The sequence below is a fragment of the Rhizobium sp. WSM1328 genome, from assembly GCF_057653715.1.
In genome coordinates, this window is record NZ_JBYGKO010000005.1 from 112274 (window position 1) to 168445 (window position 56172).

Sequence of the window (56172 nt, forward strand, 5' to 3'; positions counted from 1 at the left end):
GGCGCAGATTATCGGCCTTGACATAGCCGGCATAGACTTCGTCGCGCCGGATATCAGGAAGTCTGTTCTTGAGACAGGCGGGGGCATCATCGAGGTCAATGCGGGACCGGGGTTTCGCATGCATCTTTATCCCTCCCAGGGCAAGCGGCGTGACGTTGCAGGTCCGGTTTTGGATCTTCTTTATCCGCCAGGCGCGCCCAGCCGAGTGCCGGTACTGGCCGTGACAGGCACGAACGGCAAAACGACAACGACCCGGATGCTGGCTCATATCCTCGCCGCCGATGGCCAGATAGGCGGAATGACGTCTAGCAACGGCGTCTACATCGACGGCCGGCGTATCATGGAGGGCGACTGCACCGGTCCAATGAGCGCGCGTGTTGTGCTGGGCGAACCGACCATAGACGTCGCTGTTCTCGAAACGGCGCGCGGTGGACTGCTTCGTGAGGGACTGGCATTCAACGCTTGTGACATAGGCTGCGTGACGAATGTGACGGCTGATCACCTTGGCCTTCGGGGTGTCCATTCGGTGGAAGACCTCGCCGCTGTAAAGTCGGTGGTGGTTGAAGCCGTTCATGAAGATGGGTGGAGCATCCTCAACGCCGATGACCCACTGGTCGCCGCCATGCGCGAGGAAGCCGGTGGCCATATCTGCTACTTCTCCACGAAAGCACCCAAGCAGTGGCCGGACTTTTTGAAGGACCACGTTCTCCACGGCGGCCGAGCCCTGGGATGCGACCTGGCTTCCGGCCTGTTCGACATGATACTCTACGACAAGGCACAGAAAATGCTGATCTGCCGCGTCGACGAGATCCCCGCCACCATGAACGGAATGGCTGCCTTTAATGTCGAGAATGCGCTGGCAGCGTCAGCGATGGCCGTATGCAACGGTGTTCCTTTGCCCGTCATCCGTGAGGCGTTGCGTTCATTTGGAACATCCTACGAGCAGTCGGCTGGACGTCTTAACATGGTCGAGCGCGAGGGGGTCCGTATAATCGTGGATTATGCCCATAATCCGGGAGGTCTTCGCGCCCTTGGGAGGCTGGTCGGAAAGCTTAGGACCGGGAATAGCAGCTGCATTGGCGTCGTCGGCATCGGCGGTGACAGACGCGACCAGGATATTTATGAAATGGGCGAGATTGCGGCTAGCGTTTTTGACCGCTTGATTCTGAAGGAGGACTATGATTTGCGGGGAAGATCGGCTGGCGAGGTTGTTGCCATTCTTCGTCAAGGCGCGCTCAAAGCGGGCTTCGACGCTTCCAAACTCGAGGTCGTGCTCCGCGAACACGAGGCGGTCGAGCGCGCGCTGGGCTCAGCCCTAAATGACGACTTAATAGTCGTCACCGCTGACGACATCGCCCGTGTTTGGAAGCGGGTCTCTGCCCCGCCGGCCAACGAACTCGATCCTCTCCCATACAAGGGCGCTATTCCACTCCAATCAGAAATTCGGGTTTTCTGATGTGGTCAATCATTCTCCATGGCGGAGCTAAAACAATTGCAATGAAGGATATGGCTGCCAACCGTTCCGGCTGCAGAAAGGCTTTGGAGGCGGGTGCTGCGATCCTCAGGAATGGCGGCACGAGCATTGACGCCGCAGAGGCGGCAGTGCGCGTTCTTGAAGACGATCCGACCTTCAATGCGGGTTACGGCAGTGTTCAGAACGAAGATGGCGAAGTCGAATGTTGCGCGGCGATGATGGAGGGGGAACGCTTCAACGTTGGCGCGATCGCGGCGGCGAAAGGTGTTCGCAATCCGGTTGCGGCAGCAAAAGCAATGTTATTCGATAAGCCCGTGCTGATCGCAGGCGACGGAGCAAGAGCGTTCGCCGCGCAAGCCGGCCTCAGGCTCTGCGATCCGGATGCGCTCATCGTTATGCATGAAGCCAAGCAACCGGATGCCGAAAAACGTCACGACACCGTTGGCTGCGTTGCACTCGATGAACAAGCACTTTTGGCGACTGCCGTGTCAACCGGTGGATTGCAGGGAACTCCGGCCGGTCGCGTCGGCGATTCCCCTCAGCCAGGTTGCGGTTTCTACTGCGACAACAATATCGGCGGGGCAGTATTTTCGGGTGATGGTGAGGATATCGCCAGGATGATGCTCGCCGCCCGGGTCATGTACGCCCTTCACGACCTCTCGCCGCGAGAGGCGGTAGAGGCCTCGCTCGCTCATCTCGAGCGTATCGGAGGAGAGGCCGGTGGAATTGCTGTGACGCCTGACGGCAAGTTCGGCTGGGCTCACAACAGCGAGCATTTTGCCGTCGCCTATGCGAGCAGCGGTGAGCCGTCTCCAAAGGTTTATTTGAGCAAATCGGAAGAGCAAAATGCTTAAGAAGACCAAGACTGCGAACGGTCGAGATGGCACGCTCATCATCATCGGCGGCCATGAGGACCATGACGGCGAGCGCGTCATTCTCAAGGAGGTTGCAAAGAATGTCAGAGACGGAAAGCTCGTGTTGGCAACCGTCGCGTCGCACGAGCCGGAAGGATATCTCGAAAAATACCAGCGGTCGTTCGGCGATTTGGGCATACCCCATGTGACCGAGCTCTATATCGAGGAGCGGGACCAGGCGACGAGCGAAGACAAGCTTGCAGGACTTCGCGACGTCGGCGCCGTTTTCTTTTCTGGCGGTGATCAGCTCCGCATCACCAGCCTCATCGGCGACACGCCGATCGACGAGCACGTCCATGAAATCTTTGCAAATGGCGGCGTCATCGCCGGCACGTCCGCCGGAGCTTCGGCGATGAGCGATACAATGCTGGTCCGCGGCTCAAATGCTAGCTCGTTCCGGATTGGTGATCTAAGCATGGCTCCCGGGCTGGGTCTGCTCCCGAACGTCATCATCGACCAGCATTTTGCCGAGAGGGGGAGGATCGGCAGGTTGATCGGCGCCGTATCGCAGAATCCACGGGTCTTGGGTATCGGCATCGATGAGGACACCGCGATCGTCGTGCGCGGTCACCGTTTCGAGGTCATTGGCACTGGAGCGGTTTACCTCGTCGACGCTGGAGACATCACCCATACCAACATCGCTGAAGCTTCCCCGGACGAGGCACTATCGATCTATGATCTGAAACTCCATGTCCTAAGCTCCGGTGACGGCTTCAACCTCGAGACCCGTCGGCCGGACCGCGAGACCGTCGCAGTCTCTCTTGAAAAAAGGTGGTAACAGTATGCGGGGGCGCATGGCAACCGCTGTCGCGAGCATTTCAATGTGACCGAGCGCTTATGCAGCCGTGTTCATCAACAGGTCACGGAAATCTCGGATTGCCGCGCGCACCGCATGCTTGAAAGAAGGGTCAATCGCCTGCCGACGAGCCTTCTCAGTAGCCTGGTTCGTAGATGTACATCGCAGACGCGCCGCGGCTGACAGCGTTGCCGCTCGTTAATCAGCGATCGACTTCGCCGAAGACGATGTCGAGGGAGCCGAGAACGGCGGAGACGTCGGCAAGCTGATGGCCGCGGCACATGAAATCCATTGCCTGCAGATGGGTAAAACCGGGTGCCCTGATCTTGCAGCGATATGGCGCATTCGTGCCATCGGCGACAAGATAGACGCCGAATTCACCTTTCGGCGCCTCCACGGCCGCATAGACCTCCCCCTTCGGCACTCGGAAACCTTCGGTGTAGAGCTTGAAGTGGTGGATGAGCGCCTCCATCGACCGCTTCATCTCGCCGCGCTTAGGAGGCACGACCTTGCCGTCGTTCGAGTTCACGGGGCCGGTGGACGCGCTTCCGAGCAGCAGGTCTGCGCACTGGCTCATGATCCGCACCGATTCCCGCATTTCCTGCATACGGATGAGATAACGGTCGTAGCAATCTCCGTTCTTGCCGATCGGAATATCGAATTCGAGGTCGGAATAGCACTCGTATGGATTGGCTCGTCGAAGATCCCACGCAGCCCCCGAACCCCGGATCAGCACACCGGAAAAGCCCCAGGCCCAGGCATCTTCAAGTGAAATGAGGCCGACGTCCACGTTGCGCTGCTTGAAGATCCGGTTGTCGGTGAGAAGGCCGCCGATATCTTCAATAACCTGGGGAAATTTCCGGCACCATTCGCCAATGTCTGCAACCAACTTCGGCGGGAGATCCTGATGAACCCCGCCCGGCCTGAAATAGGCGGCATGCATGCGAGAGCCGGAGGCGCGCTCATAAAAGACCATCAACTTCTCACGCTCTTCGAAACCCCAAAGGGGCGGCGTCAACGCCCCAACGTCCATCGCTTGAGTGGTGACATTCAGCAGATGAGAGAGAATGCGGCTGATCTCGGCGTAGAGCACGCGGATTAGCTGCGCGCGATAAGGCACCTCAAGGCCGAGCATCTTTTCGATCGCTAAGCAATATGCGTGCTCCTGGCTCATCGGCGCGACATAATCAAGCCGGTCAAAATAGGGCAGCGCCTGAAGATATGTCTTCTTCTCGATGAGCTTCTCGGTGCCGCGATGTAGAAGACCAATATGGGCGTCGATGCGCTCCACGATCTCCCCGTTGAGTTCCAGTACCAGCCGCAATACGCCGTGTGCGGCGGGATGCTGCGGGCCGAAATTGAGGTGGAAGTTTCGTACATCGTGCTCTGCCACTTGGTATTCTCCCTGGATCACCGCCTTTACTGCTTGGATGGGTCGGCAGCTGATTTCTCGTCGCCTGGGAGGACGTAATCGGTTCCTTCCCACGGGGAGAGGAAATCGAAGTGCCGATATTCCTGCTTGAGTTCCACCGGCTCATAGATCACGCGTTTCGCAGCGTCGTCGTAACGAACTTCGACGAACCCGGTCAGCGGGAAATCCTTGCGCAGCGGGTGTCCTTCGAAGCCGTAATCCGTCAGAATTCGGCGCAGGTCCGGATGGCCGGTGAAGAGGATCCCGTACATGTCCCAAGCCTCGCGCTCATACCAGTCCGCGCACGGAAAGAGCTCGCAGGCCGATGGCACCGCTGATTCTTCGTCGGTCTCGAGCTTAACCCGAAGCCTCAGGTTTTGCGTCGGAGATAGCAGATGATAGACAACATCGAAACGCTCGGCCCGGCCCGGCCAGTCGACGCCACAGATGTCGAGTAGGCAGACGAAGCGGCAGTTTTCATCGTTCCTCAGGAAACCGAGCAGCTCAATGATGTGCTCCCGGCCGGTGTGTAGCGTAAGTTCTCCCAGCTTGAACTGATGGTCCGAGATTGCCTGCGGCACCTTGTTGACGAGGTATGATGCGAGTTCGGGAAGATTTCCGCTCAAAGGTGGCTCCATGCGCGCGTTGAAGGCAGTCGAACCCACAAGCGCCCGTTGGGTTCCCGCTTCGGCGAGAATTCGGTGGCGGCGGGTTCGTCTTACGTCGAGGGCGCCGCGCGCCCTCGACTGGCCGTCAGCAGAGGGTAGGGTAGCTATTGCTGGACTTATGAGACCTCGCGATGGCCGGAAATAGAGGGCCGAGATTGACCGCTGGCAGTCAAGGTTGGCTTGGCTCTGACTACTGAACAAGAGCATCATGAGGTCGGCGGACCGAACCGGCACCATGGTGCTTGCCGTGCGACGCTGGCGACGGCAGACGGAGGCTGCTGATGTCGCGCAGCCGACGGCGTCGACCACGCGGTGGCGGGTGAGTGTCATGCCTTCGGGGGAGCGGTCGATGGGATCGTCATGGACACAGAGGGTGCCGATCACCTGCAGGGCGGCGAATTCGCCATGGTGGCGAAGATCGCCATGTGTCGGCCGGCTGGTCCTGCAACTGGTCGAAGAGCTGCAGAGGCGCGGCCTTGGCGTCCGCCGAGCGCACCTGATTTCGAAGAGGTCGACGGTACGCGGCCGGCGATCCGTCCAGCACGGTGAAGCCAGTGCGCGATGTCGCGTGGCTGACGAAGCTGTTTTGTGGAGAAGATCGAGCCCGGGATCGGGATCGGAAGCTGACCCTGTTCGCGGCGATGACCGAGCCGCTGGAGGAGCGCCAGGGATCGTCATCGCTGGTCGAGGAGGATGTCACCGACGTTACGCCGCTGATCGATATTTACGGCAGCCGAAGCCAGCTTGTGTATCGGGTGATACGACGGCTTCATGAAATTCCCTCTTGTTTGATTCTGCAGCTCGCAAACTTCGGAGCGAATTGTTTCATCGGACCTGTCTAAACCACACGCGCAAGCAGCCGCCAGTGGCAGAAATCACCAAAGCTGGTGGCTGGAAGCCCAAACGTCCGCTTGCGCCCTAAACAGCTACACGCCGGAGAAACTCCGGTCTCGGGCTGGGCGCAGATGCGATGGGGCGTCTTTGATGTCGGCAAGTATGCCGCGCTTCTTTAGGAACCGGCGAAAATTGTCTGCGACAGCCTGAGCCGGAAGTTGGCCGCTTGCTGCCTTCCTGCATGCGTCCAACATCACCTCGCAGACGATGTCGCGGTTGTTTTGCGGCCATTCGTCCAGGAGATCAAGACGTCGTCGAGACCATTGATCTCCTGTATGAAACGCTTCCGCTGCGCGTAACTCGGGCGGCCGCCGCGAGGGCAATGGATAGGGCAGCCGTTGGCGGCGAATCATTACCATGCAGATGATGCCAGGCGGCATGAACGGTGTGGAGCTGACGAAGGAGATTCGCTCGCGCCGCAAGGATCTACCCTAGACCAACGGGTATCCGGAGGCGGCGAAACAGGCGGCGGAGAACGAGAGCATCAAGATCCCGCGGAAGCCCAACTGTCGGGACTCGCGGATCGCTTCGGCGAACTAGGACTGTGTGTCCTTTCACCAGTCATTTGTATGGGAGCGCAGAGACGCCGATTGCGCGCCATCTTTCGGCCTCGCTGCGGGCGCTGTGGAGGCCGGGTGCTCTGGGCCAGCCGTATCCGAATAGAATGCCGTCATGAGCATTGAAGAAGTGTCGAGCCATATCCGTTGCTCCTGAACAGGCAAGAGCAATAAGATTCTCCCAGTCATCCGGCGGCCTGACGCTGCTGAGCGGGCAAGGCCATGCGCTGTCCAGTGTTCCTGCGGTAGATGCGCCAATTCGTTGTTTCCCGCACTTTGTCGTAATGGCGGGCGATATAGTGAGCAAAAATGTCGCGCATGCCATTCGCCGTCCAGATTTCGATGGGCCACTTGGGATCGAGGATCAGGTCGACGTGTGCGAACATCTCCTCCGCGGGTGGATGGTATTCGGGACCGAGCGTCCGTCCCCAGTGATACCAGACGCTGTCGCCAATAGGCGGCGGAAGCGCCAAGCCGGCCGAGAAGGGGTTGACGAAGTCCAATACGGCGACAGTCGCCTGGCGAGCGCCCAACTGGGACAGCACGTCCGACGCCTCAGCCAGAGTGCGATTATACTGCACAAAGTAGTCGTACTGACCAATACTCCATGTCTCGACGAGCCGAATTCTCGAGAATTCCGGCAGCGGCATAGGCTCGCCCTGCCCGGCGATGGCGTAACGGGCATGAATGGCGACAGCCGAGGCATTGCTTATCGCCGCTGGCACAAGCAGAAATGCCAGCAGAAGCGATAGGACGAGGCGAGCCTTCCGGTGCAGTCGGGAAAGCTCGCCATTCAAAAGAGATTGAGTGATGACAGCAGCGCTCGGCCCCAGCGTCAGGATGCCCGCGCGTTGAAAGTTTTGTTCAATCAGCAGCACACCGGTTAAGACGCAAAAACCGATAAAAAAAAGACGGCGGTAGCTTGGTGCGAGGACAAGAAAGATGCCGGCGGCAATCGCGTAGACGGTGAGGTCAGCGAAATTGTTCAGGAAAACGTACCCCAGAGCGCCGAGGGCCGGCAGCCCGCCACTATTCTCGCCCGCAAGGCGCAGATCGGCGAGGTAATTGAGGCTGCCGCGCCAGAAAAGTTCGATGGCAATGACGCTTATCGCGATCATCCCGAACGCCAGCGCCGTCCAGCCGATTTGACGTCGGTCGGTTGCCAGGAAGACCAGAAATGCGAGCTCTACAACGCTATAGGTGATCTTCGTGTAGAGCATGAACAATACGAGGAAGCTTGCACAGGCGGCATCCACGGCCTTGCTCCCAGCGCTGGTTAGGCGGGGCAGGTACATGACCAAAAGAAGACCGAGCGAAGACCAGCCCAGCCGATTGTAGAACATCGCAAATGTGAGATCGCCGATCCGTTCTCCAGGATTGGCAGGAGCCGCGACGAGCAAAAGCAGAAAAGCTGCCAACGGCAAACCGAGCGCCTTGTGCATGCGGCTGCCGAGGATCGCCGCGGCAACGGCCGCGAACAGGAGGGTGACTATGGCCATTCCCACTGGCATCGCACCGCCCATACTTCCCGAAAGGCCATAGCCGACAGCGGGAATATAGAAGGTGAGCGCTCCAAGCGACGTATGGAAATCCACGTTCGGAACTTGTCCCGACCAGATGCGATGCGCACCATCGAGAAAAACAAACAGATCGTTGACGTATTTGGAGGTGATCGTCTGGCTGGGCAGAGCGAGAAGAGCTGAAAGCACCAGAGCAAATGGGACGATGGCGGTCCACCAGACGGTTTGGCGGCCCGCCCGTGGCGATGCGCCTTCCTGCTCCGGCATCGACCTCACTGCCTGGGTCATCGCGCCTCGCTTTCCAACGCGGTCTGTGGTCGCTGGTAAATCGTCCATTCCGGCGTTTTCTGCACCATGTCGTAATTCTTCGAAATGAAGGGGCCATACAGCTCCTGCAACGGCAGGCTATTGATGCCAGTCTTCGGCACCATCACAATCTTCACGTCGGCGAACAGTGCTTCTGGTGGGATGTAAGCCTTCTCATTGATGTTGCGGTTCCAGTGGAACCACGCAGTGTCACCTGTGGGAGGACGTATCCCGAGACCCGCTGAAAAGGGGTTGACGAAATCGAGCACGAACACCCGTTCGAGCGGAATCGGCAGGGCCTGAAGTAGGGCCCCCCCACTTTCGATACTATCGAGGTAGCGCTGTATGAAATCAGGCTCGCCACCGGGCGGGTCGATTTCCCGGACGTCCTCAAAAAGCGGAGGGCCAAGGGGCTTGCCCACATTCTCCGCCGCAAGAGCCGTGTGGAGAGCGATCGCCTCTCCATGATGGACGATGGGCGGCAACAGAAAGAAGATCAGAAGCAGCGGTAGTGCAGCGGCAAGACGAGCAGGCTTCTCCATTTGCGCGCTTGGATCGACAGATTGAAAGCGCCGTGCCTTTTCCACGACGACGGCCGCTCCGCAATAGAGGGTGATGATACCCCAGCTGTGGGCGTTCTGGTTGATGATTGCCAATCCGGCACCCACGCAGAAGCCACTGTAGAGGAGGTCTCGAAGGCTGCGGATGTGCCAGAAGGCAACCAGCGCAAACACCGTGAAAACCACCAGATCCGACAGATTCTCACGGACATTTTTCAGTATGCTGCGAACGTCGTGATCACCGCTGACCCGTGCGGCGGCCCGCAGATCCTCTATATGATGAAGCGTGCCGCGCCAGAAGAACTCGATTACGATCATTGCCAGTACGGTCAGGAGCAGACTGAGCAGGATCCAGGAACGTTGCTGCCGGTCCAACAACAAGAAGATCAAAAAGGCCACGCCGCAGAGTCCGTAGGTTGCTTTCGTGTAGAATTGGACAAGTAGAAGAAAAGCCGTCGCGAGAATGTCTGCAACGTCGTTGCGCGCGGCGTCGGATCTCGGCTTCAGGTACAAAACCAGGATGAGCCCGAGAGCGACCCAGCCGATGCGATTGTAGAACATCGCGAAAGAAAGAAGCCGGACCGGACTTCCGAGATTGATAGGGACAGCGAGAATAAGAATCAGGAATATGCCCAAGGCGATGGCTAACGGCGAGCTGAGGCGCGAAAGAAGGACACGCATCATCGCAGGCATGAACGCGACGATCAGGAGCGCCATTCCTATCGGTATCGCGGCGCCGAAATTTCCGGACAGGAAGTAGCCAAGGGCAGGGATATAGAAGACCAATGGTCCGAGCGCCGTGTGAAAATCACGGTTTGGCACCTGCCCAACAGCAATACGATGCGCTCCATCAATGAATACCAAAACGTCGTTGATGAAAGCGGTGTTAATGGTCCGTCCAGGAAGGGCAAGCATCGCGGAACAAATAACCGCGACCACCAGGAGCGCAACTTGTGCGGAAAAAAGGCGGCGCTTCATCTAGACCCCGTCCTTCCCGGGTGCAGGTCTCGATCCGCATCGAAGCGCGGAAAAAACCGACAAGAGGGACAGCGCAATCTACCTCTTGTTCCGCCGGCTTCGATCACAGCCGCAACCTTTTGAAGATCGGTTCCGGGACGCCTCGGATTATCGCCATGAGTGGATACCAAATCCGTCTGACATAGACGACGTCCCCTCCCTTGCTGCCATCGGCAACGGCGAAAATCCTTTGAGCGACCTCTGCAGGCTCGGCCGTAAGCATTGGTGGAAGCTTCATTCCATCAGTCATCCCCGTTCGGACAAAACCGGGTTTAATGGTGAGGACGCGTACCCCGGCTGTGAATAGTCTGTTCCTGAGACCGGACAAGAACGCCGTTAGGCCAGCTTTCGCGGCGCCATACACATAGTTTGATCCTCTCCCGCGGTCGCCGGCGACCGAACTTATGCCGACGATGGTGCCGGACCCACGCGCGGCAAACCGGCTTGCCAGGAGGCCGAGCATCAAAGCCGGTCCTTCGAAATTCGTCCGCATCACCATAGCGGCGTGTTCGAGTTCCCTTTCGGCGCGGGCCTGCTCGCCGAGTTCGCCGACGACACAAATGGCCGTGTCAGGCAATGGCGACACGGTGCTCAGGAACTCTTCGAAGCGGCCGGTATCAAGAATATCCAGTTCATGGGCTGCGACGGAGGCGCCGGTGCGCGTGACGATGTCATCGGCCTCGCGTTGAACAAGCTCACGCCTGCGTCCGACCAAATGAACGTCCCAGCCCGCCTCGGCATAGACCAGGGCAGTCGCACGACCAATATCCGACGTCGCGCCAATCAGGAGCAATGTCTTGCCGATGGCTTTCATATTCCAAGCCTTTTTCCCAGCTGGGAACTAAAGTGTCGGTCAGCCCCCGTTGTTCGTCGCACCTCCTTGAACGCCTGCAGTTGGGGGTAACCGGCTTCGAATGTGTGGCGGGATTGCCTCGCATCCTTGGCGAGATAGAGCCGTCCTCCCGCCGCGACAACCAGCTTGTCAATTTCGTCTAACAGCTGGAACACGTCGGGCGCGACCGGCAGGTCGAGCGCGAGGGTATACCCTGGCGCCGGAAATGACAGAAGGCCTGCGCCACCCCTCAGCCTTTTCAGAACGGCCAGGAACGAGGCTTTCCCAGAACGAGCGAAACGATCGAGCATACTGCTCAGAACCGCAAGTGCGTTTTCGTCAGGCACCACGCACTGATGCTGCAGAAAGCCGCGCTTGCCGTAGAGGCGATTCCATTCGAGCAGACCATCAAGCGGGAAGAAGTAGCTGTTCCAGTCGACCAACGAGGCTCGGCCTGCTTTGCGGGCACCCGCCTGATAGTAAAGTTCGTTGAATGCAGAAACACTCGCTTTGTTGAGCGCCCAACCAGGCAGATCGACCGGCAGTGAAAAACGGGCTGCCTTGATGTGAGGCAATAGCGCTGCCTTTGGCATTTGAGCGATGTCGTTCGCGATGGCGTGCTCTCCGACAAAGATCAGCGAGCGGCCGAGCGAAGCGCCCCGCGAAAGGCAATCGACCCAGGCGACGGAATAGGCCGCGTCATCTGTCTGCTTCAAGGCTTTCAGCGTATCGCCAAGGTTTTCCGTCACGACTTGGTTTTGGACAATCCACCCGGTAGTGATGGGCCTCAGCGTAAAAGTAGCTTCAGCGATGATGCCCGTCAGGCCCATACCACCGACCGTTGCGAAAAAAAGCTCGGAATTCTGGGTTCTGCTGCAGGTAAGGATCTCGCCACCGGCAACAACCAGCTTGATTTCGCTAAGGTGCTCTCCAAAGCCACCGTCGCGATGATGGTTCTTCCCGTGCACATCGGATGCGATCATTCCTCCAACCGTGACGAACTTCGTTCCTGGCACCACTGGGGGGAAATAGCCCCGGGGGATGAACGACCTGAGAATCTCTGACAGCATGACGCCACCTTCGACGGTCAGGGAGGCAGTCACCTGATCGAAGCTTTTCATCCGGTTCAATCCGCCGCAGGTCAAAGTGAGATGCTCACCGACAGCGGCATCTCCATACGAGCGGCCGTTGCCGCGAGCAATCAGACCCGCGCGCGATGACACCAGTCCAGGCAGCGTCTCCGGCAGCCTGCAATCAATCACTTCACTTTTATGGCGTGGATAACGTCCCCATCCCTCCATCGGTCTGTCACGCCCCCTCCAACTTGAAAACGAATTTTCGATCCAGCGCGAATTTTGAGATGTAACCGATCGCCAGACCGATCGCGCCGCCGGCATACTTCGCAACATCCGTTCTCCACACTATCCAGAAGACGATTTCGAATCCCCAGAATATGATTGTCGTCACGACGCTGAACAGGCCGTAAAGGACGATCTTGAGCAATTCGTCGCCGTGCGATTCGTATCGGTCAAAGAAGATCCACCTTTTGTCGAGGAAGTACTTAAGCCCGAATCCAGCCGCAGTGCCCGCGAGCATTGACGGCGCGAGGCTTTGCGACGGGTAGATCTTCACGACAGCCGCCTGAATCGCAAAATTTGCCAAAGTCGAGACGATCGCGAACACGACATAGCGAACTGCGATCCGGGGCGGGATTCCTTCACCCCCATAATGGGAACGCATCTCGCTCACCTCACAGTGCGGCGACAACAAAGGCGCTGGCAACGCCCAGAGTCGCAAGACTCACCTTGTCTTTGATCGCAAATACGACCGGATCGTCATGCATCAGTCCCCTATGGGCCAGCAACAGGATGCGGGCAATCCAACAAGCCAGGATTGGTCCAGCCAGCCATAAAATCCCTGGCCGAGTGTAGAGATCCTGCACGCTGTCGCTTGCAGCGTAGAGCGCATACAATGTGAGCGCGTTCATACCGGCCCCGGCCGCCAACGCGCCGACCATGCCGATGTCACCATTCTTGTAGTCGCGGCTCTTGGAGTCGGGTAAGTTCGCGGCTCGGCGCGAAATGAGCTCCGTGTAACGCTTGACGAGTGCAAGCGATAGGAACCAGCTCATCATGAAGGCGAGCAGCCAAGGAGAAGGCCAAACAGAGATCGCCGCCGACCCTCCTACCACGCGTGCGGTGTAAAGAGCGGCAAGGGTCACGACATCCAGGATCATCTTCCGCTTCAGAACGAACGAATAGGCGGTGGTCAACGCAAAGTATCCGGCGAGCACCAAAATGAAGGCGGGTGTAATCGTCAGGGCGACCATAAACGACAGCAGAAGGAGAACGGGGATTGCCATGAGCGCGTGTGAGAGCGGGATCTCGCCACAAGCGAGCGGCCTGCGGCATTTGCTGCGATGTCCGCGGTCGTCCTGAAGGTCGACCAGGTCGTTCAGCACATAGACGCTCGACGCGCAAAGCGAGAAGGCGATCAAAGCCAGAGCGGCATTGGCGAGACTATGGACGTCGAAGAGCTGATTTGTCAGCAACGGGATAAAGACGAGCCCGTTCTTGACGTATTGATGCGCCCGCAGCAACCGCGCCCAAGTCCGCCAGGTCGGTCTGTCGTGCGCAAGATGTTCGACATTGTCGCATTGGCGCGACAATTGCCGAGCAACCCTGGCGGACGACCGAATTGCGTACGCTTTTCCGGCATGACGCCATACAGGCAGATCTGCCGCGTCGTTGCCGACATAGTCGAAGCCGCCATCGCTAAAGGCCGCGACGAGCTTTTCCGCCTTCAACTCGGCGGCGCAGTTTGTCATCTCGTCGGTTGCAAACCAGCCGTTGAAGACACCTAAATGGTCGGAAATGCGCGAGACAAGGCGCTCGTGAGTCGCGGATGCGAGATAGACCTGACGTCCCTCATGCCGCGCCGTATGGATCAAGTTCAGAACTTCGGGATCAAAGGGCAGGATAGCCGGATCGAAATCCGCCGGTGTGGAAAGACGGTGCTTGAGGCATGCCTTTCCCCTGCACGTTGCGAGGACAAGGTCAACGATGGAAAAGGGGCGGCGCCTGAGTTCAGAAAAGGCGGTCTCGATCAGAAGGTCGGATCGAACCAAGGTGCCATCGAGGTCGATGACCAGCGGCCGCGACGAATCCGAACTTTGCGGTGTCGAAGAGCCACCCACCGATGACATCGTTCGACGAGGCAAAATCCACTCGTTCTCCTGGCCCGTCGGCAGAGAATCTCTTCGAAGTTCAAACTCCTGGCGCAATTCGCTCAAAGGATTTCCCTTTTTTACCTTGGCTCGGTGGAAATCGCCGAACAACGGCCACGCCGCTTAGTTCCATGGCGTCCCAAAAGAGGCGTCGTGACGGCTTGCACGACGTTCCCGCACCTCCACTTTCCAGCAGGCAGCGGATATTCCTGGATGATCAATAATCAAGCGCGCACCTGCTCGTTGCCATGTCACGAGCAGGTTGCGCTGAGCGACGTACTCTACCGGACGGAGTTTCGACGGCGGGAACAAAACGGTCATGTACCGGTTTTGTGCCCCATACAAAGGACCGGATGATCGAAGCGATGAACTTGGCACTTGTTTTTGGGACATTGACACTGACCTGCTGGATGATTGGCGGGGCTATTGCAGTCTTCGGAAATGCGGAGCAATGCCATCCCCACCGTCAGCAGATCAGCGAGTTCGTCACGCTCGGCTTGAACATCCTTGGACTCCTCTGCGCAATCATGATGGGAGCCGTTCTGGTCGCGCAGTAGTGACGATACGGTTGAGCGGCTTTTAATTGCCAGAGGCTCCGCTTGGCGTAAGATCTTTGCCTACCGTTTTGTCAAGCTTGGGGCTCATGTCAGTGGGATGGCCTGCGCCGTCTTTGAAACTGCGCGGCTTCGGCAATCCTACACCTAGCTTGTCAGGTGTAAATCCAGCTCGCGATCGCAACCGCCAGCGCAACAAGAGCCAGTGTGGCGATGAAGATGCGCAGAGGGTTAGAGCGCGTCGTCTGGGGTGTGGTCTCTGCACTCCCCGGTTCACGCATGGCGACATCGTAGTCGCGCTGGCGATCGGCCGCTCCCCTGCTCTGGGTATGAAGCGCCGTTTCGATTTCTTCGTGGCTCATCGGCTGACCGGCGGCCTCAGCATCTGTTTCGAGGGGTGCGGCTGCGGGGTCAAATCCCGACCTGATGTCTCCACTGTCTCCTGATTGGATTCGACCGCGCACCTCGGCAGCGGTCTTGCCATCTTTCTTGGTCATCGCGGTCCTCCGAGTTGGCTTGATGTTGATGCCGCCCGTCACCCCCCACTCAATCTCCGGATCGAGATCGAGCCCCGCGGTGACGATGAGGCCGACAATGATGCCAGCGGCCACATAGGATGACAGCTGCCATTTGGGTGAACCTTCTCGATTGTCGGCCCTACTCCTACTCCTGGTAACCCTTCAAAAGAAGGCATATGCCTGCAGATGCCGCTAACAATAAAGGTCGGCAAAGGTTCCAAGGGCGGCTCCTCGATCCGGTAGGCTGCAACAGTCGAGTGCGCCTCCGAGCGCTTGAGAACGACTTATCAACGCTCTCGGACGCGCTGACGACGGAACGCCGATGCTCCACGGGCACGGGCGCTTCGCAACTGGCACGGTTGACGCAAGGCGTCGAGGTTCGGAAGTTAAGGGCGCGCCAGGACGCGACGAAGCGATGACAAGTACTCGTCACAATGATCTCCTACTTGATAGGAATCCCTTTTTCAGCGAACCCGTCTTTCAAGCTGTCGATGAGGTCGTACCGGGTATCCGTCCACTCGCTGGTCGAAGTCCAGTACTCGATCTTGAGCGTCGTCTTGTCGGCCGTCAGGTCATCGGAAAGAACGCGAGGCGAGGGATTTTGTTTGACGCGATGATCGGCTGAGACGATATCGAGGATGATTTTTTTGACAGACCCTACATCGACATCATTGCCGATGGCGATGGAAAGCTCCTGTAGCCGGTCCGGTTCGCGGCTGTGATTGAGGATCGGCGTGTTCCAGAGGTTCGAATTCGGAGCCATCAAGTATAGTCCGTTCGCCGTTCTCAGTTCAGTCGCAAACAAGCCAACTTCAACCATTTTGCCCTTGACGCTGGACGTCTCGATGTATTCCCCAGTCCGAAACGGCCGAAGCACCAAAAGCATGATGCCGGCGGCGATATTCTGCAATGTTCCTTGCAAAGCAAGTCCGATTGCCAGGCCGGCTGCACCCAGGGCTGCGACAATCGATGCGGTCTGACGCCAAACTGTCCAAGGACCATGACGAAGACCAGGACCAACAGACCATAGTGCAACACATTTTCGAAGAAGCGAGCAAGCATCTCGTCAATGCCGTGGATCCGGGACAAGCCCTTGTAGGCCCACCTGCTGACGAAGCTCGACAAAATCCACCCCCCCACGAGGAGAACAACGGCCCCGGCGAGCGAAAGGCCGTAATGAACTGCTAAGGTGCCGATTTGAGCAAGAGCAGTCGGGGTTTTGAGAATGGCATCAGTCGTTTGGTTTTCCATGCTGTTTCGACACTCGGATGAATTACAGTTGGGTTCCGCAGCGACGATCGTCACAAGCGAAGCGAGCGAGATGTCTGAAGGAATGACGGCAGGTGCGTCCTCGGCAAGAACCGTCGTCTTGTTGGTCAGCTCGGCCTCGAGAATCTGATAGAAATCGTGCTCTTCGGCGTTATCACGCTCTTCGATCTTTGCTCCCCATATTCCTCACCCGTTTCGAGAACTTCTGAACTGGGGTTCACTGCTTTCGGAAGATGTCCTTTCAGGCATCGAGGAGCGCGAAAAGCAGCGGCAGTACTGCGGCGCCTGAATCAGTCCCACAGAAAATCTGGGCCCGTGACCTGATAAGTGAGTTTGAGAGTGCCATCTGGCTGAACCTGATATCGCTCAAAGACCCGGTAGCCGAATTGATCGAGGAAGGTGTTCTTCACGATCGTTCCTGGCTTATACCGGGAGTAGACCACCTTGCCGTAGGTCAGACTGCCTGGCATTGGCCGCTGCGGGTCTGTCAGTGAACAACCGCTGACCGCGATGAGCAGTCCGAGCACCAGGTACCTCATTGTTCCTTGTACGATTGCAATCGCTCGCTCCCACAGCCTGTGCCACAGAGAATGTCTCGCTTAACCACTTTGTGCTGGGGATGTTCCCGACATATTGTGGAAGGAGGTGTATGAAGGAACGGAAACTGGCGCTGATTGCAAAACCTAGGCTGAAACAGCTTTGGCTGAAAAGGGATTTCACCTCGGCGGCGCGGTGGGCAAGACCAAACGCACCGGCTGCTAGTCAATATCTACCGTTCGGGTGGAGAGATCGGTAAGACGCGGTTCAAGGAAGGGTTCGCCAAGAAGTGGAACCGAAACGGAGGAACGACGGGCTCATGACCTATTGACGAAAGCCGGCGTTCCGCATCGATGGCCGATATCACTGTCAATGATGAGACGCGGACGATGGCGCGTTTACCTGCAGCGAGTGAAGGCTATCAAACTTCATGATCAGCAGCGTGACCAGTTCCTCGCGCGTCCTATGTCCTTCATTATAGAGGTCGACCGCCGCGCTGCAAAGCAGCTGCATTGATTGTTCCGTCGGCGCAGCGTGATTGTGCCGGTACCAAGTCTGGACGGCATCGGAAAGCACGTTTACGTCGTCCATCTGAAGTGAGAGATTGAAGTCCGCCATCTCATGCTCCTTGAGCGTCGCAACAACTCGCCCGGACCGCGATAGGAAAACTGGTACTGCATTAACCTCCCAAGGACAACCATCAGTACGGTTGCGAACGGTTGCCGGGAGCCTCCGCCAAGTCAGCGGCGATCCGCTTCTCCAACGATTTGTACGGAACCGCGCAGGAACCGGTATCGCACGCGCCCGGTTAGAAAGGCGGATCGCGGGAGGGGAAGCCATGTTTCCTTGCACAACGCCCTTTGCACTCTCCGCGATCCACCCTCCCAGGGGATGGCCGCGCGGAGGCAAGGTTGTTTGGTGTTTCCTCTCATCCAATGCCTTCGGGCTCTGCGCGGCCTCCTGATTTAAATCTGCCGACGAAGGAACAAGAGTGGCCGCCGAGAGTAAGGCCGATGGGCCACGCATCCGTTTCCTTTTACGCGGCCTACTCCTCCAAACTTCCCCAACTCGCCCCGCCTTTTACGCGGGGCTTTTTTCTGAGTCTCATGCGGCTAGGTTTGAATGTGGTCGATCGACAGCCCGGGTGGAACAACTTTGCTATCGAGAGGTTCGGTGGGATTCTCGTTGGTGGAGCAAACCATGCCGAAGTATTTTTTCCACATCCGCCGGAACGATGTCTTCGAGGAAGATTTAGAAGGCATCGACTTGGCTTCGCCTGAACAGGCACGGGAGGAAGCGGTCGCGGCCGCTCGTGAAATCGTGGCGGAGGGGATCCGGAGGGGCGATCCGGCAGACGTAGCGACTTTCGAGATCATGACCGAAGAAGGCTCGCTGGTCGCAACCGTTCCTTTCCGGTCGGCTGTCGGCCTGGAATAGCGCCTCGCGGAAGCCGGGCTTAGCTCTCCACCGTTCAAAGATGGATGGATTGACGGCGTTGTTTGGAACTGTGGCATCTCCAGTGCGTGAGCGTTCGACATTTCTATCCTTCATCTTTGCAGCCAATAAGTTCACATTTTGGCTTCCGGCCCCTGCTCACGAAGTTTTTTATTCGCAAGGCTACCACTGAACGCACTTCCCGCAATCACTCTCCGTCAACGTGACTGTCAGCAGGCGACGCGAACTTGCTGAGGGCTTTTGCAATGGCAAGCACCAGTCCTGCGGCCGCTTCTGTCCGTCCTTCCTCAGTTGTTGCGTTGACGAGCACGAAGCCGTGCCGGCGAACAATGCCTAGTGCTTGGTCCACAGCCCAGGAAGGAAGAGTGTGGGCGGGACGGGACATGCCGCCAGCCCCTTCATTTGCGCGCATCATCATGAGTATGGTGGCTGTCGCGTTCGCCACCTCCTCCCGATACGCCGCTTCGCGCTTTGTTATCCGATACCGCCGGGGGCTTTTTTACCTCCAGCGGCGCTCTACTGCTTTCGTGCGACTCACCAGGGCCGCCCTGACGAACTGTGGATGGATGCTTCGATGATGTCGACATGGCTCCTCGCTTTATCGATCCTGCTGGTAACCCTGATGGGTCGTGTTGACCTTGCTGTTGCCTTGCTGTCCGACCTTGTCTGGGTTCTTGGCGGCAGCTACCAGCCTGCCGTCATTATCCGCGTGGGAAGTTTCGCCGGAACCCTTGTCGGAACGGTTGGCCTCCGGCGTCGGCGGCACTTTGCTGCTCATGATATCCTCCTAATCTGGCTCTCTGTTGGCGGCATGGTCTTGATACTGCTCTGTCTGCACGGTTTTGCCATCGAGACCGCGCTCGCGTGAGTGCTGCGCCTTGTCTCTGTTGGACAGGACCATGTTGGGCGGCAGAGTGTCCGGGTCGAGATCAGTCATTGCGCCTGACCCGTCACCTTTGCCTTTGGCGCCGGCGCCGATGTGCTTTCGATCCGCATTGGGCATGAAGCTCCTCCTTCTTGGCTTGCTTCGTGGGCTCTCAACAACGAAAGGCTCCTGAAGTTCCCGACGGAGTGATTATTGGAAATCAGAGCTTACTTCGAAGGGCTCAACCGATTTTGCCGCACGAAGCTTCGAGACGGATGTGCTGGAATAGTGGTCCTCATGTCGAGGAGCCGGTGATTGCCGAAAGCACCCCTTGGTGGTTTAAGCCTCGGCTCATTGAGCCGACCCAAACCTGGATCCACGACGTGCCGCCAGCGGACGACAAACTAAAAAATCATTGGCATAGTCCGCTGCAGATGGAACTTGACCAATGCTGCTCGGTTCGCGGGTCACAGGAGGCAACACATGTCAAACAAAGCGGATAACGGAAGCAAGCCATTGGCAGCACCGATGGTGGCCAAGATAGAGCCGGAGGATCAGCGGTCGCTCAACCTGGAGGACGTCGACATGAGCCGGGCGTGCGTCCAAGGAGACGTGCTGGTTTCCAAAGGCCAGTCGAGCACCTTCGTCTCGAAGCTCAGAAAGCCGAAGGATGGCTGACGCAGCTTACATTCCTGAAGCCGGCTTCTTCCACTCGATGCAGGTCAGCGCAGCTTGAATTGGACCGTGAATACTGTCGACCGTTGGACTTTCGGCTGCTTTGGCGGGTGACTGGATGGTCGTGGCATATCCCCTTTCGGGATTCGGTGTTCGACATCACCCCGGGATGGGGCGCCATCAGCCAAAGTGGTGAGATCGATCTCATGAAGGGATTGGAGGGACTGCAGGCCGTCAAAAGTGTGGTGCTGTCCCTCCTTCGCACAAAGCCCGTCAAGGTTCCGGATCGCGCCACCGCACCCGATGGCGGTGACGGTGCCCATTCAGGCCATAGATGAGAACGGCTCCGGTCAAGGCGATGGCGACAGCTGTGATCGTTTTTGCAGACGGCACACGCTTTCTCACGCGCCAGCCGCCGCTGGTCCCGGTTCCAGCAGCATTTGGTGACATCACGCTGCCGTCGGTGTTAGGCACTGGTTTGGCTTTCTTCCGGATCGCTGCAGCAGTGGCGCCGGCGAGACGCTCGACGGGACCGCGTGCAACCGTATAGGCCACCTGACCGGCACGGGCCGGCCACCCAACGGCGACCTCGTCGCGCGGTATAAGAGCAACGCCGACGATGGCCTCGGCCACATCCTCAGGATCGTACAGGAAAGGGGGCGGCTCCAAAGCATGGCCAGTGTAGTTCGCACCGTGCTCGATAATCGGCGTGTCGATGACGGCAGGAAATACTCCGCAGACGTGAATGTGGGGCATGCCTACCAGCTCCTGTCTCAGGCTGGCGGCAAAACCTCTCAGCCCGAATTTGCTGGCCGTGTAGGACGCGGCAAAGGGGTTCGGCACCCATGCTGCCATGGAGACGATATTGATCAGGGTTCCTCGGTTCTGTCGCATGAAGATCGGCAACACGGCGTAAGCACCGGACATCGCGCCAAGCAGATTTACCTCGATCGTCTTGCGATGCAGTTCGAGTGGCGCGTCGTGGTATGAGCCTGCGACGCCAGTGCCAGCATTGTTGATCCACACGTCAATCCCGCCGAACGCGACTTCGGCGGCATCGGCCAGCGCTGCCACTGCATCAGCATCCGTGACATCCATCGGTACTACGATTGCTTGAACACCCAGCGACTGACATTCGCGAGCCACTTGCTGCAAGACATCTGCGCGGCGCGCTGCAAGGCAGACACGAGCGCCACGTCTGGCGAAGGCGAGCGCTGTCGCACGCCCAATCCCGCTCGATGCGCCGGTGATGACGACCGATGATCCGCGAAGATCCTGCACGCTGTTGGCTCCCACTTATTTTACAGTATTCGACTGTTTCCAAGAACCTTGTCGCCGGGCTGTGGTTCCGATCTTCGACTACGCGCTGCCGAAGGTCTTCCATTGGCCGATCATCCGGAAGAAAAATGTGTAGTGCCACTCCGCGAATTCGTCGGGATGGCGACTACCTTGTCCCTCACTGTGCTCGTTCCCGTTCGATGGCGAGACGTCGCCGGAGCCAATCAAAGCCACAACGTCGCGAGCTAAAGACCGCGGCTGCGTGCGTTATCGTACTGGAACGGCTGTTACCTGGCTTGGTTCGGCTGCCGAGGAGGATGCATGCAGTACCAAGAGGCAATTCGATCACTGACAGATGCGGTGGCGAGACGGCAGGCGATCCTATTCGTTGGAGCCGGGGTTTCCATGAGCGTTGGTCTTCCATCATGGGAAAGCCTGATTGCTCATATCCAGTCAGACCTTGGAATTGACTGTTCGACCAACGATTGTCATCGAAGCTCGTACCAGGAGATTGCGGAGTTCTATCGTCTCAAGCATGGCTCGATTTGTCCGCTCGTCGAGTGGATGAGCCAAGAGTGGCGAGTCGATCCTGATTGTCTGCGGAAATCGCATCTGCACCGCCTGATAGTGGATGCCGATTTCCCGTTAATTTACACCACCAACTACGATGCTAATCTTGAAGCGGCCTATGAGGCGTTCGGCAAACCATACGTTAAGATAACGGGGGCCGCGGATCTGGCCGCAGCTTTGCCGGGCCTCACGCAGATCATCAAGTTCCACGGGGACTTTTCCAATCCCGAGGGTCTCGTCATCACTGAATCCGATTATTTCGACCGGCTGTCATTCGACGCTCCGATGGACATAAAGTTCAGGGGTGACGCATTTGCCTCGACGCTTCTTTTTGTCGGCTACAGCATGACGGATCTGAACATCCGCTTCCTGCTCCACCGGTTATGGAAGACGTGGCGCGATACCGGCCAGGAGCGGGCCCGACCCCCACTCTACATCGTGATGCACGACGCCGACGATGTGCAGAAGCATGTTCTTGACCGATGGGGCGTTACAGTGATCGAAGGAAGGGGTGGAAACGCTGAAGAGTCTCTTTTGCTGTTTCTACAGGAGTTGAAAAACTCTCTTGCGGCTCAGAGGGCGTCCTGTGGATCAGCGGACGCTTTGACTTTCAGCCGAGCCTCGCGACAAACGAAATCCGACAAACTGGTCTCCGATGAACCTCGTTCCTGTTCGACGACAGCCTCTTCGTTGCAAGGAACATCTGTCGCGGCTTTCGATGAGGCTTCGAAAACATGATTGGCGAGCTGGAAATCGATCTCGACGCGATAGCCTTCCCCATCGCATCGGTTCTTCATGAGGTCAGCACTTGAGGGCGAGCCGGATGTGGAAGACCGCGGTGCGTCTGGTCGGGTGCGGCCTGATGGGTCTGGGAATCGTCATCATCATGACGCCCGAATTGGCCGCGCCTCTATTTGCGACGAGCAATTCATCCGGTGCCAGTGCTACATACATCCGCGCAATCGCAATTCGCGATATTGTCATCGGCCTCTGCTTGGTGGTTGGTCCTTATTTTTCGATTGCCGGCACAACCATGTCGATCGCTGCAATCAGCGTCATTCCCTGCGGCGATCTTGTTCTTGTGTGGCTCGCGGGTGGCGGGCTGCTTTCGCTTCTCCCTCATGTCGGGAGCGTGGTGTCGCTACTGGCGCTTGCCGCGTGGGGAAGCCGCGTTGCCTGACCCCCAGACGCTTGATCATAGTACGATGTCGTACAGGAACAGCAACGACAAAAGTGACGTTCGGCAGCACGATATTTGAGGTTCCCCAAGCATGATCGAATGGTGGCAACGTGCCGCGATCTACCAGACTTTCCCTCGATCATTCCAGGACAGCGACGGCGATGGAGAGGGGGACATTCAAGGTATCATCCGGCGCTTGGATTACCTCCCCTGGCTCGGCATAGACGCGATATGGCCAGGGCCGACCTACAGGTCGCCGCTCCTCGATAGCGGTTATGATGTCAGCGACTTCCGCTCCGTCGATCCTGTCTTCGGCAGCATGCAGGATTTCGATGCGCTGATCAGTGAAGCTCACGCCCATGGCCTAAAAAGTCATTCTCGTTCAGCTAAAGTGAAGAAGATTGAAGACAGGCAGGAACCTCCAGGCGCGATCAAAGTTCGCGTTGACATAAATGAGAACCCACTTGGAGAAAGCAATGAGCAGCTCTGACACGACAAACGATCACGGCACCATTCAAAAATGGGCAGAAGCGCGCGACGGTCGGCCCTCCGTTGTTCGTACTGGCGGAAAGGGTGGCGTCCTTCGGATCGATTTCGGCGAAAAGGAAGCGGATTTCGAGGAGGTCAGTTGGGAGGAGTTCTTCAAGATATTCGAGGAGAACAAGCTGAGCTTCCTTTACCAGGACAAGACAAAGGACGGGAAGACGAGCCGCTTCAACAAGTTTGTCGAACGTGAGTGACGTTTGTTTGCCCTTCATGAAGTCGCCGTCACCGGCGATAATGCGAGTGCCTGCAGATGCCCTGCGAGGATACCAGATAATGCTTGTTCGATCTTCGCCGGGCTGTCTTGGAGCAGCCGAACGACAAAGACGCCCCTTACCGCTTTTGGGCTACCTTTACGATTAGATCCATGGCGGCGTTCTCCGCCCCGCCCACCGCGCAATCGTCGAGCTGATGCCAGCGCAAGAGGGACGCGTTCTCGAGGTGGGAGTCGGGCCCCGGCTGTTGCTGCTTCAATACCCGGCGCACCTGCAGGTGACCGGTCTCACATGCTCGCCAAAGCACGCCAAAGAATACAGGATCACCGGCTTGAACATGTCGTCCTGCAGGTGGGTGACGCGCAAAAGCTTGATTTCTCACCCGCGAGCTTCGGCGTTTTGGTGCTGCCGTTCGTGTGCGGGGAGCGATAGCGCGAGCAATCGCTCCGGCGTTCGAGCGGATCTGCTGGAGTGCGACATTTTGGTCTCGGCGTCTTTTGCGATGGATCGAGGGCCGAGGCGATTTCGAAGTCAGCGAATGGCGGCCTGTTTCCCCGCTTGGACTGTTCAAGGTGATCAAGTTGACACGGGTGGCGCGAGGTAGGCGAAGCCTGATGCATTCTCTGCTTTCACCCAGCTTCACAGCGCGAGGGATCGCACGGTGCGAATTCCGACAATGCCGGACGAGGTCGCCAGGACGGTGTATAACTGTGGCGCTTGCACAGAAGGAGCTGAAAATGACGCTTTTGCCGACGGTGTTGCTGTTAGAGGACGAAGCTTTGATCGCGCTCGACATCCAACAGACTTTGCTGGGCGCCGGTGCGAAAGACATCGTACATCTCACGTCGTGCAGCGCCGCAACTGACTGGCTAGGGATTTACATGCCTGATCTTGTGATCCTCGATATATTCTTGCTCGACGGCGAAAGCACGGACATTGCGAGCCACCTCGTCGAGCGCGGCATTCCCTTTGTGGTCCATACGGCTCGTCGGAAGGTGACGCAGGAGAGCCATCAGGTGTTGCTCAATGGACAATGGGTTTGCAAACCGGCACGACCTGACGAACTAATCCGGGCAATCGGTCGGTGCCTCGAACAACGGCGCGACAAAGGCGGGCTTGGCTGCCGCGATCTGAATACACGTCACGCGGCTTGATTGTGGCTAGTCGCGACAGTTGAGTCGTAGTTAGACCAAGGCGGCTGTGCCGGCATAGCCTGCGTTGCTGGCGACGGCCTCGAGGCGCTGCGGAACGACTTACAGCAGGTTTTTCAGGTGTTTTTTTGTGGTCAGCTTGTAGATGTCCAGCCGATTTCGCCGTGGCGGCATCTGATCGAGAGCACGATCAGCCGTGTTCCGTCCTGGTAGCCCCGGCCCCAACGCGCACCGATCGACTTCCGGGAGTAATCGAACGTCTTCATCCCGATTTCGCCTGCGGCGTTTTCGTAAGCCAGGGGGATGATCTCGATCTCGGGACCATCCTACCGGCGAACCGGCTTTTCAGCGCGGCAAGCCCATGCTCGCGCTCTTGGCAAAGAGGGGGTCGGTTGTCCGGCCTAGCGCTCCATCAAGCGAGGCCGGGACAGCGCCTTCTGTCGAAAAGAGATCGACGCGAATACACGTCACCGGATCGGTGGGTTCTTCCGATAGCAGGCAAGCTATTGGGAGGTTGGCTGACACTCCAACAAGTTCCCGACCGCCAATTTCGACCGGCGGGTAGAAGATTGGCAGCGCAGTACCTTTCATGATGTGATCGACGTTCAAAGCCACGATATCGCTGTCGAACACGATGTCCTCGCCCTTCATCCAAGGTGGTAACGACCAGAGAGATGCCGCCGCTGCCGATCCGGTCGAACTCGATCAGGCGTTCCAAGGTTTTGCGCTGGGGCTGGGTGTCGAATAGGCTGTCGTCTACGCCCATGAAGGGAAGCGTCGACCACAGCCGGGGAAGCCCGGCTTGTACAGCGCGGGTCGCCCCGTCAGCAATTCCTGCACGGTCACGGTCGAGCAGCTTTTACCAGGCGGCATGAACATCGCCGGACCGTCGTCGCTAACAAGCTGCCAGAACTCCCGCAGTCGCGCCATCCGCTGGTCGAGGGCGTTTCCGGCGATCAAGGCGCCAGTGACTGCTCCTATCGACGCGCCTGCGATCCGCGATGGTTCGACCCGAGCGTGCAGCGCCTGGTAGACTCCGGCATGGTAAGAGCCGAGAGCATTGCCACCGGAAAGACAGAGGCAAGGGCCGATCGTCATTTCGATGCCCCCAGAATGAACGGGAGGTCGCATCAGCCGCCATGGGCGTCATGCCTTGCTGGCCGCGCCTAACATTGTGGACGTGATCAAGCGTCATGATGGTTTGAAGACCTAGGCTTCGAATGGCCTCGATGTAATGAGCAGCGTGCGGCGAAAATGACCCTGAGGATGGATCGGCACCAAGTCATCGTCGTCATTCCTCTGGGCCGTCAAAAACTGCAGACAAACTTGATTTTGCCATTGTGGTTCCAACGAGGGCAGCCTTCGCTGAGCGGGAACATTGGGGCTCCGCAGAAGTTCGCGACCGATCATGAAACGTCACCGCTGTTCAGGAGGATAAGATGGGACAGGAAGGCAGAGAAGATCTCATACGGGATCGCGCCCAGCAGATATGGGAGCGAGAAGGTAAAAAGGATGGTGATCACGAACGCCACTGGAGGCAGGCTGAGCAGGAGATCAGAGAAGAGCAAGTCGGCGAGGAGGGGGCCAGTGATACCGGAAGCCAAACCGGCCGCAAAGCGGGTGGCGCGAAAGGCATCGCCAGCGGCGTGCAGCCAGGCGGGATGTCTCCAGGAGGAGGACCGGCAGCCGGCGCCGATAGCATGGGCGTCAAGAATAAAGGCGGCAAAGGCATCTCCGGTCCGAATTAACAAGGCATACTGATATGAATGATGTTACCGAGAACGATGCTGAATTTCTCGAACCAGGTCCAGGCCGGCGGGTCGAGGCGCTCGCCGGTCGCGTCGCTGTGGTCACCGGCTCCGATTCCGGAATAGGCCGCGCAATTGCCGAAGCCTTTGCGCTGGAGGGTGCCGACGTTGCAGTTACCTATCACAGAGGAAGGCGCCTGAGCGACTGCGGCGCAAGTGGAAGCCGCCGGTCCACCCGCGATGGTACAAAGTCGCGACGTGCGCGACGAGGCGATCGTGATGATGTTCATGGGTTCATTCCAAGAAACGCTTGGGTTGACCGATATTCTCGTCAACTGCGCCGGCATCGGCTGCTCCAAGCCCTTTGTAGAAACAAGGTTCGAGGACTTCGACAATGTCGTCAAGACGGATCTCTACGAAACGTTCTTCTTCTGCCGCGAGTTCGTGCGCCGCGGTCAGGGAAAGCTTGGCGGCAAGATCATCAACATCACCTCTGTCCACCAGGCGATCCCCAGTCGGGGAAACCCCAGCTTGCGCACGGACGATCCGCAAGCGCGGGCTAAGGAGATGCCACGCATCCCGTGGCGCGACTTGCCGTTTACCCTGCTTCTGACCATATGTCACCTGGCAAAGCTTCACTATCGACAGCAGGCTTGAGATGAACTAGGGCCAGGGCGCAAGCGGATCGGTTGAAATTTGGATGTACCCGCGGCTAGGCCGCCTGGATTTTACCTGCGATGGTTCTTGGGTCTCCGGCTGCTGTCCGCTTTCGCACAAAGGCGGAACCGGCGACTAGCAGCCCAGTTTGCTAGTAATGAAACCAAGGCAGCCACACGCCCCGCTTCGGGGCTTCGACCGAGTCGTCAACGGACGCAACGTGCATCTCCTGAACGTCGGCGATGACGCTTATCCGCCCGTCGTCCTGCTGCATGGCTGCGGCAGCCTCGCTCAGGAAGTTCTGGCGCCTTTCAGGAAAACCGGGCTGCACATCGTCGCGCCCGATCGGCCTGGCTACGGTTTGAGCGACCCGCTACCACAAAGGCTGCGAGGGCCGCTGGCCCAGTCCCTATGGCTCGAGGACTTTGTCGACGCCCTTGGGTTCTCCAGCCTGACAATCGCTGGCCATTCCATCGGCTGCGCGCCGGCTATTCTTCTGGCGCGGCGGCGGCCCGATCTGGTGAAGTCTCTGGTGCTGATCGCGCCGTTTTGTCGCCCGACACCGGAGCAGGCAATGTTGCTGCTTCGGCTGGCCATCGCTCCTTGGATCGGCGGCATGTTCTCACAACACCTCCTGTATCGCTTTGCCGACTATTTTGGCGAACGAGTGATGCGCAAGGCACATCATCCCAATCCTGTTCCGGACACCCTGGCCGATTTCCCTATCGACACGCGGCGAGCCCGCAGTCGCTGCGGATGATGGCCGACGAGCTGCTGCAGTTCAATGCCGATATGGCAGCCGTCGGCGATGAACCGATACCATGCGTTACGCATATCATCTACGGAATGGAAGATGCCGTCCTCGATCCGCATTGGCACCTCGACTGGCTTGTCCACAGAGTGCCTCAAGCGAGAATCCGGTTGCTGCAAGGTGTAGGCCACAATCCTCACCATGCAGCATCCGCCGTCGTTCGCTCCGCTCTGCAAGATGCCGTATGGGCTGGAGCGATACCGGGGCGCTGCGAACGCCCGCCGGTTGCTGAGGGTCTTGTACGGACATCGTAACTCGGCTCAATTGCCGTTCATTCACCCGCAATCACGATGTCCGTCAGGTAAGCGCTTCCACCCACTGTCAGGCGGTAGCTTCTTGCTCTGAGGTCATCACCCTTGGCCTCGATCAGGCCAAGCTCCTCGGCGACCAGCGCTGTTTTCAAACCGACCTGTTTCGGAAGCTTGCGCCACCGGCCTTTTCGCAGATGGTCGAGGAGCAGCTTGAGGCGGACCTGCTTCGCCCCTGATGTCACTTGCTTCCAATCAAGCGTTCGTATTCTTTCTCGGGCGCTCCGTAACAACCGCCGGCAATCTCTTCCAGCTTGGCCCGGTCGCGCACGCGTATCCGACCGCGCGTCGCCTTGATCGCCAGCATGCCTTCGAGAATATGCAAGTGGTCTGTCACACCGGAGCGGCGCACGCCCAGCATCAGGGAGAGGAATTCGTGCGTGAGCGCCATGTCGTCATCGCGGATGCGGTCGTGGCACATCAGCAGCCAGCGCGACAGTCGCTCCGCCATATTATACCTGCCGTTTGCCAGCGCCGAATGGGCAAGCTGCAGTTCACAGGTGTGGATGTAATGAAGAAACAGATCTCGGGATCGGGCATCTTCGTCGATCAGCCGGTAGACGAGTTCAACTGGAACCCTGATGCCGCTTCCATCGATCTGCATGAAGGTGCGATTGGGGGTCGTGTCGAGTCGCAGCAGCCGATGTGTGCCACACAATCCTTCCCAGCCGATATGGCCGACCTCAATGGCCTCGTCATCTACTGTCCTTGCAACGATCGACGCCAATCCCGTTTCGAGAAAGAACACGTGATGGGTTGGCTGATCACTTTCGATCAGCACGGTCCGTACGGGCAGATCGACCCGCTCCATTCCGGGCTGCAGTGCGTCGAATGCTTCCCGGCCAAGGGCGGCAAGCAGCCGGTTCTGAACGTCTAATTTTTGAATCTGAGGCATCTTTGGGCTCCAGCGGGGAGGAGCCCGCACTCGAACCCATCAAGTGACAAGAGAGGCATAGAAAGATTATGGCGCAGATTGCCGAAATAGCCTAGCGTCGTCCGATAACCGTGCGGTTTTGACATAACTTAGGATTCGCAACCCGCAGCGTATCTGTTCTCACCAGCCGGCACAGGTCCTGACTGACGTTGGCACATTCCGCGAAAGGCGGTCGATGCCAAGATTCTTTTTCCACATTTTGACGCGAACGAACATCATCAGGGACGAGGAGGGCACCGATCTTACGGACTTGGGCGCGGCGCGAAGCGAAGCGATCAAGGATGCCAGGGGTATGATGAGCATGGCGATCCGGGAGGGGAGGGACCTCTCGCACCGCCACATCGAGATCTGCGACGCGGTTGGTACTCTGCTTCTTAAGGTGGCGTTTTCTGAGGCGTACGAACCAGGCGACTGAGCGTCCTGAGGAGCCTCCTCTCGCCTGAAGTTACAATCTCTTGATCGGAAACCCGATACAGTCCGCATATTCCTGCTCGGGGACACCATAGGAGCCTCCGGCAATGTCCTCCAGCTTTTGCCGGTTCACAATCCTGACGTTTCCGCGGGTCGCCTTGATCGCATGCACGCCTTCCAGAATGTGGATTTCGTTGGTAACGCCCGAGCGGCGAACGCCAAGCATGATCGAAAGAAACTCGTGGGTAAGAGGCAAATCGTCGGTCAGTAGCCGGTCATGGCACATCAGAAGCCAACGCGCCAACCGTTCCGGCATGTTGTAGCGGGCATTGGCAAGGGCGGAATGTGCTAGTTGCAACTCACAACAATGCACGTAGCGCAGCAGCAGGTCGTTGGCGGCCGGCACCCGTTCGACCATGTTCAGGAATACAGAGGTCGGTAAGGATATTCCGCTTCCCTCGACCTGCATAAATGTCCTGTTGGGGGTTTTCGGCACTTTCAGCAGGGCGTGCGCGCCCGACATGCCCTCATAGCCGATGTGCCCAACTTCGACGATTTCGTCGTCGCTGCTTGTGGCAACGACAGATCCGAGCCCGCGCTCCAGGAAGTACACCCGGTCGTTCGCCACACCAGGGGTCACCAACTCATACTTCAATGGAAGATCGACCTGCTGCATCGCCGGTCTCAGAAGCTCGAATGCTTCGAGAGGCAAGGCCCGCAACAGCAAATTTGAAACGGTCGATTGCGAACAGTCGGGCATCGCCCAGCCTCCGGCGGGAATGAGCCCGATCTCATGTCGACGAAAAACGAGGCGTCAGCACTGGATAGCTTATGCCGCAAACTGCCGCCCCAGGCCAAGAGCGCTCGCCGCTCTGTGCGGTTTTGACATTTGTCCATTGTGGCGGTCCTTGGAGCAGAGACACCAGGTTGGTCGATGACTTTGACTGCCCCGCTCAACGACGGGACGACACGGCGTTCAACTATAGTCTCTACCGCTTCGCTACGGGCGCTTTCGATGTCGGCATGCTCAGTGCCTACCAAGTCCGGCATAGAGATGCCGTCGTGAACGTTGAAGAAATGGCCAGCCATCGATCCTTGCTCCTGTGCAGGGAAGAGCAAAAAAGACTCTCAGCCAGCCTCGCCTGTGATAAATGCCGGATGATCATCCCATATCGCATGTCACAAAGTTCTGAAGAAGATCCGACTCTCGGTCACCCCTCAACTCGGCTTGGACCAGAACGACTGCTGCCATCTCGATGATGTTCAAGCGCCCCGGAAGATTACGCGACGATGCCGCGATTCACGTCAAACGCAGTTTACCTAGGCGCTGCCAGTTTTTCTTTTGAGATCATATCGGAGATCTTCTCGGTGAGGACCTCGACCGCAAACGGCTTACCGATCATCGCCATATTGGAACCGAGAAACTCGGCCTTCGCTGTGGCATTCTGCGCATATCCCGTCACGAAAATCACGGGGAGCTCAGGACGGTGCTGACGCGCGACCTCGGCAAGTTGACGCCCGTTCATCCCGGGCAAGCCGACATCGGAGATCAATAGGTCAATCGCGCGTGGGGAGGCAATGATCGGTATCGCTGCGTCCGCATTCGAGGCTTCCACCGCTTCGTAAGAGAGATCGGCGAGAACCTCGCAGATCAGCAGGCGGACTGAATCGTCGTCTTCGACGACGAGCACTGTCTGCCCCTGACCCGCTTCGACGGCCAGGCTCTCACGGCTTTGATCCTGATCACCATTATCCGTTGCAGGAAGGAGCAGCCTGATCGTCGTGCCCTCACCAACCCGGCTGTCGATCTCGACCTGACCGCCCGACTGTTGCGCAAAGCCATAGATCATTGAAAGGCCAAGGCCCGTCCCCTGACCAATCGGTTTGGTGGTGAAAAAAGGTTCAAACGCTCTTGCGACAATCTCCGGCGGCATGCCCACCCCCGTATCGCTGACACCGATGGCAACGAACGCTCCGGGCTTCAGACCTGGCAGGGATCGCGCCTCGATTTCATCAATTCTTCTGGTCGCAGTGGAGATCGTCAGACTGCCTCCGTCCGGCATCGCGTCGCGGGCGTTGATCGCCAGGTTCAGCAGAGCGCTTTCCAGCTGATTGGCATCTGCAACGATCCAACCGGCCTCGGGATCAGCCTCGATGTCGATTGCTATGTTCTCAGGCAAGGTCCGCCGCAGCAATTCCCGCGTCGCAACGAGATGGTCGTTGACATCAAGGGGTTTGGCATCAAGCGTTTGGCGACGGGAAAAGGCCAACAACCGGGCGATCAGCGCTGCTGCGCGGTTAGCCGCGTCCGCAGCGGCATCCATGAATCGATCAACATCGTCCAGTCGGCCGCCGGCAATGCGACGCTTGGCAACGTTGATCCCGCCGATGATCCCTGTCAGCATATTGTTGAAGTCGTGTGCAATTCCGCCGGTGAGCTGACCGACGGCCTCCATTTTCTGAGACTGCCGAAGCGCTTCTTCTGCCCGATTGCGCGCCGACATTTCCTCTTCGAGTTCGGCCGTGCGCTGCGCGACCCGCTCCTCGAGCGTCCGATTGAGGTCGTCAAGCGCTTGCCGCTCGATCCTCAACGCTGCTTCCGATGCCGCAAGGGCTTCCTCGGTCTTCTTTCGCTGCGTGATGTCGATGACCGTCCCAATGAAGCGAACTGGTTTACCGCCGGCAAACATCGCCCCACCCTTGGCCGCGACCCAGCGCTCGATGCCGTCTTCGATCCCGATCGTTCGAAATTCGATATCATAGATCCCGCTGCTACCAGGCTGGAGGGCTTTGGCGACAGCGTCGTCTGCCATTTGCCGGTCATCGGGGTGAAGGCCCGCGAGGAAGCTGTCTTCATAGGAGATCGCGCCGTCCGCAAAGATACCGAACATTGCCTTGCACCGGTCGTCCCAGCTCAGCCGGCCGGTGACCGGGTCGAAGTCCCACGTTCCAATCTCTGCAGCGTTTGTCGCCAGCCGCAGCCGGGTCTCACTCTCATCCAGTTCCAGGAGCCGATCGCGCATCAGGAACTGTTTCTGGCGAAGGCGCATTGCGGACGCGACAGCGCTGTGGAGCGAGGCTCGGCCGAGCGGGCGTTCGAGCACGACGCTGTTGATGGCGATGTCAAAGAGCTTTAGGTTCGTCAACTGCGCGTTGGTCGTTCGTCCGGAGCGAGGGGCGGCAAGCAGCACAAACGGCACATCCGACCACGTTGGTTGCTTTGCCAACGCGTCTTTTAAAGGCGTTAGGTCGCCGGACAGAGTCTCCTCAGTCAGGAGAATGACGCCGATATCGTCGCAGATCTCGCTGGACAACTCTTTTAGGTCACGGCAGACAGCGACCTCGAACTGCTGTTCCCGCAAAAGCGCTGCGAGCGTGTCACCGTCGCGGCCGAACGGTGCGCTGACGAGAACACGCTGCCCCTCCTGCTGACGTTCAAGCATCGCTGCGGCGGTCTTCCAGTAGGGGATCCCTGGACCCGAGATATTCCGGCGTCCCGGTCAGCACACCCCGGAACTGCGACAAGGGTTCGCCGATACGCAGACCTCCACGATCGACCCGCAGCTCGCGGATCGCATCCTCATGCATGCCACCGCGGTTCTTCAGCACAGAGATCGCCTTGCGCACACGGCCTTCAGCCTCGAAGAAGCGCAGCAGTACGACCGTGTCGGCAACATAGGAAATGTTGAGGCTTGTCGACATTGTCCCGACGAGTCCGTGCTGTGGATTGAGCAGGAAAGTCACCACGCCCTTGTGGCTGAGATAGGACAGGAGCTCATGCATCTGCAGGATCAGTTGTTGTTCCTGCGGCATCGCCGCCATGTAACCATTGAGACTGTCGATAACGATCAGCCGTGAGCCGCGGTCTTCAACTTCGCGACGTACCCGAGCTGCGAACTCACCGGGGGAGATTTCCGCGGGATCGATCTGCTGCAGGACGAGAGTTCCGTCGTCGATGAAAGCCTGGAGATCAAGGCTGAACGCCTTCGCGCGGGTGAGAAGCGTGCCGATGCGCTCATCGAACTCGTAGACTGTACAACGCTCACCGCGAGCACAAGCTGCATAGAGATACTGCAGCGCCACTGTCGTCTTGCCGCTTCCGGCTGGTCCGGTCACCAATGTGCAAGTTCCGCGCGTCGGGCCGCCGCCGAAGAGATCGTCCAGTTCTCCGATTCCGCTTGCGATCGTTTCGCCAGTGAACTCTGTATGGTGCGTCGCGGCGATCAAGCGCGGATAAACGTGCAGCCCGCCTTTGCGAATGTTGAAATCATGGTAACCGGCGGCGAAATCCACACCCCGTAGCTTCTGGACCTGCAGGCGACGGCGCGCAGCACCGAAATCGAGCGTCAGGCGCTCCAGAGTAATGACCCCGTGACAGAGGCTATGAAGGTGCGAATCCCGCTCACTGGCATTGCCTGACATGTCGTCGACCAGAATGACGGTCGTGTCGCGACCGGAGAAGAACTGCTTCAGGGCAAGAACCTGTCGTCGATAGCGCAGGGGATCCTGGGATAGAAGACGCATTTCGGATAGGCTGTCGAAGACGACCCGTTTTGGCTGGACCTTCTCGACCTCCTCTTGGATCAGCCGGATCGTTTCGCCAAGCTCCATCTCCCAAGGATGCAGGATAGACTGTTCGCGCCCGTCTCCGAAGACGTCGGATGCCGAACTGAATTCAAAAACGTCAAATTCGCTGATGTCGAAACCGTGCGAGGCCGCGACCTCGGACAGCTCCTCCTTTGTTTCCGACAAGGTGATGTAGAGCGCCTTTTCGCCCTGCCTCACCCCCTCGCGTAGAAACTGTAGAGCGAGGGTGGTTTTGCCGGATCCTGGCGCCCCTTCGAGCAGATAAAGCCGGCGAGCCGGCAGCCCACCGGCCAGGATTAGATCAAGACCTTCATTCCCAGTAGATATAGTGGCAGACAAGTTTCGATCCCGGCCTCTGCGACCTCGGTCGCGTTTTTTGATAAAATGTATGCAATTGTTATCCGGCGACAAGATGCAACGCAATATTTCCGCGAGTACAACGAAGCCTCAGCGATTGCCCTGTTCATCGCTTGACCCAATAGCTTCGCAACCAAGAGTGGCAAGGCGGTTCGCGCAACCACGCAGGAAAACTTGTGCTGATAAATCTGCATTTCTTACAGCTCCGCATTTTTCTTATGCGGGCGAACCCTGATCGGATTGCTACCCGCGGAGCAATTTTGATGCCTGCGTCAGTGTGGAAGCCAATACCTCGAATTGATGGCTGGCGAACTGGTAGGCCAATTTGGCATCCGTTGTGCCGCGACACGTTTAGGGTCGCCATGGAGCTCAGGGTTGCCTCCTCGCGAGAATTCGGCACGATTACAGCTGAGATTCGAGAGGCAGCCATTTTATGAGCCACGCTGTCGCGCGCCTCGCGATACCGGCATCCGGCTCGTCGCGGACGAGGGTACGTTTCCCATCGACAACTTTCAGCCACCGCAGGGATCCGTTTTCGAGCCTTAAGGGATAGCTCAGGTCTGTTTCGGTTTCCTTGGCAAAGATCGCGTCCATTTGCGCGACAAGATCCGATGACTTAAACAGCACGCCCATCTCCGTGTTCAAGGAAACGGACCTAGGATCGAGGTTGAGAGATCCTATGAAGCCATACCTGCCATCCCTGGCAAAGGCTTTCGTGTGCAGGCTGGCTTGTTTGGAACCGCGCAAGGAGAAGGATCCCACGTCGGCGATCGATTTCAGCTCGTAGAGCTCAATGCCGGCTTTCAGCAGGGCGGGGCGGTAGCGCGAATACCCCGCGTGTACTGCAGCAACGTCGGTAGCTGCGAGCGAGTTTGTCAGGACGGAAACCTTCACCCCTTTGTCGCGGAGCTTCGTCAGGGCCCTGACACCGCGTTCGCCGGGAATGAAGTACGGCGAGGTGATATGGATGAACTCGGCTGTGCCGGTGATCACAGGAAGAAGCGTTTCCATCAGCACGTTTTGCCCGGTGCGCAGCTTCCCCGCAGCTTTTTCCGGGGGATCGGCAAGAACATCGACTTTATCGACCCAAATGTAATGGTTTTCGGCGACAGCGTCTTCCAGTGATGTTCTGTCTTGAACCCGATCAAGATAAGGCCGGGCACGCTGTTCGAAATCGAGGCGGTCCATGTTGCGTCGAAGCTTCCTCAACTTGTTGGGGCGGCGCGACAGCAACGAGCGTACAGGCACGGCAACAGAACTGTTCCAGTAGTCGTCGAAAAGACGCTCGGTTTTCGCAACGGCTTGACCGACCATCACCAGATCGAAGTCCCTGAAGTTTGCGTCCTCGCCGGCATCGAAATACGGATCGCCGATATTGCGTCCCCCGACCATCGCGATCCGGCCGTCGGCAATCCATGCCTTGTTGTGCATGCGACGGTTGACGCTTCGAAACCGCAAGACCATCTCGAGGCCGCGGCGCAGGATATTCTCTCGCGCCTTCGTGGGATTGAAGAGCCGCAGCTCGATATTCGGATGGCAGTCAATCGCATAGAAGATCTTGTCGGACATGGAGACGCCGAGATCGTCGAGAAGGATCCTCACGCGTATGCCACGGTCAGCGGCAGCGACGACTTCCCGCATGATCAGCATTCCGGTCAGGTCCGCATTCCACATATAATACATGAGGTCGAGGCTGCGGCCGGCGGAACGGGCAGCTAAAAGGCGGGCTGCGAACGCTTCCAGGTTAGAGGTGATCAAAACGAGCCCGCTTGCCGCCTCCCGCTCGTAACAAAGCCTGGCGCCATATCGATCAAGCTCGGTGTCTGCAGCGGCTATCTTGAGGGCTTGAGAATCCACTTGCTGGACCCGCTTCAGAAACCCGGGATCGCCTGATGCTGCCAAAACCACCCACAGGGCTAGCAGCGCGACAACCGCGATGATGGCAATGCTGAACCAACTCACACGATACCCCTCAGCCGCGACCATGAAGCAATATATTCGATCCGCCCGAGCAAAATAGGGTGTACCGACTTGCGAGCAAGATGCCGCCGAAAGAGGCGCGAGGAGGAGATAGGACCGACTTTCGAAACCTTCTCTACGCCACCTGCTTTCGAGCCGGCCATAGCAGGCGGTCTGAAAATTGCGGAACCCCAATCAAAGCAGAAAGTTATAGGTCGAACGGGAGGCGGGACCTGCGCAATGGCAATGAAGATACTCGTGGTGGAAGACGAACCAATGCTCCTGATGTTGGCGGTAGACATCGTCGAGGAAGCGGGGTTCGAAGCAGTCGAAGCCCGTAATGCTGATGAGGCGATGGTTGTGCTTGAGGGCGACGAAGACATCTCCATCCTTTGGACAGATATCGACATGCCGGGCTCCATGAACGGATTGATGCTTGCGGCCACCGCTCGCAACCGCTGGCCACCCATGGAAATCCTCATCGTCTCCGGTATGAAGCGCCCGGCAAGTTCCGACATACCCGACCGCGGCGTGTTCCTTCCCAAGCCCTACGATACTCACAAGATCACCGAAACTCTGATGAGAATGGCGGCCTGAAGATGGCCGGGCGATCTGTCCGAATCTAGCGGTCGAGAGCGCTACGCACTTTGCGGGCAAGATCGCCGAGTGTCGTGGGTTTCTGCAAGAATATGACGCCGGGGTCCAGTACACCGTTTTGGACGATCGCATTGCGGCTATACCCGGTGGTGAAGACGACAGGCAGGTGGGGATGCTTGCTTCGACCTCGTCTGCCAGCTTGCGGCCATTATTGGTGCCATGACGATGTCGGTCAACAGCAGGCGAATGTCGGCGCGCTCGTCAACGATCTTGAGAGCCGTGACTGGTCCATCTACTGCAATGACGCTGTAGCCGAGTTCTTCCAGCATCTTGGTGTGGATCTCACGGACACTGGCGTCGTCCTCCACCAGCAAGACGGCTTCGCTCGCGGTCCCTCGCGGCACACTTTCGTCCTTCACGTGGGGCGCGATGTCGTTCGTGCCATAGTCACGCGGCAGGTAGATTTTCATCGTCGTGCCGGTTCCGACCTCTGAAAAAATCTTCAGATGTCCACCCGACTGCCTGGCAAAACCAAAGGCCTGGCTGAGGCCAAGGCTGGTCCCCTTACCGACAGGCTTGGTGGTGAAGAACGGGTCGAACGCCTTCTTGATGATCTCCTGCGGCATGCCGCAGCCGGTATCCGTGACCGCAATCATCACATACTGTCCGGGCGCGACGTCGTGTTCTGCCGCGTAAGCTTCGTCGATATGAGCGTTTGCTGTCTCGATCGTCAGCTTGCCGCCGTCCGGCATCGCGTCACGCGCATTGACGGCGAGGTTGAGCACCGCGTTTTCGAGCTGGTTCGCATCGGCCTTGGTCCTCGTCTCACCAAGGGTCGAGGACAGGATCTCGGCCATGTTAGCAACCAGCTTGTTGGCATCGACAGTGTCAGGAGAAAGCGGTTGCTGTCGCGAAAACGCCATGGCGTCAAGTCGAAGTGTGGAGGTATGGACCAATTGATCTCTCAGACGAGCGTGAAATACCGCTGCGGCCTCGAACCAAGCTCCCGCCCGCGCATTTCTGTGGTATCTGCAGAGGGCGACTTTACTCATGACAACTGACATTGCGAACCATGTAGCAAGACTTGCGTTCGATTCGACCGTGCTTCGCGCAGTCCATGCATTGCCTCAGCATCAGCCCATCGCGGCCGACGAGCGTTTCAATGAACTCCTCAATCGCCTTTCCCAGTCAGAGCAAGGGCCCTCCCTGCCGGTGCATTCGTCACCTGCGACGCAAGAACTCAGGCACGATCATAGGTAAAGGACGTCAAGAGCGTGGTGACGAAGTTGCTCACCCTTTCCTTGACAACCACTTCCGTCCATTCGTCCGTGCCAAGCAGTCGCAAATCGGTATAGTTGCTGTCGACAGAAGCTTCCTCTATGCGTTTGATATTCCTGTTCTCACTGCCGGCATGATACATGTCCCTGATGACCATGCGCAGGATTTCCTGAATGGCGTTCTGCCAAGGGGTATTGATAGCCTGAAGTTCGTGAGCGTCCTGCGTCATAGGAAGTCCTTCGATCGGGGAAAGGTTAGCCCGCTAATGCAGGAGTTTAACGGGCGCGATGATTTCAAAGGTGGCATCCATCCGGGGCCGCAGCCTGCTACTGCGGCACCGAAGAACGCTGTGGTCGACATGAAATCTCTACGGTACATGGTTCACCTTTTCCGTTGTTCGATCAAAGAGCGAAGTCGACGACGATCTTGCCGAAAGCACCACGGGTGAGGTGGTCCAAAGCCTTCTGGAGATCCGATAGGCCATAGCGGGCGTCGACGATGGGCTTGATCTGCAATTCGTCGATCGCCCTAACAAGCTCTTCCTGCGCGCGTTGATGACCGACGGCAATACCCTGAATGACAGGCCCTTTCAGAAGGAGTGGGCCAACGGAAGCAGATAACTGCCCGCCTTCCAAAACGCCGATCATCGATATGCGGCCACCAGGCGCGACTGCTTCGAGAGCCTTTGCGAGGTGAGGGCCGCCAACAATTTCGAGAACATGGTCGACGCCGCGGTCCGACGTGATGTCGAAGACTTTACCGACCCAGTCCTCGCGAGTTCGGTTGATCACGAAATCGGCAAGGCCGAGTGCCTTCGCCCGTTCGAGCTTCTCGTCGCTTCCGGAAACGAGGATCACGGTCGCACCTTTTGCCTTGGCGATCTGCGCGCCGAAGATCGCGACGCCGCCCGTTCCCTCAATCAGGACGGTCTGGCCCTTCTCGACCCGGCCGAGTTCGACGAGCGCGTACCAGGCGGTGAGCCCCGCGCAAGGAAGCGTGCTGGCCCCGAGCTCGTCGAGTGATGATGGGCCTTTCGTCAGCCATGCCGCCGGAAAAGAGACGTATTCGCTCAAGACGCCCGGATAGTGACCGCCAAGGGATTGGTAGTTTGGATGTCGACCGGACCCGAGAGGACGACCATCTTTCCAGTCCGGAAAGAATGTCGAGATCACCCGGTTTCCGACCGCGAACTTTTCAACAGACTTGCCCACCTCGACAACCGTACCAGACATGTCGGAGCCAATGGTCATTGGCAGGTTGAACGCGCCCATGCGCCCGGCAATAACGTCCTGGTCGCGATAATTGAGTGCGACCGCATTGACCCTGACGAGCACCTCGTCTGCCCCGACTATTGGGACTGGCACTTGTTCAAGGCTCAGTCCGTCACGGCTGAAGGCCGATAGTTCCCAACGCTTCATGAGGTTTTGCATGGATTTAATCCTTCCGATTTTTGATGACGAGAAGGTAGCACCTCGAACAGCGCACCAGTCGCGCCGTTTCGGCTCGACTCTGATGCGTAAGATGCTACAATGACTTTATGACGATCTCCATGAGCGACATCCCCGTTTTCGTCTGTGCCGTCGATACCGGAGGCTTTTCCGAAGCTGGGCGACGGCTGAACCTGTCACGCTCTTCGGTCGGAAGGGCGGTCGCCCGCCTCGAAGCAGGTCTAAATGTCCGGCTGTTCGACCGAACCACCCGTCATCAGAGCGTCACGGCGGACGGACAGCTCTTTTACGAGCACTGCCAGCGGGCGATGGCCGAACTTCGTGCCGTCGAGGCCGCGCTGGATTCGGGATCGAGCGCGCCGCGGGGCAAGCTTCGGGTGTCTATGCCTGTTCTCTTCGGTCGAATGTGTGTCGCTCCCATCCTGACCAGGCTTGCCAGAGAAAACCCCGGCCTTGAGCTGGAACTCAGCTTCAGCGATCGTAAAGTCGATCTCCTGGAAGACGGCTTCGACCTCGCGATACGAAACGGTTCGCCGGGCAATGCCGCGGGCACGCGCATCCGTCGGGTCGGCCATGAGGAGACGATGCTTTACGCCGCGCCGGGCTACCTCGAAAGGCAAGGCGTTCCGGAAGCTATCTCAGAGCTCGACGCCCATGACACGGTCACGTATTCCCGCGCGGGGCGGGTGCAGTCCTGGACGCTCGAGGTAGAAGGTGTCGTCCATGAATTCAATCCTGTCTCCCGGCTCCGGTTTGACGACATCGACGCCATAGCAGACGCCGCGACAGAGGGTTTCGGACTAGCGTGGCTGCCGTTCTGGCTCGTCAAGAAACGGGTCGAGACCGGTGAGCTCGTGCCTGTGATGCGGCAGATGCCTCCCTATGTATCCGAGGTCTGGGCTTTGTGGCCGGATGGCGCTCACCTGCCAACCCGGGTGCGGGCGGCCATAGATGCACTCGTAACGGAACTGCCGAAGCAAGCATCATCGTCGAACGGCGCTGGGAGGGATGATACATGTGTGTAAAAGTATGTGCAGGAATGGCCGGAAAACTCCCAGCCTTCCATACCGTAAAGGCATAAGATGGACCGGCTTTCCGAGCTCAAGGCGTTCCTTGCGGTCGTTGAGACGGGCGGCTTTACGGCGGCCGCCCGCAGAACCGGCACGTCACAGCCGGCGGTCAGCAAAGCGATCGGTGCGCTCGAAAACCGTCTGGGCGTCGCACTCTTCAATCGCAGCACCCGAAACGTCACCTTGACGGATCAGGGGCAAAGATACTTCGACAGGATGAAGCCGTTGCTCGAGGAGATCGACGACGCCAATCGCGAGGTCATAGGCAGCGCGGTCGACATGTCGGGGTCGATACGCATTGCTGTCCCCACCACTCTCGGTCGACTTCATATCCTGCCAATCATTCCGGATCTGCTGTCCAGATTTCCCGAGCTCGAAGTGGATCTGGTTCTATCGGATCTCATGCGGGACATGGTCGAGGATCGGGTCGATTTGGTGATAAGAGTGGGGTCTGTCGAAGAGCCCGATGCCGTCGTCAGACGGGTGGCAAAGACTCCTCTCGTATGCGTCGGATCTCGCCAGTATTTCGAAAAGCATGGTATTCCCACAAAGCCTGCCGAGCTTGCAGATCACAACTGCCTCGTCTACGGCGGCTTCAAGGAGTCGGCGAATTGGCCATTCGTCGGTCAAGAAGGTCACTTCAGCGTCGCAGTGCGCGGCAACCTCACCTCCAACAGCATCGAGACGATCCGTGCGGGTGTGCTTGCAGGCGTCGGGATCGGCATGTTCACCAAGGCATCGCTCGTCGAAGAGCTCTCGCATCCTGACGTCGTGACGATCCTCGGCGAATATGTTCAGGGCACAAGGGACATCAGCTTTGTCTGGCCGAAGCGTCGGCTGGTTTCTGCGCGGGTTCGGCACGTGACAGACTTCCTCGCCGCGTCGCTCGAAGGGCGGATCTAGCGGCATTTGAACGCGTTGGTGACCTTCGGTAACAAGCGCCGGAGTGTGAGATCCGCACTTTAAGCTCGCTGCTATTTATTCCAATATCGCATCAATTTCATGCCTCTCGTCCGTATTATCGTTATTTTCGCCATGCGCTACAAACAGTGATCGTCACAATTCATCGAGAACACGATCATGAACATTTCACTTGAAGGTCGCAAAGCAGTCGTCACCGGATCCACCGCCGGCATTGGTCGGGCGATCGCACAGGGCTTGGCGCGGGCCGGCGCATCCGTGGTTATCAATGGCCGTAGCGAGGGCCGGGTCTCCACAGCGGTGGTTGAAGTCAAGGCGCTCTTCCCAGACATCGAGATCACCGGCGTCGTTGCGGATCTGGCCACCAAGGAAGGCAGCGCGGTTCTTGCAGCCCAGGCGCCCGATGCCGACATTCTTATCAACAACGCAGGCACAGCCAATCCCAAACCCTTCTCCGATCTTACCGATGAAGACTGGCTGAGCCTGTTTCAGCTCAACGTCATGAGTGGCGTTCGTGCAGCGCGCCATTACCTGCCGAGGATGACCGCGCGGGGCTGGGGGCGTGTTGTGTTCATCAGCAGCGAATCCGCACTCGCAATCCCAAGGGATATGATCGACTACGGCATGACCAAGACGGCGCAGTTGGCGATCTCGCGAGGTTTGGCTGAGACGGTTGCGGGGACGGGCGTGACGGTCAATTCGGTGCTTCCTGGTCCGACGAACTCTGAAATCATGGCGAACTGGATGGCGGGAACGGCTCGGGAACAGGGCATCACCCAGGAAGAGGCGGAACAGCAATTCCTGAAGGCCATGCGCCCGACAACGCTCATCAATCGGTTCACGAGCACGGAGGAGGTGGCCAACATGGTCGTCTACATATGCTCGGAGCAGGCATCCGGAACAACCGGGGCCTCCATGCGCGTTGATGGCGGTGTGCTTAGACAGATCGCATAGCTCATTCAGACAAACACACTCAAGGAAGCTATCATGGCAACGGCACAGAACGAGCTGAAGCGTGCGCAATCACCTTCATATGATCTCACTGGAAAACGTGTGGTCGTCGTCGGCGGCAAAACAGGGATAGGGCTCGGCATCGCTCAGGCCGCTCACGCGGCGGGAGCGAGCGTAACGGTCGCCAGCCGGCGCTCGGTTTCTTCAGCAGACCATCCAGAGCTGGCGCCCTTCGAGCAGCTAGTGCTCGACATTAGCGATGAGGACGACGTTCGGGCTTCCTTCGATGCTATTGGCAATCTGGATCATTTGCTTGTCGCTGCGGGGCCAACCGATGGCAGCTGGGGTGCATTCATGGACGAAGACATGCGAGGGGCGCGCAGCTACGGCAATAGCAAGTTTCTCGGCTCCTGGGCATGTGCGCGCTATGCTGTACCAAAACTCTCCTCTAACGGGTCGATCACCTTTATGACCGGAGGGATCGCGGCCCGTTCGAAGTTCGGCATGACGAGCGTCACATCGACTTTTGCCGCAGTGGAGGCACTCGCGCGCTCGCTGGCGCTCGAACTTGGCCCAATCAGGGTAAACGTCATTCGGCCTGGGTTCATCGATACCGACCTTTGGAACTTCCTTTCCGCGACAGACGCCGCTGATGTCCGCGAAAAGGTGCGCGCCAATTTCCCAGCGCGCCGGATCGGTCAACCGGCCGACGTGGGGCACGCTGCGGTGTTTTTGATGACCAACCCCTACGTTACAGGCACTGTGCTTGAGGTGTCTGGCGGAGAGCAGCTCGTCGATTGGCAGTTCTGAGCGGTTTCTTGCCGTTTTAACATTCCAAACCCGAGACGGTTATCATCGCGCATCATACTCGTGCCCCTCGTCACCCCATCACGATTACGGATTTTCCTGGAAGCCGGTTGCCGGCTTCGAGGTCTCCGATCAGGGAAATCGCCTCGGATAAAGGGGCGGTGCGGCTGATCGGTATCGTGAACTGGCCGGTGGTGGCCAGGTCGATGATCTTTTGCAGGATGGATGTGACCTATGCTCTCGACCGTTATACTGTTTTTGAAGAACAGTATAACGCCGGAGTCGAGCTTATGAAGTCCGTCGATCTCATGTATCAGACGATGCTCGCCGAGTTGCCAGCGCTCGTTAGGTGCTACGCTTCCCGGGCCAGGCCGTGAGTGCGATGTCGATCATCCGCTTCAGCCGCGCATTGCAGGCGCCATCGCAGGCCTGTGCGGACATGCCCTGGATAATCGCACCATAGAAGCGCGCGAGCGTATCGGTATCGGTTTGCGCCGGCAGTTCGCCTTCCTCGACGGCCCGGTCAAACCGGGCTTTGAGTGTCTGCATCGAGGTCTCGCGCAATGCCGCCGTCATCCGCGCCACTGACGCATTCTCTTCCGCGTGCTGCAGGACCGCCGTCGAGACCATGCAACCTCGCGGCTTGTCCGGCTGGGTGTCACCATCAGCGATGTCGTAAAGGTAGAGGCTTAGGGCTTTGTGAACCGGAAGGTTGGACGCTAAGATTTCTAACCGGCGGCTGTTTTCACGGGCAATGCTGAAGTCGAGCGACTGACGGTATAATTCCTCCTTTGAGCCGAACATCGAATAGAGAGTCGGCGGATTGATCCCCATGGCCTTCGTGAGGTCGGCCGTCGAGGTTCCTTCGTAGCCGCGTTCCCAGAACAAGCGTGCCGCGATGTCGAGCCCGACGTCGCGATCAAGCACGCGTGGTCTGCCTCGTTTGCGGACTGGATCCGTCATTAAAATAGCAATCCCTATTAAATTGTTGACAGGCGAGCTTCACCGCTTATGATAGCGATCACTACTTAATTTAGCAACGGAGTGACCCCATGTCCCAAAGACTAGCAAACAAGATAGCCCTTATCACAGGAAGTTCGCGCGGTATCGGCCGGGCGGTTGCTCTTGCGTTTGCGAGGGAGGGTGCCGCACTGATTGGCGTGCACTACACCGCCAACGGGGATGCGGCCAAGGCCACCGTACGCGACATCGAGGCGCTTGGTGTCAAGGCTGTCGGTGTCAAAGCTGATCTGAGACAGGGCAAGGAGGCGGCCGACAGTCTCTGGGCGCAGTTCAGCGAAGCCGCGCGTACCGAGACGGGCTCGTCCGCTCTTGATATTCTGGTGAACAATGCAGGCATTGCGCCGGCACTGCCGTTGAAGCAGACGAGCGAAGCTGCTTTCGATGAGGTGATGACGATTAACTACAAGGCGCCGTTCTTCCTGATCCAGGCAGTGGCCGATCACATTCGTGACAACGGCCGCGTCATCAATGTCTCCACTGGGTTTACGCGGATCGCGGCGCCGACCCATCCCGCCTATGCGGCCTCCAAGGGGGCGCTGGAGACATTGACACTGGCGCTGGCACCTGAATTTGCAGCTCGCGGGATTACGGTCAATGCCGTGCTGCCGGGCGTAACGGAGACGGATATGAATGCCGAGTGGCTGGCATCGCCGGATGCGCGCGCCGGCGCCGAAGCCCTCTCGGTCTTTTCACGTGTCGGACAGGCGGAGGACGTCGCCGACGTCATCGCCTTCCTCGCATCGAACGATGCGCGTTGGACGACGGGCCAGATGATTGATGCGACGGGTGGCGCCCGGATCTGATCGATCCCGACACTCCGCTATGTTTGTAGCCATTCCAGCTGCGGCAGAGGACGCACCCTTGACAAGGCGCCGGTTGAGGTCCGGCTCCCCGTCAAACTACTAGACAGGATCGCGCTCGCCGAGCGCGATCCTGCCTTCATCCACTCGGCGGGGCGGCTGCCCCAAGCTGGCGGGATCATTGCTCACATCGTGCAGAACGATGGAGCGGTCCGGATCGATAGTGGGAATGCATTGCTGCGCGGCCGCCGGCCCAGACCGGCGGCGTTGAGCTGCCTCCCTGGACTTGTGAGCTGGTCAGCTGGAAGTGCCTGGCCGTCAGGTGTTCGACCTCGGTCCTGGACCTGATGTCGAGTTCTCGACTGTCGTCGAAGCCGCCCGTGAAATCCGCGACCGGCTGGAGGAGCTCGGTCGATGTGGCGCTGGATCACCGGTTGCTCCTAAAACCGTTCGGCAAAACACCAGTGGCTCACTTGGCTGCCACGGTTTAGCAGATCGACCAATTTATTGGCCTCCTCGGCGGTGAGCATGTCCATGACAAACCCATCGATGATGGCAGCCTGTCCGATGACTTTATCGAACACCGTCCAGTAAATGTTGAGGTTCTTGCAACGGCTGTATCTTTGTGCTGCCATCGTGAACGGCCTCCGTGTGGTAACGACTTTCGTCAATTGTGAGCGGTCGTTCAGACATGGCTGCCGGGCGTCTCTTGGACATCTGCGAGGCTCGTGACACTAGTCGGCGGCTCATCAGGAAGAGGGCTCGCACTTAGCGGGTGGCAAATGAACTCTTGCACCACGAAGAGTTAGGCCGCTCGTTGCCTTCAAGAAGGCGCTCACAGTAGAGCATTCTTGTACCCGATAATGAAGAGATGCGTTGGAATCAGGCATGCTATCTATTCGTATAACGGCCGCTTGCATCGCTGGTTTATCCACCATGCGCTTGCCGCCGCTTCCTACAGTCCTTCCCAGCTCGTGCTTCCAGTTACCGCGGCCTCGATGAAGAGCTTTCGCGCCAAGGATGACTCAGGTGAAGACCATGGCGAGCCATCGGAGGGCGGACGCAATGGCGGGCGCGACTTCCGCAGGACTGCCATTTCATTCGGCCGTTGGGCTGTGCATCGATATGTGTGGACCTCCATTCGCTCGGCAAAGAATACTGAGGGCATCTTGCAATCTAAGGGCGGCCAGCGCCCGCGTTGCTTCCTCGGCGGGCCATCCGGCTGCCATTGCCGCCGAAAGCAAGGTGGATTCGGTGCGCAGCGCCAGTCTTTCGTAGAGGGGTTCAAGCGCCTCGCGGGCGGTGACTAGGCGCTCGTCTCGAGGCGTGATCGGAGTCGGAGATACCGTCGGCATTCTGCGTCCTTCCCTAAGGGTTTTGAACCTGAAAACTGGCCATAGTTCCAACGTTTCTGTGAATGGCTAGCGACCCCGGTGCGAGGATGAGCAGCGTGGCGAAGCCTGCACTTGCGAGCAACGTTAAAACAAAGTGCACAGGTCAAACCATCATACTTGTGTATGCGGAAATTATACGGCCGCAGCAGACAAGCGGGAGCTGGGGAGCCATCCCAGGCTCAACCAGTCGTTTTCGAGGATGTTGCCCTCGGAAAAGGAGCGCGATATCGGCGTCATGGTCGTCTGTCTTTGCCGAGGGCATCTCATCGCGAAGCGGGTGACGGTCGACTTTTCAGCAGAGCCACCACGCTGCCGGCCTCGAGCAAGGCCTCCTAAACCACCGTATAAGTCATCCCCTCCTGTTTGCTACCCGATCCTAACCTCCGATCAATGGCAGGTCGGGCAGCGTCCTGCTATGGTCAGGGTACATTCTCCCGCGCGGCCATTTCGTCAAGCTCACGGGAGTTCAGCGGGGTACCTGAATCAAGGACATTCCGGACGGCGGCTCCACCGCCGGCGAGCCCACGGGTCGCACCGTTTGCGTCGTTCTTTGCGTTCTTCCGAGGATTGGCACCATGACATATGAACTCAACCGAATCGAAATCGAGCTGGTCCCGTTGACGCTGTTTCCCAGCGCACAAGGGAAAGCTGGGCCCTGGGTTCTGACCTCTCCGCTCTCGATGCCGCCAGATGGTGCATCATGGCCGAATACGGCCTTTGAGGCTCATTTGATGACTTTTTCCACGAAGCCAAGCCAAGCAATCACGCCTCCCTGGGGACAAGCTTTGCACGCCTGGAGATCTGTCTTTACCCTATATGTGACTGGGACGCGGTTCGATCTTTGGTGCTACTCCCTCGGGCTTGTCCGTCTTGTGGAGGACCTCGAGAATCTTTGCCCTTCAGAGAGTTCCGCGACCATGCAGTAAGCCCAAGCGATCCGCGTCTTGGAAGGGGTTTTTGGGTCCGTACCCGAGGACCATCGAGCTTGGGGCCTACCGTTTTGCTGGTGTGGACATGGTGGTGCTGTCCGTCGCGTTCAGCTTACTGCCGCAAGATTTCGTGCGATGCGATGCGCTTGTTGCTTTCGCCACTGCTGCCTCCATTGGCCTGAAGACCGCGCCGTGAAGGTGAATTCAACTTCGGCAGCACCTCAGTCGTCTCGCGAGGGAGAGGAGAGGCCCGCCGACGGCCTTCACACTTCGCGGAGAGCACTGCCTGCGTGAGCTTCAGCCAGTCGTTGGCCCTATTTTCCAAACATCGCGATTTGGTCGGCATGGGTTGCGCCAGGGGTTTCGTCTCGTTCTAGAGGCAGGGTGAACAGAAACGCCGCCCCACGAGGGCCATTAGCGGTGGCCCACATCCGACCGCCATGAGCCTCGATGATCGAACGGGAGATCGCCAGGCCCATACCCATGCCGCTGGATTTGGTGGTGTAGAAGGCCTCGAAAATGCAGTCCATACTTTGTGGGTCAAGGCCCGGACCCGAGTCGCGCACCCCGACGACCACATCTCCCGAGGCCTCTGTCCCCGTGCTGATCAGCAACTCGCGCTCTTCCTCATTAAGGCCGATCATCGCCTCGATGGCGTTCATGATCAGGTTTAGGATCACCTGTTGCAGCTGGACGCGATCTCCTTCCACGGATGGGAGGCTCGTCGCGAATTGGGTCCGCAGCGTGACGCCTTGTCGGAGCACTTCATTGCCGGTCAAGGCAATCACGTGACGAATGGCCTCGTTGAGGTCGAATTGCCCCTTGCGAGTGGGTTCCTTCTTGACCAAGGCACGGATCCGGCCAATGACATCGCCGGCTCGATTGGCGTTCTCGACAATCCGGTCGAGCGCCTGAGTCACCTCCTCCATGTTCGGCGGACGGGTAGCGAGCCAGCGCAAGGCCGCCTGGGCGTTGGTGAGCGACGCGGCGAGCGGCTGATTGACTTCATGGGCGATGGAGGCTGTGAGCTGCCCCATCGTGGCGACGCGGTTTGCGTGGGCCAGTTGCACCAGCGCTTCGCGCAAGGCCTCCTCGCTCTCCCGTAACGCCTCTTCGGCCTGCCGGCGCTCCGTCAAATCGAGGACGAAGGAGACACCTTCGTTCCTGCTTTCTTCTAAAAGAGCACCGCCCATCAGCACGGGTAGACGGCTGCCGTCTTTCCGAAAGTACTCCTTCTCGAACGGTTGGACCGACCCGATCGTCTTTAACTCCGCGACGTTCCGAGCATCGCGGTCGCGCCATTCGGCCGGCGTCAGGTCCGTCCAGCATAGCCGACCCGAGGCAAGATCCTCTCGGTCGTATCCCACCATGCGGAGGAACGCGTCGTTGGCCTCAAGGATGCGACCTTCGATATCCCAGATGACGATCCCGATGATGTTGGCCTTGACGAGGCGACTGATCTTGGCTTCGCGTTCATCGAGATCGCGGTACAGCCGGGTATTCTCCAGTGAGATCGCTGCCTGAGAGGCGAGCAGCTTCAGCACTACGATCCGGGTCGGCGCGAAGACCCGAGGGGCGAGGTTATTCTCAAGATAGAGTACCCCGGCAAGTTGGCCCTGATTGAGCAACGGAACACAGAGAATGGAACGAGCACGGTGGTGACAAATGTAAGGGTCCGCGGAGAATGGATTCTGAGCCATGGCGTCGTCGAGTACGACGCTTTCGTTTGTGCGCAAGACATAATGAAGGAGCGATTGCGGCAGGGTTGTCCCTGTCACGATCTCGTCACGCATCCGCACCACCACCGTTTCGCCGCCCGTCGTGGCCTCCGCGGTGATCCGTGACTCACCGCCACGCGGCAGGATCAACAAGCCGCGCTCGGCGCCCGCCTGCTCAACGGCTGTGCGCAAGACCGTGTCGATCAGCTTTTGAAGAACAATCTCGCCCGACACGGCTTGCGAGATTTTGATAACGGTCGCGAGATCGAGTTGTTCGACCGGTGCACCAATAGTGCTCGTTGGAGCGGGAGCACGTTCTTCCCCTCTCAGGTCGGGATAGAGTTGGTCGAGTTGCCGCACCTTGCCGTCGGCACCCCAGCGCAGATAGCAGCCACGCGCGTTGCGGAGATAAAGACGAGTGAAGTCCTCGAAGCCTCCTCGCGCATAAAAGCGGGCGGCGAGTTCATATGCGAGGGCTTCATGATGAACGAAGCCGTTTGCGCGCGCCGAGCGGATAGCTTGTTCGTAAAGGCGCGCCGCGTCGATATCGCGGCCTTCAAGGCGTGCTATCTCGGCGCCGACCAGCCCGGCTCGGTTCTCGAAGTTCTCCGGGCAATTCTTCGCGTAGATTTCAAGCTGTCGGTGGTGGGCGAGCAGCGCCTCCGTATGCCAGGCCCGCTGGTCAGCTGCGGCAGAGTCGCAGCATGCGGCGCGCGCCAAGGCGCCGTAGAAATGATGCTCCGGCGTTTCTTCGAAATGCGACACCGATGTCCATGGCAGTCTCTGTGCCCGCAATGAGGCATCCACGGCCGCCTCATGGTCGCCCGCGAAGAACCGCGCCTGCAGTTTTCTGACGAAGTAGCAGGTTTCCGCAAGATTCGGATTTTCGGAAAACCGGCGTTCGATCTCACCTTCGTCAAATCCGTCGTCGTCAAAGGAGCCGAATTTCCGTGTCAACCCGCGCAGTGTCCGGACGAGTCCGAGCTGCGCGCTGGCGAGGTCTTCAACGAACTGGAACCGCACCTCGCGCGCGAACGCGAGGCCAATCTCTGCTTGCTGTTGCACGTCGATAAGCGGATCGCCAGCCGCCAGCAGGTTCGAGTTCAAACTAACATGGCTGTATCCGGCGAACGTGAGGTCGCCGCTCTGGTTGGCGATGTCAAGCGCGCGCCGCAAGATGTCGCGGCCGGTCCGGACATGTCTCGTCCACGGTATGACGTGAGCCCCGAAGTCTTTGTAAGTCCTGGCCTGAAAGCGGTTCAGGTCGTGCTTTTCGACGAGATGGCAGCCTAGCTGACCGAACCGAAATCCGGCCTCATAGTCGCCGAAGCGCGGCCCGGCAATGTAGCCAAGCGACACATAATGGTAGCAGGAGCCGTCGCTGTTACCCCGCTCGAGGCTCAGGTTCACAGCTAGGCAGATTGCCATGCAGGCCAGATTCGCATCCGTATGCCATACCGCCCCAACGAGCCGCGTGAGAATATCCAGGGTCGCGGAGGATGCTGGGTCGCTCATCAACGGAAGATCAATGAGCTCCTCGATGGCGTGGCTCCCGAGCCCCGACCATATCCGGTCATATTCTCGCTGCACCTCCTCGTCGGCCGGATGCGGCGACCAGTCAATGGCGAGATGCTGCCTGAGATAGTCGAGACCGACCGCCGCGGATCGATTGGTCTGACCGAGCGCCGCATAGAGATCGATGCGCAGGCCGGCGACAGCAGCCTGGTCGTCGCAGCAGAGAGCATGATTGGAAAGCTGAGCCAGCCGCTCCTCCGCGTCCGGCAGCGCGCCCAGGTGGAACTCGCATTCGGCTCGGTTCAGCTCAAGCGCGAAGGTCAGATTGGGCCGGCGCTCCCAGGCGTCTTCGGGCAGCAGCTTCGTGCCGGCGACAAAATAGTTGAGCGCAGAGGCGTATGCCGTCGACGCCTCGGCGCGCTTGCCAGCCAGCAGATTGAACTCGGCCAGTTGCTCGCGCTCCTCGGTTGACTTGATCAGTGCGGCTCCCCGATTGAGCTGGCTGACAATCTCGAAAACATAATCGTCGATCAACCCCGGCGCGGTGTTCGCCGCAAGCAGTCTGCCTATGCGTAGGTGCAACTCGCCGCGTCGCTCCTCCGGGATCAGCGAATAGGCGGCCTCCTGAACGCGATCGTGGACGAACCGGTAGGCGTCCGGCAGCCGCTCGAGTAGCTCATGAGCGACGGCGGGCCACAAGGCCCCGGCGACTTGCTCTTCCGGGATCCCGAGGACGAGTGAAAGCATCGTGGTATCAGCGATGTTTCCAAGACAGGCCAACTGCTGCAACGCCTCCCGCGTTTCGAGTGGCTGGCGCGCGAGCTTGCCGACCATAAGGTGCACGACGTTGTCGGTGTATCCCTTGGCGTGAATGCGCTCGAGATCCCAGGACCAGCATGCCGCGTCATGATCGAAGGTGAGCATTCCCTCTTCGGCGAGCGAAAATAGAAACTGACGGACGAAGAACGGATTGCCGCCAGTCTTGTCGTGCATCATTTGCACGAGCGGGTCTGCACGGTCGGGCTGACAGTAGAGCGCATCCGCGATCAAGTGCTGGAGACAGCCTTTGGTAAGCGGCGCAAGCGTGATCTCCGCGACCTTGCCGCCGGCGCTTTTGATCGCGTGAAGTTTCCGCATCAGCGGATGGGCGGCGGTTATTTCGTTGTCGCGATAGGCACCAACCAGCATCAGGTATTGTAGATCCGGCCGGGTCAAGAGATCTTCCAGCAGATCGAGCGTCGCTGTGTCAAGCCACTGCAGGTCATCCAGGAACAGTGCCAGCGGATGCTCCGGCTGGGCGAAGACACCAATGAACCGCCGCAGTACGAGCTCAAATCGCCGTTGCGCCTCCGATGGCGGAAGGTCAGCCACCGGCGGCTGGTCGCCGATGATGAGCTTCAGTTCGGGGACGAGATCGACCATCAGCCGTCCGTTCGGTCCCAGAGTCTCTATCAGCGTCTCGCGCCAGGGTGCCAGATCGGCGTCGCTCTTCGCGAGAAGTCCTCGGATAAGGCTTTGGAACGCCTGTGCCAGGGTCGCATACGGAATGTCGCGCTTGTACTGATCGAACTTGCCGGACGCGAACAGGCCGTGCGGCGGCACCAGAACTTTGTGGAGTTCATTGACCACCGCCGACTTGCCGATGCCGGAATAGCCAGAGACCAACACCAACTCCGGCGCCCCGCTCGACACCACGCGTTCGAAGGCGGTGAGCAAGGTCTCGACCTCGTCGTCCCGCCCGTAGAGCTTCTCGGGAATCAGCAGGCGGTCGGGGATATCGCGTTCGCCGAGCGGGAATGCGTCAGTCGGGCACTGCATTTCCCATTGGCTGAGACAGCGGCTCAGATCGTGCTCGACGCCGCCTGCCGTCTGGTATCGTTCCTCGGCCGTCTTAGCGAGCAGCTTCATGACGATGGCCGAGACCGCCGGTGAAACATTCACCACCCTCTCGTTGGGCGGTGTCGGCTGCCGTGCGACATGGCAATGGACCCATTCCATCGGATCGGAGGCGGAAAAGGGCAGGCTCCCGGTAAGCATTTCGTAGAGCGTCACGCCGAGCGCATAAAGGTCGCTGCGGGAATCGATCGAGCGGTTCATGCGCCCGGTCTGTTCTGGGGCCATGTAGGCAAGCGTTCCGGCGACCACTTCGGGCGGCTCGAGGGCCTGCCGCTCGCGGGAGAGGCGCGAGGCGATTCCGAAGCCGGTTAGCCGCACCTCGACGCCCGTGCCCGCTACCAGGATATTGGCGGGTTTGATGTCCTTGTGGACGAGACCGCGTTGGTGGACCTTGCCGAGCGCAGCGGCGATGCCGATCGCGAGGCGCAAGAAAAGCTCCGTTTCCATTGCCGTCCCGAGCAGCCGGGCGAGCGGCTCGCTGCCCGCGTCTTCGAGCACCAGCATGGTCCGGCCGCCTTCGCGCACCAACTCAAGCGGTCGCGCCGCCCATGCACCATCAAGTTCGTCCTTCAATCCATATTCATGGTCGAGGTGGCCTAAGCTTGAAGGTGTCGGGTACTCGAGGGCCGAAAGGACGACCAGCACCGGGTTCAGCTTGCCGTCGGTACCCCGGCGCCATTCCCGGTGGAACACGCGATCACCGTCCTCCCAAAGAACCTCCAAACTCCCATCTCCACCAACGCCGAAGAAAGAACATGTGCCTGCTTGCCGACTTCGTCATCTCGAGTGGCGCATCTGGCACCGCCACTTTCGCTTCGGAGATCCTTCCAGTCAATTTGGCCAGGGTGAGCATATATGACGAACCGCGACCACTCCCCCACCTTATCACATCTCGCCTGATCGTCCCAACAACGAGCGGCCATCGCCCGCCCGTTCGATACGTGGTCCACCTATACGAAGGACCGCCCAGCGGCTGCTGGGCGGTCGGGCGGGTCGTGGACCCGCAGAGCTCCGGATGGAGGGAGCGCCGAAGCTTGGTGGTAGCATCGGGGGGATTCGCCACCTATCTCCCGAGGCAACGAATAGACTCTAGCGATAGACGGGACGATGGGAAATTATACCGTGGTTTCGTCTTTGCGATACTTTGGAATACCCATCGGCGAACTTCTGCCCGGCGGGTCATGTCGGCGAAGTCATCCTGCGCCCCGCTAATGACTGGGGCGATGGTCTGAGGTACTCCAGCGCGGATGAACGTGCCGTCAGTTGCGAACCGTTGCCGGTGTTGGAGTCGAAAGTGTCTTGCCGGGACCGAGGCCAAAAAGAAAGCCTCCCGCGGGGTGGGAGGCCAAGGCGGGCCGATCGGTGGCGATCCGGCCTCTGGGAGGAGGGGAGAAAAGGAACGCTCACCATACGGCAGGGCTCCCGCCGGGGCTATTGGCCACCAGGAAGAATCGATTACCAATGAGGAGGAGATGACCTATACGCGCGGCCAAGACCTTATATCTGCGTTTGTGGCTTTCCCGGAGCGAGCATCAGCTTATCGGCCATACGCGCAAGTTCGGGCAGGGATCTGGTGCCCATCTTCTGCGTGACCTGGCTGCGGTGAACTTTCACGGTAATCTCGCTCACGCCTAGATCGCCGGCAATCTGCTTGTTGGGCCTTCCGGTTACCACCAATGCCATCACCTCGCGCTCCCGCGGGGTCAGGCTATCGAAACGCGCTCGCACCGTCGCCAATGCCTTTTCATTTTCAAGCCAGGCGCGGTCGCGCGCCAGGCCGACGTGAACGGCGTCGAGCAGATCCTGGTCTCGGAACGGTTTCGTCAGGAACTCGACCGCGCCCCCTTTCATCGCCTTGACAGACATGGGAATGTCGCCGTGCCCGGTGATGAAGACGATCGGCAGCTGAATATTTTCCCGCGACAGCTCGAGCTGAAAATCAAGGCCGCTTTGCCCCGGAAGCCGGACATCGAGCACGAGACAGGTTGGTCCGCTGGGTCGCCCAGACCTGAGGAAGTCGCCCACCGAAGCGAGGAGATTGACGGCAAAGCCGACGGAACGCAGCAGACTGCCAAGCGCCTCGCGGATTTCCGGGTCATCATCGATGACAATGATGGTTGCTGGCGCCTCGGTCAATCGTCAGAGCCCTCAAGGTGAATCGACGTCTTGGGATATATACTATCCACCCCCACTGCAGCAGAGGGCGAAGCCCAACCAGCAGAGCGCCAGTCATGCGATGAGAACACTCCTCCTCTCTCCTTCGCTAGTGATGAAACGGAATTTCTTCGTACGCCAGAATGCGCGATAATTACCTCGGCCACAAGACTAGATGCGGGCGGTCCCCAAAAGCGCTGGCGCGTCCTGGAGTCCGCCATGGCGTGCCGATGCGCCACATGGCTGCGTCCACCGTCAAAAGGGCACGGTGGGTGCGGCAAGCATCGGGCGGCGCGAGGCAAGCGAATCTCAAGTATTTGCGACGCTGTGCCGAGTGATTGGGACACGGCCACTTTTTGGGCAGATGCCCCGCTCGTTGCCGCAAGTCTTCTCTATACGATCGTATAGCTTGCGCCGCCTTTGTCTCCGTTCAATATTAAATTCGTCCAGTCGAGCGCGCCCCGACGCTAATTGGGATGATGCTGATCGGCGAAGTTGGGAGGCGGCCGTGCCAACCAAGAGACCTCTGATTGCGATCGTCGACGACGACGAGTCGATGCGGGAGGCTATCAAGGGGCTCATGAGGTCGATGGGATTTGATGCCGAGACCTTTTCATCCGCGGATGACTTCTTGAGATTCCCTCATATCCGCCGCACGGCCTGCCTCGTGACGGACGTCAATATGCCGGGAATGAGCGGGCTCGATCTGCACCGCCGGCTGGTCGCGCTGGGCAAGAGCATCCCGACTGTTCTGATCACCGCCTTTCCGGAAAAGAATGTGCGCGTGTCTGCGTTGGGCCCGGACATCGTCGGCTGCCTGACAAAACCGTTTGGCGAACAGATTTTGCTTGATTGCATCCGTTCTGCGCTGGCTCTCAATAGCGAGGGCAAGAGCGGTTCGTGAGGTCGCAAAA

Annotated in this window: 55 protein-coding genes and 5 pseudogenes (1 of these 60 running past the window's edge); 26 read left to right on the plus strand and 34 right to left on the minus strand. The window is 58.7% G+C overall.

The features are described from left to right. The 3 genes in view from cphA to AC2444_RS34915 are tightly spaced (each overlapping or abutting the next) and all read left to right on the plus strand, a layout consistent with a single transcriptional unit that may run on beyond the window. Positions 1–1456 carry the 3' portion of a cyanophycin synthetase gene (gene cphA / locus AC2444_RS34905; RefSeq protein WP_128450450.1) on the plus strand. The gene continues 1328 nt to the left of window position 1, outside the view, so the window shows 1456 of its 2784 coding nt (coding positions 1329–2784); its start codon lies beyond the left edge, outside the window; the stop codon is at positions 1454–1456. Then, entirely contained in the window at positions 1456–2328 is an 873-nt protein-coding gene (locus tag AC2444_RS34910; RefSeq protein ID WP_012760457.1) for an isoaspartyl peptidase/L-asparaginase family protein, read from the plus strand. Before cphA ends, AC2444_RS34910 begins: the two co-directional genes overlap by 1 nt. Then, positions 2321–3166, plus strand: a complete 846-nt coding sequence (locus AC2444_RS34915) for a cyanophycinase (RefSeq protein WP_003555390.1) — start codon at positions 2321–2323, stop codon at positions 3164–3166. The genes AC2444_RS34910 and AC2444_RS34915 overlap by 8 nt, the downstream gene beginning before the upstream one ends. A gap of 220 nt (positions 3167–3386) precedes the next feature. On the opposite strand, the gene AC2444_RS34920 is transcribed toward AC2444_RS34915, so the two are convergent. Further along, positions 3387–4577, minus strand: a complete 1191-nt coding sequence (locus AC2444_RS34920) for an NADH-quinone oxidoreductase subunit D (RefSeq protein WP_128450451.1) — start codon at positions 4575–4577, stop codon at positions 3387–3389. 26 nt (positions 4578–4603) lie between these two features. Continuing rightward, a complete protein-coding gene (locus AC2444_RS34925; RefSeq protein ID WP_003555392.1) occupies positions 4604–5221 on the minus strand; it encodes an NADH-quinone oxidoreductase subunit C in 618 nt (205 codons plus the stop codon). A 259-nt stretch (positions 5222–5480) separates the two neighbouring features. Between AC2444_RS34925 and AC2444_RS34930 the strand changes: the two are divergent. Together AC2444_RS34930 and AC2444_RS34935 are read left to right on the plus strand one after the other, a co-directional pair. Then, positions 5481–5606, plus strand: a pseudogene (locus AC2444_RS34930) (damage-inducible mutagenesis protein); the annotation flags it as partial. Positions 5607–5690: 84 nt separating this feature from the next. After that, positions 5691–6045: pseudogene (locus tag AC2444_RS34935) on the plus strand (DNA polymerase Y family protein); the annotation flags it as partial. A gap of 854 nt (positions 6046–6899) precedes the next feature. Here AC2444_RS34935 and AC2444_RS34940 read toward each other — a convergent pair. The 6 genes from AC2444_RS34940 to AC2444_RS34965 form a co-directional block, all read right to left on the minus strand. Continuing rightward, on the minus strand, positions 6900–8522 hold the full coding sequence (locus AC2444_RS34940; protein WP_012760455.1) for a hypothetical protein: 1623 nt from the start codon (positions 8520–8522) through the stop codon (positions 6900–6902). Continuing rightward, the gene (locus AC2444_RS34945; protein ID WP_128450452.1) at positions 8519–10078 is read right to left on the minus strand and encodes a hypothetical protein; all 1560 of its coding nucleotides are present in this window, start codon (positions 10076–10078) and stop codon (positions 8519–8521) included. The genes AC2444_RS34940 and AC2444_RS34945 overlap by 4 nt, the downstream gene beginning before the upstream one ends. 103 nt (positions 10079–10181) lie before the next feature. Continuing rightward, on the minus strand, positions 10182–10931 hold the full coding sequence (locus AC2444_RS34950; RefSeq protein WP_003555398.1) for an SDR family oxidoreductase: 750 nt from the start codon (positions 10929–10931) through the stop codon (positions 10182–10184). Continuing rightward, the gene (locus AC2444_RS34955; RefSeq protein ID WP_003555400.1) at positions 10928–12250 is read right to left on the minus strand and encodes an FAD-binding oxidoreductase; all 1323 of its coding nucleotides are present in this window, start codon (positions 12248–12250) and stop codon (positions 10928–10930) included. Before AC2444_RS34955 ends, AC2444_RS34950 begins: the two co-directional genes overlap by 4 nt. Positions 12251–12257: 7 nt before the next feature. After that, positions 12258–12689, minus strand: coding sequence for a GtrA family protein (locus AC2444_RS34960; RefSeq protein WP_128408249.1), 432 nt, complete (start codon positions 12687–12689; stop codon positions 12258–12260). A 10-nt stretch (positions 12690–12699) separates the two neighbouring features. After that, the gene (locus tag AC2444_RS34965; RefSeq protein WP_432431640.1) at positions 12700–14154 is read right to left on the minus strand and encodes a UbiA family prenyltransferase; all 1455 of its coding nucleotides are present in this window, start codon (positions 14152–14154) and stop codon (positions 12700–12702) included. A 374-nt stretch (positions 14155–14528) separates the two neighbouring features. Here AC2444_RS34965 and AC2444_RS34970 point away from each other — a divergent pair, with 374 nt between their 5' ends. Further along, positions 14529–14732, plus strand: coding sequence for a hypothetical protein (locus AC2444_RS34970; protein ID WP_003555403.1), 204 nt, complete (start codon positions 14529–14531; stop codon positions 14730–14732). A gap of 152 nt (positions 14733–14884) precedes the next feature. Here AC2444_RS34970 and AC2444_RS34975 read toward each other — a convergent pair whose 3' ends face one another. From AC2444_RS34975 to AC2444_RS34990, 4 genes and pseudogenes are all read right to left on the minus strand, one after another. Continuing rightward, positions 14885–15340, minus strand: coding sequence for a hypothetical protein (locus AC2444_RS34975; RefSeq protein WP_012760451.1), 456 nt, complete (start codon positions 15338–15340; stop codon positions 14885–14887). Between the two features lie 349 nt (positions 15341–15689). Beyond that, positions 15690–16498 (minus strand): annotated as a pseudogene (locus tag AC2444_RS34980) (mechanosensitive ion channel family protein). Positions 16499–16806: 308 nt separating this feature from the next. Further along, entirely contained in the window at positions 16807–17055 is a 249-nt protein-coding gene (locus AC2444_RS34985; RefSeq protein WP_017997379.1) for a hypothetical protein, read from the minus strand. Positions 17056–17422: 367 nt separating this feature from the next. After that, on the minus strand, positions 17423–17671 hold the full coding sequence (locus AC2444_RS34990) for a hypothetical protein (protein WP_128408166.1): 249 nt from the start codon (positions 17669–17671) through the stop codon (positions 17423–17425). A 504-nt stretch (positions 17672–18175) separates the two neighbouring features. Here AC2444_RS34990 and AC2444_RS34995 point away from each other — a divergent pair. Beyond that, entirely contained in the window at positions 18176–18490 is a 315-nt protein-coding gene (locus tag AC2444_RS34995) for a DUF6894 family protein (protein ID WP_487762944.1), read from the plus strand. Positions 18491–18906: 416 nt separating this feature from the next. Here the strand turns inward: AC2444_RS34995 and AC2444_RS35000 are convergent, their stop codons facing one another. Genes AC2444_RS35000 through AC2444_RS35010 form a run of 3 tightly spaced genes read right to left on the minus strand, consistent with a single transcriptional unit; the run spans position 18907 to position 19511 of the window. Next, the gene (locus tag AC2444_RS35000) at positions 18907–19095 is read right to left on the minus strand and encodes a hypothetical protein (protein WP_128450254.1); all 189 of its coding nucleotides are present in this window, start codon (positions 19093–19095) and stop codon (positions 18907–18909) included. 11 nt (positions 19096–19106) lie between these two features. Next, positions 19107–19286, minus strand: coding sequence for a hypothetical protein (locus AC2444_RS35005; RefSeq protein WP_003555411.1), 180 nt, complete (start codon positions 19284–19286; stop codon positions 19107–19109). 9 nt (positions 19287–19295) lie between these two features. Beyond that, complete coding sequence (locus tag AC2444_RS35010; RefSeq protein ID WP_003555412.1) at positions 19296–19511, minus strand: hypothetical protein; 216 nt, start codon at positions 19509–19511, stop codon at positions 19296–19298. 345 nt (positions 19512–19856) lie between these two features. Between AC2444_RS35010 and AC2444_RS35015 the strand changes: the two genes are divergently transcribed. Continuing rightward, positions 19857–20051 carry a hypothetical protein gene (locus AC2444_RS35015; RefSeq protein WP_003555413.1) on the plus strand — a complete coding sequence of 65 codons (195 nt, stop codon included), beginning with the start codon at positions 19857–19859 and terminating at the stop codon, positions 20049–20051. Positions 20052–20321: 270 nt separating this feature from the next. On the opposite strand, the gene AC2444_RS35020 is transcribed toward AC2444_RS35015, so the two are convergent. Beyond that, on the minus strand, positions 20322–21329 hold the full coding sequence (locus tag AC2444_RS35020; RefSeq protein ID WP_128408023.1) for an SDR family oxidoreductase: 1008 nt from the start codon (positions 21327–21329) through the stop codon (positions 20322–20324). A 318-nt stretch (positions 21330–21647) separates the two neighbouring features. Here AC2444_RS35020 and AC2444_RS35025 point away from each other — a divergent pair. From AC2444_RS35025 to AC2444_RS35045, 5 genes and pseudogenes are all read left to right on the plus strand, one after another. Then, positions 21648–22463, plus strand: a pseudogene (locus AC2444_RS35025) (SIR2 family protein); the annotation flags it as partial. Between the two features lie 256 nt (positions 22464–22719). Continuing rightward, positions 22720–23076 (plus strand): DUF4267 domain-containing protein, encoded by a 357-nt coding sequence (locus tag AC2444_RS35030; protein ID WP_245460703.1) that lies wholly within the window; start codon positions 22720–22722, stop codon positions 23074–23076. Between the two features lie 91 nt (positions 23077–23167). Further along, positions 23168–23566, plus strand: a complete 399-nt coding sequence (locus tag AC2444_RS35035; RefSeq protein ID WP_012760445.1) for an alpha-amylase family glycosyl hydrolase — start codon at positions 23168–23170, stop codon at positions 23564–23566. Further along, positions 23553–23816: a hypothetical protein gene (locus AC2444_RS35040; protein ID WP_003555419.1), complete on the plus strand. Its 264-nt coding sequence runs from the start codon at positions 23553–23555 to the stop codon at positions 23814–23816. The genes AC2444_RS35035 and AC2444_RS35040 overlap by 14 nt, the downstream gene beginning before the upstream one ends. A 755-nt stretch (positions 23817–24571) precedes the next feature. Next, positions 24572–24988 (plus strand): response regulator, encoded by a 417-nt coding sequence (locus tag AC2444_RS35045; protein WP_128408025.1) that lies wholly within the window; start codon positions 24572–24574, stop codon positions 24986–24988. A gap of 131 nt (positions 24989–25119) precedes the next feature. Here the strand turns inward: AC2444_RS35045 and AC2444_RS35050 are convergent, their stop codons facing one another. The 3 genes from AC2444_RS35050 to AC2444_RS35060 all read right to left on the minus strand — a co-directional run bounded on the left by AC2444_RS35050 (position 25120) and on the right by AC2444_RS35060 (position 26083). After that, positions 25120–25251, minus strand: a complete 132-nt coding sequence (locus AC2444_RS35050; RefSeq protein WP_017997374.1) for a hypothetical protein — start codon at positions 25249–25251, stop codon at positions 25120–25122. Positions 25252–25330: 79 nt separating this feature from the next. Continuing rightward, positions 25331–25618, minus strand: a complete 288-nt coding sequence (locus tag AC2444_RS35055; protein WP_041935868.1) for a patatin-like phospholipase family protein — start codon at positions 25616–25618, stop codon at positions 25331–25333. Between the two features lie 123 nt (positions 25619–25741). Then, on the minus strand, positions 25742–26083 hold the full coding sequence (locus AC2444_RS35060; protein WP_206615959.1) for a patatin-like phospholipase family protein: 342 nt from the start codon (positions 26081–26083) through the stop codon (positions 25742–25744). 341 nt (positions 26084–26424) lie between these two features. Here AC2444_RS35060 and AC2444_RS35065 point away from each other — a divergent pair, with 341 nt between their 5' ends. From AC2444_RS35065 to AC2444_RS35080, 4 genes and pseudogenes are all read left to right on the plus strand, one after another. Then, entirely contained in the window at positions 26425–26733 is a 309-nt protein-coding gene (locus tag AC2444_RS35065; protein WP_003555421.1) for a DUF2934 domain-containing protein, read from the plus strand. A 14-nt stretch (positions 26734–26747) separates the two neighbouring features. Then, a pseudogene (locus AC2444_RS35070) lies at positions 26748–26882 on the plus strand (hypothetical protein); the annotation flags it as partial. A 91-nt stretch (positions 26883–26973) separates the two neighbouring features. Next, positions 26974–27390, plus strand: coding sequence for an SDR family NAD(P)-dependent oxidoreductase (locus AC2444_RS35075; RefSeq protein WP_281020806.1), 417 nt, complete (start codon positions 26974–26976; stop codon positions 27388–27390). Between the two features lie 220 nt (positions 27391–27610). Beyond that, positions 27611–28150: an alpha/beta fold hydrolase gene (locus AC2444_RS35080; protein ID WP_245461313.1), complete on the plus strand. Its 540-nt coding sequence runs from the start codon at positions 27611–27613 to the stop codon at positions 28148–28150. 322 nt (positions 28151–28472) lie between these two features. On the opposite strand, the gene AC2444_RS35085 is transcribed toward AC2444_RS35080, so the two are convergent. Both AC2444_RS35085 and AC2444_RS35090 read right to left on the minus strand, forming a co-directional pair. Beyond that, positions 28473–28694: a hypothetical protein gene (locus AC2444_RS35085; protein ID WP_012760442.1), complete on the minus strand. Its 222-nt coding sequence runs from the start codon at positions 28692–28694 to the stop codon at positions 28473–28475. Further along, positions 28691–29404, minus strand: coding sequence for a Crp/Fnr family transcriptional regulator (locus AC2444_RS35090; RefSeq protein WP_012760441.1), 714 nt, complete (start codon positions 29402–29404; stop codon positions 28691–28693). The genes AC2444_RS35085 and AC2444_RS35090 overlap by 4 nt, the downstream gene beginning before the upstream one ends. Positions 29405–29618: 214 nt before the next feature. Between AC2444_RS35090 and AC2444_RS35095 the strand changes: the two genes are divergently transcribed. Beyond that, positions 29619–29858, plus strand: a complete 240-nt coding sequence (locus AC2444_RS35095; protein WP_012760440.1) for a DUF6894 family protein — start codon at positions 29619–29621, stop codon at positions 29856–29858. 30 nt (positions 29859–29888) lie between these two features. On the opposite strand, the gene AC2444_RS35100 is transcribed toward AC2444_RS35095, so the two are convergent. From AC2444_RS35100 to AC2444_RS35120, 5 genes are all read right to left on the minus strand, one after another. Then, positions 29889–30614 (minus strand): Crp/Fnr family transcriptional regulator, encoded by a 726-nt coding sequence (locus AC2444_RS35100; RefSeq protein WP_012760439.1) that lies wholly within the window; start codon positions 30612–30614, stop codon positions 29889–29891. Next, on the minus strand, positions 30539–30943 hold the full coding sequence (locus AC2444_RS35105; RefSeq protein ID WP_080518613.1) for a DUF6894 family protein: 405 nt from the start codon (positions 30941–30943) through the stop codon (positions 30539–30541). Before AC2444_RS35105 ends, AC2444_RS35100 begins: the two co-directional genes overlap by 76 nt. A 227-nt stretch (positions 30944–31170) precedes the next feature. Next, on the minus strand, positions 31171–33297 hold the full coding sequence (locus AC2444_RS35110; RefSeq protein WP_128450255.1) for an ATP-binding protein: 2127 nt from the start codon (positions 33295–33297) through the stop codon (positions 31171–31173). Beyond that, on the minus strand, positions 33290–34780 hold the full coding sequence (locus AC2444_RS35115) for an ATPase domain-containing protein (RefSeq protein ID WP_128450256.1): 1491 nt from the start codon (positions 34778–34780) through the stop codon (positions 33290–33292). The genes AC2444_RS35110 and AC2444_RS35115 overlap by 8 nt, the downstream gene beginning before the upstream one ends. A gap of 420 nt (positions 34781–35200) precedes the next feature. Then, entirely contained in the window at positions 35201–36760 is a 1560-nt protein-coding gene (locus tag AC2444_RS35120) for a phospholipase D family protein (protein WP_128450278.1), read from the minus strand. 237 nt (positions 36761–36997) lie between these two features. Here AC2444_RS35120 and AC2444_RS35125 point away from each other — a divergent pair, with 237 nt between their 5' ends. Further along, positions 36998–37354 (plus strand): response regulator, encoded by a 357-nt coding sequence (locus AC2444_RS35125; protein WP_026157717.1) that lies wholly within the window; start codon positions 36998–37000, stop codon positions 37352–37354. Between the two features lie 137 nt (positions 37355–37491). On the opposite strand, the gene AC2444_RS35130 is transcribed toward AC2444_RS35125, so the two are convergent. From AC2444_RS35130 to AC2444_RS35140, 3 genes are all read right to left on the minus strand, one after another. Then, entirely contained in the window at positions 37492–38211 is a 720-nt protein-coding gene (locus tag AC2444_RS35130) for an ATP-binding protein (protein WP_245461314.1), read from the minus strand. Between the two features lie 383 nt (positions 38212–38594). Then, a complete protein-coding gene (locus AC2444_RS35135; RefSeq protein ID WP_003555433.1) occupies positions 38595–38861 on the minus strand; it encodes a hypothetical protein in 267 nt (88 codons plus the stop codon). A gap of 172 nt (positions 38862–39033) precedes the next feature. Further along, positions 39034–40062 (minus strand): zinc-dependent alcohol dehydrogenase family protein, encoded by a 1029-nt coding sequence (locus AC2444_RS35140; RefSeq protein WP_128450257.1) that lies wholly within the window; start codon positions 40060–40062, stop codon positions 39034–39036. Between the two features lie 107 nt (positions 40063–40169). On the opposite strand from AC2444_RS35140, the gene AC2444_RS35145 reads away from it, so the two are divergent. The 4 genes from AC2444_RS35145 (at position 40170) to AC2444_RS35160 (ending at position 43832) form a co-directional block, all read left to right on the plus strand. Beyond that, positions 40170–41105, plus strand: a complete 936-nt coding sequence (locus tag AC2444_RS35145) for a LysR family transcriptional regulator (RefSeq protein ID WP_017997363.1) — start codon at positions 40170–40172, stop codon at positions 41103–41105. Positions 41106–41162: 57 nt separating this feature from the next. Further along, complete coding sequence (locus AC2444_RS35150) at positions 41163–42053, plus strand: LysR family transcriptional regulator (protein ID WP_128450258.1); 891 nt, start codon at positions 41163–41165, stop codon at positions 42051–42053. A gap of 177 nt (positions 42054–42230) precedes the next feature. Next, complete coding sequence (locus AC2444_RS35155; RefSeq protein WP_128450259.1) at positions 42231–43025, plus strand: SDR family NAD(P)-dependent oxidoreductase; 795 nt, start codon at positions 42231–42233, stop codon at positions 43023–43025. A gap of 33 nt (positions 43026–43058) precedes the next feature. Further along, complete coding sequence (locus AC2444_RS35160; RefSeq protein ID WP_128450260.1) at positions 43059–43832, plus strand: SDR family oxidoreductase; 774 nt, start codon at positions 43059–43061, stop codon at positions 43830–43832. A gap of 342 nt (positions 43833–44174) precedes the next feature. Here AC2444_RS35160 and AC2444_RS35165 read toward each other — a convergent pair whose 3' ends face one another. Then, a complete protein-coding gene (locus tag AC2444_RS35165; RefSeq protein WP_003555158.1) occupies positions 44175–44792 on the minus strand; it encodes a TetR/AcrR family transcriptional regulator in 618 nt (205 codons plus the stop codon). A gap of 89 nt (positions 44793–44881) precedes the next feature. Between AC2444_RS35165 and AC2444_RS35170 the strand changes: the two genes are divergently transcribed. After that, a complete protein-coding gene (locus AC2444_RS35170; protein ID WP_012760428.1) occupies positions 44882–45655 on the plus strand; it encodes an SDR family oxidoreductase in 774 nt (257 codons plus the stop codon). 319 nt (positions 45656–45974) lie between these two features. Next, positions 45975–46178, plus strand: coding sequence for a hypothetical protein (locus AC2444_RS35175; RefSeq protein ID WP_409565917.1), 204 nt, complete (start codon positions 45975–45977; stop codon positions 46176–46178). Here AC2444_RS35175 and AC2444_RS35180 read toward each other — a convergent pair. From AC2444_RS35180 to AC2444_RS35195, 4 genes are all read right to left on the minus strand, one after another. Then, complete coding sequence (locus AC2444_RS35180) at positions 46093–46287, minus strand: hypothetical protein (protein WP_128450261.1); 195 nt, start codon at positions 46285–46287, stop codon at positions 46093–46095. The genes AC2444_RS35175 and AC2444_RS35180 overlap by 86 nt on opposite strands. 462 nt (positions 46288–46749) lie before the next feature. Continuing rightward, entirely contained in the window at positions 46750–47007 is a 258-nt protein-coding gene (locus AC2444_RS35185) for a hypothetical protein (protein WP_128450262.1), read from the minus strand. A 1282-nt stretch (positions 47008–48289) separates the two neighbouring features. Then, positions 48290–53827 carry an ATP-binding sensor histidine kinase gene (locus AC2444_RS35190; RefSeq protein WP_128450264.1) on the minus strand — a complete coding sequence of 1846 codons (5538 nt, stop codon included), beginning with the start codon at positions 53825–53827 and terminating at the stop codon, positions 48290–48292. 774 nt (positions 53828–54601) lie between these two features. Then, a complete protein-coding gene (locus AC2444_RS35195; protein WP_128450265.1) occupies positions 54602–55240 on the minus strand; it encodes a response regulator transcription factor in 639 nt (212 codons plus the stop codon). A gap of 526 nt (positions 55241–55766) precedes the next feature. On the opposite strand from AC2444_RS35195, the gene AC2444_RS35200 reads away from it, so the two are divergent. Continuing rightward, a complete protein-coding gene (locus AC2444_RS35200) occupies positions 55767–56162 on the plus strand; it encodes a response regulator transcription factor (protein ID WP_012760425.1) in 396 nt (131 codons plus the stop codon). The last annotated feature ends 10 nt before the right edge of the window (positions 56163–56172 follow it).

Bases quoted from the DNA above. Each gene is read 5' to 3' on its own strand.
- AC2444_RS34910 (WP_012760457.1), top strand. From the start codon at position 1,456: ATGTGGTCAATCATTCTCCATGGCGGAGCTAAAACAATTGCAATGAAG.
- AC2444_RS34915 (WP_003555390.1), top strand. From the start codon at position 2,321: ATGCTTAAGAAGACCAAGACTGCGAACGGTCGAGATGGCACGCTCATC.
- AC2444_RS34940 (WP_012760455.1), bottom strand. From the start codon at position 8,522: ATGACCCAGGCAGTGAGGTCGATGCCGGAGCAGGAAGGCGCATCGCCA.
- AC2444_RS34945 (WP_128450452.1), bottom strand. From the start codon at position 10,078: ATGAAGCGCCGCCTTTTTTCCGCACAAGTTGCGCTCCTGGTGGTCGCG.
- AC2444_RS34950 (WP_003555398.1), bottom strand. From the start codon at position 10,931: ATGAAAGCCATCGGCAAGACATTGCTCCTGATTGGCGCGACGTCGGAT.
- AC2444_RS34955 (WP_003555400.1), bottom strand. From the start codon at position 12,250: ATGGAGGGATGGGGACGTTATCCACGCCATAAAAGTGAAGTGATTGAT.
- AC2444_RS34960 (WP_128408249.1), bottom strand. From the start codon at position 12,689: ATGCGTTCCCATTATGGGGGTGAAGGAATCCCGCCCCGGATCGCAGTT.
- AC2444_RS34965 (WP_432431640.1), bottom strand. From the start codon at position 14,154: ATGTCATCGGTGGGTGGCTCTTCGACACCGCAAAGTTCGGATTCGTCG.
- AC2444_RS34970 (WP_003555403.1), top strand. From the start codon at position 14,529: ATGATCGAAGCGATGAACTTGGCACTTGTTTTTGGGACATTGACACTG.
- AC2444_RS34985 (WP_017997379.1), bottom strand. From the start codon at position 17,055: ATGAGGTACCTGGTGCTCGGACTGCTCATCGCGGTCAGCGGTTGTTCA.
- AC2444_RS34990 (WP_128408166.1), bottom strand. From the start codon at position 17,671: ATGGCGGACTTCAATCTCTCACTTCAGATGGACGACGTAAACGTGCTT.
- AC2444_RS34995 (WP_487762944.1), top strand. From the start codon at position 18,176: ATGTGGTCGATCGACAGCCCGGGTGGAACAACTTTGCTATCGAGAGGT.
- AC2444_RS35000 (WP_128450254.1), bottom strand. From the start codon at position 19,095: ATGTCGACATCATCGAAGCATCCATCCACAGTTCGTCAGGGCGGCCCT.
- AC2444_RS35005 (WP_003555411.1), bottom strand. From the start codon at position 19,286: ATGAGCAGCAAAGTGCCGCCGACGCCGGAGGCCAACCGTTCCGACAAG.
- AC2444_RS35010 (WP_003555412.1), bottom strand. From the start codon at position 19,511: ATGCCCAATGCGGATCGAAAGCACATCGGCGCCGGCGCCAAAGGCAAA.
- AC2444_RS35015 (WP_003555413.1), top strand. From the start codon at position 19,857: ATGTCAAACAAAGCGGATAACGGAAGCAAGCCATTGGCAGCACCGATG.
- AC2444_RS35030 (WP_245460703.1), top strand. From the start codon at position 22,720: ATGTGGAAGACCGCGGTGCGTCTGGTCGGGTGCGGCCTGATGGGTCTG.
- AC2444_RS35035 (WP_012760445.1), top strand. From the start codon at position 23,168: ATGATCGAATGGTGGCAACGTGCCGCGATCTACCAGACTTTCCCTCGA.
- AC2444_RS35040 (WP_003555419.1), top strand. From the start codon at position 23,553: ATGAGCAGCTCTGACACGACAAACGATCACGGCACCATTCAAAAATGG.
- AC2444_RS35045 (WP_128408025.1), top strand. From the start codon at position 24,572: ATGACGCTTTTGCCGACGGTGTTGCTGTTAGAGGACGAAGCTTTGATC.
- AC2444_RS35050 (WP_017997374.1), bottom strand. From the start codon at position 25,251: ATGAAGACGTTCGATTACTCCCGGAAGTCGATCGGTGCGCGTTGGGGC.
- AC2444_RS35060 (WP_206615959.1), bottom strand. From the start codon at position 26,083: ATGACGATCGGCCCTTGCCTCTGTCTTTCCGGTGGCAATGCTCTCGGC.
- AC2444_RS35065 (WP_003555421.1), top strand. From the start codon at position 26,425: ATGGGACAGGAAGGCAGAGAAGATCTCATACGGGATCGCGCCCAGCAG.
- AC2444_RS35075 (WP_281020806.1), top strand. From the start codon at position 26,974: ATGGTACAAAGTCGCGACGTGCGCGACGAGGCGATCGTGATGATGTTC.
- AC2444_RS35090 (WP_012760441.1), bottom strand. From the start codon at position 29,404: ATGCCTCAGATTCAAAAATTAGACGTTCAGAACCGGCTGCTTGCCGCC.
- AC2444_RS35095 (WP_012760440.1), top strand. From the start codon at position 29,619: ATGCCAAGATTCTTTTTCCACATTTTGACGCGAACGAACATCATCAGG.
- AC2444_RS35100 (WP_012760439.1), bottom strand. From the start codon at position 30,614: ATGCCCGACTGTTCGCAATCGACCGTTTCAAATTTGCTGTTGCGGGCC.
- AC2444_RS35105 (WP_080518613.1), bottom strand. From the start codon at position 30,943: ATGGCTGGCCATTTCTTCAACGTTCACGACGGCATCTCTATGCCGGAC.
- AC2444_RS35110 (WP_128450255.1), bottom strand. From the start codon at position 33,297: ATGCTTGAACGTCAGCAGGAGGGGCAGCGTGTTCTCGTCAGCGCACCG.
- AC2444_RS35125 (WP_026157717.1), top strand. From the start codon at position 36,998: ATGGCAATGAAGATACTCGTGGTGGAAGACGAACCAATGCTCCTGATG.
- AC2444_RS35130 (WP_245461314.1), bottom strand. From the start codon at position 38,211: ATGGCCGAGATCCTGTCCTCGACCCTTGGTGAGACGAGGACCAAGGCC.
- AC2444_RS35135 (WP_003555433.1), bottom strand. From the start codon at position 38,861: ATGACGCAGGACGCTCACGAACTTCAGGCTATCAATACCCCTTGGCAG.
- AC2444_RS35140 (WP_128450257.1), bottom strand. From the start codon at position 40,062: ATGCAAAACCTCATGAAGCGTTGGGAACTATCGGCCTTCAGCCGTGAC.
- AC2444_RS35145 (WP_017997363.1), top strand. From the start codon at position 40,170: ATGACGATCTCCATGAGCGACATCCCCGTTTTCGTCTGTGCCGTCGAT.
- AC2444_RS35150 (WP_128450258.1), top strand. From the start codon at position 41,163: ATGGACCGGCTTTCCGAGCTCAAGGCGTTCCTTGCGGTCGTTGAGACG.
- AC2444_RS35155 (WP_128450259.1), top strand. From the start codon at position 42,231: ATGAACATTTCACTTGAAGGTCGCAAAGCAGTCGTCACCGGATCCACC.
- AC2444_RS35160 (WP_128450260.1), top strand. From the start codon at position 43,059: ATGGCAACGGCACAGAACGAGCTGAAGCGTGCGCAATCACCTTCATAT.
- AC2444_RS35165 (WP_003555158.1), bottom strand. From the start codon at position 44,792: ATGACGGATCCAGTCCGCAAACGAGGCAGACCACGCGTGCTTGATCGC.
- AC2444_RS35170 (WP_012760428.1), top strand. From the start codon at position 44,882: ATGTCCCAAAGACTAGCAAACAAGATAGCCCTTATCACAGGAAGTTCG.
- AC2444_RS35180 (WP_128450261.1), bottom strand. From the start codon at position 46,287: ATGGCAGCACAAAGATACAGCCGTTGCAAGAACCTCAACATTTACTGG.
- AC2444_RS35185 (WP_128450262.1), bottom strand. From the start codon at position 47,007: ATGCCGACGGTATCTCCGACTCCGATCACGCCTCGAGACGAGCGCCTA.